The following is a 52,788-nucleotide window of genomic DNA, read 5'->3' on the forward strand; positions in this document are numbered from 1 at the left end:
GGCTGATCTTCGCTGACTTTGCTGAGCCGGTGGGAGATGGCTTCCACCGTGCGCTTCGTCGCCATGGGTCCGCAGTCGGGGCACCCAAGGCAGTCAGCACATTCGCCCACACGCGGGTCCGGGGCTGTCACGCGAGTCCCAGCCTTGCCGCGATCATTTCGCGCAGTTCGGGCGTAGGCTGTCCGCCTGCTGCCCATGCGATGAGGTTGGCGGTGCGCTGCTCATAGGCAAGGGCGAGGGTCGCCGCAGCTTCAGGGCTGTTCCGTCGATCCCCGAGCGCATCCAGCGCGTACTGAAAGTGGTCATTCCCGTTCATATCCGGCCGCCCTTGGCATAGTCGATGAAGCAGGTACTCGAACAAAAGTCGAGCTTCGTGCCGTCGTTCTCGGTGGACGTGATCTTGATGTCGCCGCTGATGGCTTCGTCGCAGAAGTCGCAGACGAGTTTCGTGCTCATGGTGTTTTCCTAGGCTTTATGGGTTGGTGGACTTGGAGGCGACCGAAGTACTCGATACGGGTAGGGGACGGGGACGCGTCGGTCACGACGCGGCCCCGAATATGTCTAAGACCTCTTGGCTCATGCGTTTGGCGATCATTTCGCAGTACGCCTCTGACTTCTCGATTCCGATGGATTTCACGCCCGCGTCTTTGGCGGCTCGTAGCGTGGTCCCGGAGCCGGCGAACGGGTCCAGAATAAGTTTCGGCGCGGTGGTCTCGATGGCGAGCGCAGGGATGCCGATGGGGAAGGGGGCCGGGTGCTTATTGTCTGAGTCCTGGTTGATCCGCCAAACGTCCCCGGCGCCCGCCGCGCCCTTGGACTTCAGCCTGAACTTCTCCTTTGCCAGAACCATGATCCATTCATGGGTTGGGACATAGGCGGTGGGGTTGTAGTTCATCCCTCCAGCACGAGCCCAGATGATGATCTGCCTCATCGGTAGGTTCGGGTTCAGTTCCAGCGGGAGCCATACCTGGGTGCCTGCGAGGCGCGGCTTGTGGTTGTAGTAGATCGCACCCTTGTCAGATAGCGAGCCCCAGCAGGCGTTGAGTATGGAGTGCTGCCATTCGACGTACTCCGTCCACGGCATAGAGTCTTCGTGATCGGTGTATGCGATCCCACCCTTGCCATCGGAGCCGGACCACTTTCCGCCGCCGCCTTTTGATTGGCCGTTAGTCCAATGCCCAAGGGGTTCCCAGGGCATTACCTTCAGGTTGTAAGGCGGGGACGTAACGATGAGATCGACGCCAGAGATGGAGGGAAGGACATCCAGCGAGTCGCCGTGGTATAGCGTCACCGACTCGTCTTGGTAGTAGACGCTCATTTGCCGGTCTCCTTGGTGGTGAGGATGCTTTCCCGGAGTGCCGGGTCCATGGTGCGGAGCTTCTGAATGAGGCGGGTATCCGTGGCGGGCAGGCCGAACGTCTCAGTGCCGGCGGTTCTGACGGGAGGGAACATTGCTACTCCTCGATTTCCAGTGAGCCGGTCACGAGGATCGATTGTTCGCTACTCTCGTCTACCCATTCAATGCGCAGATCGATGACAGCTTCCGGGCTGGTGAGGCCGGATGACATCGCCGTTCCCGATTCCTTGGCCATAAGTTGCGCCGCGACATTGTGACGGACCACATCGAGGGCTGCTTCGCGGCCGATGATGTCGATGACATCCTTCGTTGCGCTTCCGGAAAATCTGATGGTTGCCATTGCTACTCCTAAAAACTGGTGTCGGTGGCGTGTGTTGCGTGTTTCAAGTATCGCAGAACAGTGGACAGATGGATAGGGTTTGCACGGCGTGTCGCGGGCGTGTCGCATGGGGTTAGTGCTGACCTACATGCGAACGATCCTCAACAAGACGGCTGGTTCACCTTTACCCCCATGCCGCATATCCGGCCCCACCACATGCACATGATCGTCATCCACCAACAACCCCGAATCCACCACGCCATCCAGGACCGCCTTCACAGTCGGCCACAGATTGTTCGGGTCATACCTCCCAGCCCTCGCCTTCGTGAACCACGCGGTAACGTGCACGGGCCCATCGAACGGCTCCCAATCCGGCCCCACGGACAACAGCCCGGCCGCCCGCCACTGCTTCGTGAGCTTCGCCTCCGCCTGCCGGTGAAGCCTCTGGTTGGAGTTGATCCACCCGCACGGGGCGGGGATCGTGAACTGGACTGTCCTGGTCATGTGGTGCTCCTGCTGTTTGGTCTTCGTGCTGAAAGTACGTTCTTTGGGTGCTGCTTACCGTCTGAAATCGATCAGAATGGGTTGGACGGGTTCGCGCCCGTCCAGAAATTTCTAGGGCCTTAGATCGGCTTCTAGCCGTTCCGCCAGTGAGACTTCGAGTGCGTCCGCGATCCCGGTTGGCGGCTCCCAATGCTTCCCGACATGCGACTCGGGTCTTAGCCCCGCCTTCACGTCCGCCCAGCAGGACCGGCATGTGCCGCCATCCTGGCCTACATGGTCGGGGCACGCTTCCGGTTTAGGGAGCCTTGGTTTCGCCTTCGCCGGCCAGTGGGTCTGAATCTGGTAGATCCTGCCCGGAGTCTGGGTGTCGGGGTCAAGCGCTGCAGTGACGGCCGCGGAGAGGACTTCCCCGAATGCCGCCGGGTGGTCTGCGTTGCGTTCCAGGACCTTCCGCGTCCCGTCGATGCCCCATGCGGGTCTGATCTCGTGGAGTACGTGGGCGATCATGGTGGCCTGCTTCTCGGTGATCAAAACTTTTCCTTTCATCCATCCAGCCGTTGCGGTCGCCTCGCGTTACTTAGGTGACGATTGGATGGAACTTTTTCATCCCTGTTTTAAAAGCTTTTGAAGATAAAAGGTTGGTTACTCACCTAGGTGAGTAAAGGCTTTTATAGGTGATAGGTAACAGAGCTATGGGTTTGCTATTGATTCGCTATAGCATTTGCTATCCGTTTTGCTATGCCTATGCCGCCGCGCAGTGCTCGCAGTCTGGTTCCTTGATGCCGCGGTTCTCATGCCACCGAATATGCAGCCCGTATGTGGCGGAGTCCTTTTTATCCTTGGAGCGCTTCTCAATCTCTTCCCGTGACCACTGGTGTTCCAGGTAGTCGTGGATGTAGTAGCGCCCGTCGGGCTGCAACTCCAGAACGGGGCCCGAACCTGCAATGAGTTCGGTGGTGAGTTCCTTGAAGATCTTGGGGCCCCGCTCTTTTGCTTTCGCCGCGGACACGAGGCCGTCGGATCGGTGCCTGTTGCACCAGCCGGTGAGGCGCAGCCAGTGGACTTTCGCGGTGTCCGACATGGCCTCGATTTTCGGGTGATCCATCGCGTCGTCATGCACGGCAATGTAGGATCTACCGTCCTTCTTTCGTGTCATCGCCCGTCAGAAGTTCCCGTCAGCGACTTGGAAGACGGTCAGGCCGATGGCGCGCCACATTTGGACTACCTGATTTCTGTCATCAAAAACTCCGGCGACGTTGTAGCGGCCGCGGATGTGGATGTTGAACAGTTCGTGCTTGACGGTTGAGTCTTTGCGCTTGTCGCCCAGCGGGCGCATGTGGAGTTCGTCGGCGTAGAGGCCGTGATCTTTGAGCCATCGGGCCGTAACATAGCGGTGCTGTTCGTCGCGGCCGGACATGTAGATCACGCGGTGGTAGTTCTGCAGCTTGTGAATGACGTCAACGACCTTCCGATTGGGCGTGTCGAGGTGGGCCTTGGACCCGTCATAGATATCGCGGTCGCCTTTGATGGCGACGGTCCCGTCGATGTCCACGAGGTAGACGGCTTCGAGGCTGGGCGTCGGCTCCCATGGCTGCCACTCTTCGCTGGCGGGGGCGTCCGCGGCGGGGTGGGGGAGCTTGCCTTTGGCGATGTACTTGGCGTGCATGGTTTCGATGACGCCGTCCGGGACGCGGGCGTCTTCGGGGCGGGCGGCGTTGCGTTCGAGGCAGGTGGAGAGCGGGACGTTGGTCAGGTCCTTGACGGTGAACTCTGCCCCGGTGACGGCTGCGAGGGTTGCCCATTGGCGGGCTGTGCGCTGGCGGAGGTTGGTGTCGTCCACGACGACGTCGAGGCCGCTGTGGAGGAAGGTCCGGACGAGATCCGCCGCCGTTTTGGTGATGGTCGCTTCGGTGTCCTGCGTGGCGGATTGGGCGTTGATGTGGATCATGCGGCGGAGGGAGTCGCGGTTGACTCTCCTGCGCGTGGCGGGGGATTCGGTGACCCACTGTTCCGCCCAGGTGGTTTTTCCAGACCCGGGCAGGCCGCGGGTGATGACAAGTTCAGGCATTGGTGAGGTCCTTCGTTTCGTAGGTGGGATAGACCTGTTTCCATGCCCAGTCGCTAATGTCGCGGCCGTCGAGGAGTTGGAAGAGTGCAGGCCGGGCGGAGGGGTAGCTGGCGGTGGCGATTGCGTATTCTTTGCGCTCGAAGCCTTCGGGGAGGGAGTCCAGGATTGCGCTGTGGGCTGCGTGGGCGCCGGCGACGTGGGCGTCAAAGCTGTCCTCAAGGCTGGTGGCGACGTCGGTTGCCCAGCGGTGGAACTCGTCGGGCAGGCCGTCGATGAGCAGGTCGAGGGTTTTGCCGGTGGAGAGCTGTTCCCAGATGGTGCGTTCGTTCCAGCCGGTGACGATCCGGTGAAGCGCGACGTAGTCGTCTTGCTTGATCTTGACCCTGACGTCGGACGTGCGGAAGTGGACGACGTAGCCTTCGGCGTTCTTGCGTAGGGGTGCGGTGAGGGCTTCGGCGTATGTGTTGAACGGGAAGACGTCGGCGCGGTCGCCGGGCCATTCGAGGTCCCATGGAGTGAGTGTTGCGCCGGTTTCGATGTTCACGCCGCCGAGCAGGATGAGCCCTTCGTAGTCGCCGTAGTCGAGGACGATCCGGTTGGAGGGGTAGACGATTTCGAAGAGTGCAGTGATGCCTGCGGGGGGTTCCCAGTCTGGGTACTGTGCGAGCATCGCGGCCGCCTTGACTGCCTGTTCGCTGGTGAATGAGCCGCGGGTGGCTACGGCGAGCCCTTCGGAGGTGGGGTAGATGATGCCGAGGGAGCCGTCCAGCTTGTCGGTGACGGTGACAGGCTCGTTAGGGGAGAAGGGCTGGCTTGCGGATTCGCCGTGATTGAAGAATTTCGGGAAGGGGCGGGCGATGATGTCGCCGGTTTCGCGGTTGATGATGAGGCCGCGGCATGCGCGGGTGACGGGGTTCCATGCCTTCTGGAACTGGGCGAGTTCGGTGTAGTTGAAGAGCCGGAGCGGTTCGGTCGGGTGGTCGTTGACGCGGACGCGCTTGGCGTCGATCTCTTCCTGGAGTGCTTCGGCGCTGAAAAGGTCTGTGATTCTCATGCGGTTCTCCTGATGGCGTGGTTGGTTTTGCGGGTGAGGAATCCGATGGACCCTGCTTCGCGGTAGGTCCAGCCTTGGCCGGGGAAGTTTTTGCGGAGGGTTTCGCGGGCGAGTCCGGTGGTGCGGTGGACTTCGGTTTGGGATGCGCCGTCGGCGAAGAGTTCTGCGGAGCGGTTGAGTTCGGCCTGCGTGGCGGGGGACTTCCTCATGACGCTCTCCTGTCGTGGTTGGGGAGGGTGGCTGCCATCCATGCGTTGAGGGCGACTTTGAGTTCCCCGGCGGCGTCCTGGACTTGGATTTCGATGGCGTCGAGGTTGCGGCGGGTGGCTTGGATGTCGCCGCGGTGCCGGATGGCGTCGGAGTGTTCGCGTTGTGCGCGGCGGTGGCGGGTGTCCCAGGCGTCTTTGATGGCGCGGGCTTCGTCGTACCGGTTGCGGAGGATCTGCGCTTCCGTGATGGGGACCCTCCTGACCGGGAGCTTCGTGACACTCATTTCTTCTCCTGAGTGGTAGGGATGCCGATGAGTGCGGCGAGGATGTGTTCAGCAAGCAGCGGCGGGACGGCGTTTCCGATCTGGAGGAACTGCTTCGTCTTCGTCCCGCACCACACAAACGGCCGCTCATAGGTTTGGAGGGTTCCGGCCTCATCCAGTGCGATCTTCCGCGCAGTATCGGCGCACTTGATCAGCCACTGGTCAGACTTACTTGTGAGTGTGTGGGCGGGGCGGTTGAACGGGTCAAGCTCGTGACTGCCGTTACGATCATCTTCTTTGGGCTTGCCCATGCTGGTGCGCACTACGGTCGCCGGGTAGGACTGCAATGCGGCGGCTTCGTCGGTGGTCATATTCCGTTCGCCGTCCCATTTGTTCCGGTCGGCTTTGCTTGTGAGCGTCGGCGCTGGCTGGTCGGCGGAACGTTCCCCACGGTTTGACGCATCACCGCCAGTGCCGTAGTTCGAACGGAGCATCCCCGGATATGACTGGAGGACTGCCGCTTGCTCGACTGTCACCGGCACGAATCCGCCGTCACGTTTGGCGGCTCGTAGTCCCAGGTGGTCGCCGACGTTTGCGCTTGCGAAGCCCACCGATGCGGAGTCGTGCCCGAATGCGATGGTTGCGGCGGGCTCGGTCATGGGTCTGCGTGCGGAGTGCTTTTGCACGCCGTGGCAGATTGTCCGGTCGGCGTCTCCCCATCCGAGGGCTTCGGCCATGCTGACCCACTTTTTGACGCCGGGGTCGAGCTTCTCCGGGGTGCGGGAGTAGTAGCGGGAATGCGTCGGCGTTGGCAGGTGGACGGATCCGCCGCGGCGGGCAACGAGGATGGCGCGTTTCCGGGTCTGCGGGACGCCATACTGCTCAGCGTTGAGTATCTCGGTCTTTACCTCGTACCCCCATTCACGCATGACTTCGGCGCACGCCTCCCAGACGGGCAGGACGGTGGGAACCTGCTCCATGGCCACGAGGCGGGGCCGGTCACGCCAGATGTAGGCGAGCGGGGTGAGGACCAGTGCGGTGCGCGGATCATGCTTTTCCCCGAATGCGCGGAGGGCATCGGCGTCCTTGTAGGCGTGGAGATCGATGGCTTCCAAGACTTCATTGAGCGCGGCACGCCCGGCACCCTTGCCTGCCAGGCTGAACGTCTGGCAGGGCGGGGACGCGATTAGCAGCCCGTAGGGGCCGTACTGGTCCAGGTGCTGTTCTGCGGTGAGGGTGATGCCATCCCACACGTCGTGGTAGATCGTTTCCATGCCGTTGGCTGCGCGGGTGGCGACTGCTTCGGGCATGATCTCGACACCGGATTCTTTGATACCCAGGCGCTGGCAGGCGACTCCCCAGCCGGTGCCGGCGAACAGGTCCAGGGCTTTGATGTGTGCTCTTGACTGGTTCATGCGCCTACCTTGATGCCGTGTTTTTGGATGATGGTGTCGGGGATGAGTCGGGCTTTGCTGAGGCCCTTGTCATGCCGGTAGCGCCTCATGTAGGTGGCGATGGCTTTCTTGCATCTGGGGCAGGTGTCGGTGCCGTCCCGGAGGTGGCGGCGGTATCCTGCGGGGGTGCCGCAGGAGGAGTAGATGGAGAGGGTTTTGGTCACGCCATCACGTCCACGGGGGTGTGTCCTGCGAGGTGGTGGGCTTCGGTCAAGTCTTTGGTCCAGCCGGACGCGCCTGACGGGTTGAGCCAGAAGTACTCGCCCGTATGCGTTTTGGATTCGAAGACGAGCGGGCGTCTGCCGTGGCTGGTGCGAACATGGGCGAGGGCCTGGTCGTACGTGTCAAAGGATCGTTTGCCGCGGGGCCGGTAGATGAAGCGTGGGGGCGTCACAAACCATTTGGGTTGGCCGGTGATGATGTCGGTCCCCGGCTCGATCCGCCACTTGTTCGGGTTTCTCATGCGTGTCTCCTGTTGGTAGGAACGTGCAACATGGTTGGGTAAAAAATAGGGGCCTAGAAGGGCGGGGCTGTTGGGTCATTGCTCCATCCCGTGTTTGCTGGTTCCGCCCATGGGTCGCCGCCGCGTGGCTGCGAGTACCCGCTGGATGGTGCGTCGTTGGCGGCGTAGGCCTGGCCGTGGAAGGTGAGGTCCTTGCCGATGGACTCGACGCGGATCTCTTCGGCGGTCTTCTTGTTGCCTTCCTTGTCCACGTATTCGCGGATGGTGATTTCGCCGTAGACGATAACGTTGTCACCCTTTTTGAGGAGGTTAACAATATTCTCGGCGCGGGTCAGCTTGCCCTGGTTCCATGCGGCGCACCGCCAGAACTTGGTGAGCTGATCAACCCACTGGTTGGTGTTCTTATCGAACTTGGAGGCCTGCGAGGCGACGGTGAAGTTCGCCACGCCACTGCCGGACGGCGTGAACCTGAGCTCTCCATCAGCGGTCAGCCTGCCCCGGATAGTCAAAGTTGTTTCCTGGCTCATGTGGTTGCTGCTTTCTTTGGTGGGACTCTTGCTGTGAGGTGTCGGCTGCCGCATTGGCAGAGGTAGATGCGGAGTGGTTTGCCGCTCTTTTTGGATCGGTGGAGTGCGTTGGGTATGGCTTCGTCGTTGTCGGTGTAGGCGCGTTTTTCGGGTGTCGGGCAGTTGGCCCGGGGTGTGCGCCGCGCCTTCCGTAACGCTTTCTGTCGAGCCGTGCGGGTCACACTAGGCGCCTTGCTGGGCGAACCATGCGGCGTCGGCGTCGGTGCGTTCGCCTTCGTCCACGAGTTCGCCGGTGACGGTGTTCGCGGCGGGGTCGGGTTCGGGGTGGTGCTGGCGCGGCGAGACGACGCCTTCAGGCTTGGGTTCGGCGGCGGGCTTGACGGGTTCGTTGGCGACGTCGCGGACGGCGCGGACCTGTTCGCGGATGTATTCGGCGGATGTGGGTACCCACTTGGCGAGGTCGTGCGCGGCGGTCTTCAGGACCATGGCGGCCTCATCGGTGGTCCACGGGCTGTTCTTGCCGGAGGATGCGCTGGCGCTGGCGGCCTTGGCGCGGTCGATGCGGGCCTTGTCCACGACGACAACCTTGGACACGGCGCCGTCTTTCATGATGGCGTAGGCGTAGGAGCCGATGATCTTGCCGCGGTCCCCGCTGAACCAGTCAACCTCATGGAGGGGCTTGGTCATGGTGCCGGGGTTCCATGAGAACTTGTCGTTCTGGTAGACATTCTCCACAATGACGGAGGACACGGCGCCGGCGCGGTACATGAGCTCCACTTCGCCCTGGTAGCCGACGACGCCGAGGACCTTGCCTGCCTTGGGCGTCAGGTAGTACTCGTCGGTCCCGGGCATGAGGCCGAGCTGTGCGGCTTCGGAGAGCGCCACGATGAGGGAACCGGGGTCCTGGTTTGCGCACTTGAGCAAGAAGTCGTTCTTGCGGAGCGCGGACAGGGAGGACGTGAGCCAGCCAACGCCTTTGTCCTGCAGGTGGGAGGGGAGGGCGGCGAGGAGTTCGCCCTTGTATGCGCCGATGGTTTGGCGGGCCTGTTCGATTGCTGTGCTCATGCTGCTGCGCTCTCTTCCGGGATGGTGGGGAGGTTTTTGGATGCTACGAGGTAGGGTGTTCCGCCTTTGCGGGACTGGCGGGTGAAGACGCTTTTGCCGTTCCACTTGATGTAGTGGGCTTGGCCGGCGAGGTTGGCGATGTAGGTTTTGGCGCCTTGTTCGATTTCTTCGGCGGCTTTGCGGGCATTCACTGCGGTGAGGTAGCGGATGGCGTCTTCGTCGTCGAGCTCGTAGGTGTCGTCTTCGATGCCAGGGTTGAGTTCCTTGATGGCCGCGTAGGTGGCTGCGTGGCCGTCGAGGGGGTCGAGGCTTGGGCGCTTGCCCTGTTCGAGGGAGTCCATGAACGTGGTTACTTCGGCGAGCATGAGGGAAACGTATTCGGCGTCGTAGTCGATGATGTACTCGGCAAAGTCAAGGAATGACTTGATGACGGCGAGGCGGACGCGGCGCATGCCCGTGGTGAACATCTGCCACATGGCCTGGTCTTTGTAGCCGGGCGGGATCTGGTCGGTGAGCGGTTCGCCCCATTCCCCGTCAAGGGTTGAGGATTTCGCTTCGAAGAGTTCGGTCCCGTCCGGCGTGTGGATGATCCCGTCGGGGGTGGATGCCGCCCATGGGATTTCCTTGTGGACCCACATGCCGGTTTCGGTGACCTGCCATTCGGGGTGCTGGTCGCGGAACCATGCGCGGACGGCTGGTTCGAGGTAGTGGCCGCGGCGTTTGATGTCGTCGTCGGCTTCGGGTTGGATCTGACCCGCCATCTTGAGCCAGAGGGAGAGGTAGGAGTCGTAGGTGGAGTGCTTCATGATGGCGGAGACTTTGCTGGCTGTCATGTAGGTCATCCACTGCGCGGACCCTGGCTGCACTTCGGGGAGTGACCGGTCTTCAAAGGTGACGCTCATCTTCTGGCCTCCTGCTTCTGCTGCCATGCGGCGAGTCGTGCGGTGGATGGGTTTGCGTGGCCGTAGGCGGTGGGCTGCTCCTGTGGTGCGCCGTCGGTGTCGCAGGTGCAGTCGGTGCAGGTGTGGTGGCCTTGGTCGCAGATGGCGGCTCCGCGGCAGTAGCAGCTAGTCGCCATTGCGGGCCTCTTTGAACTTCTCGTAGGCCTCGTCGTTGCCGTCGTCTTCGGCGTGGAGTTCAGCGTTGTGGTTGGCCGCCCATTCCTCGGCGTCGTCTTCGTTCTCGAAGGGGCCTGATGCGGTGGGGCATTCGGTGCAGATCGCTTCATAGAGGATTTCCTCTTGGACTGTCGCGCTCATCTTCTGCCGGCTTTGGTAGTGTGGGTGTTGAACATTGGAGCCTTCTTCCGGTGTTCGTTGAGCGGTAGGGTTGCAGCCCTGCCGCTCTTTGTTTGTGTGTACAGGGAACACTCTACATGTCCGTAATGACAAAAACGAGTGTTTGAGGCACGAATCCGGAAAGTTTTTTTCAGGCTTCGAGAAGCGATAGTCCGGGGCGGTGGAGCTCCCATGGGTTGATGCCTTCGGCGGGGATTCCGCGGACTCTCCTGTCTTCGGTGAACCGGGCGAGCGACATGCGTGCGGCCGTGATTTGCTCCTCGGTCATGGGGGCGCGGTTGCTGATGCCCCTGGGTGCCAGTGCCGGGTCGACGGGGATGGCCCTGGTTTTCCCGTTCCGTGCCCGCCAGCAGGTCATGCAAGCCCCGTCCGCGGTCACTGCTGACAGGAAGCCTTCGGGGAGTGCGGGCCGGGACTTCCCGGCGTCCTTCCGGTCCCGGAACCGCCAGAATGTCGCCCGCCCGCAGCCGGGGCAGATCGCCTTCATGCGTTCACCGGGCCGAGGATCTCATGCGCTTCGTTCGCGGTGGTGATCGCGCCGCAACTTCCGCAGATGACGGTGAGGGCCGCCCGGATGGTGTTCACCATTTTCTGACATGCAGCGAACGCATGAGATGGAGGCTGGCAGGGGTGGATTGCCCGAATGTAGTGGGTCGCCGGGCCGTCGTCGTGGAACAGCTTCGTCACCGTGTGCTGCGAGTGCTCGCACGGTACGGCGTCCATTTCCCCGACGAGCGCTGCGACGTCGATGTCTGTTGCGGTGCTCATGGCGCCACCATGAGGAGGGCGACGAATGCGGTGGCTGCAGCGGGCAGGAGGATCAGGGCGGTGATGGCGGAGAGGATGCCCATGACGAGCTCCCCGCGTTTGGTGAGGCGGATGGGTTGCTGGCTCATTTCGCGGCCTCCTGTGCTGCGAGTTCTTTGGCGTCGTGGATGGCGGCGCGGGGCTGACGGAAGTTTTCGGGCGTCTCGGGGATGGCTTCGATGGCGGCGAGGACGGTTCTTGCGGGTGATGGTCATTTCGACTCCTGGTGTTCGATGGCGCTTTCGCCCGTGATGCGGGCTATCTGGTTGAGTGCTTCGGTCTGGCTGATGCGGCCCCGGTAGTAGTCCTCAAGGGCGGCGTTGATGGCTTCCATGGCTTCGTGGTCGGTCATGCCGTGATGGCCTTTTGGTATCGGCTTCGAATGTCCGACTGCATCTCGATAAGCGTTTCGATGATGAGTTCGACAGCTCGCGGGTCGAGTAAGATCTCGTGATCGCCGGGGCCGCGCTTCCGGTCCCACGTGTCCAGCGCGATGCATTCATCCTCGAAGTAGAGGGCCAGGCCTTGCTCGCGTTCATGGTCGACGTATTCGAACCGGGCCATCACGCCGCCCGTCCTTCCTGGATTGCTTTGAATGCGCCCACTGACAGGACTTCGGTGACGTTGTCGTGGAGGGTGTTGGCGAGTTCGTCGCGGAGGTCGGCTTGGTTGTTGTAGCGGGTGTCGATGCGGTGGTGGGTGCCGGCGTCGACTGACTGGATTTCTTCGAGGGTGGTGAGCAGTTCGCGGAGGTCGCCCATGGCCTTAGCGCTGATGTCGGTGCCGAGTTCGTTGTCGAGGTACTTGGCCAACCGTTCGGCGCGCTCGTCCCATTCGTGGCCGGGTTCGTCCCATGGGGTGTCTTCGGTGAACTGGCGGCACTGGGAGAGGATGACGGCGCGGGCGTGGCGTTCGGTGGTTTTGCGGATGGACATTAGGCGGCCCAGCTTTCGGTGGCGTTGGTTGCGCGGTGGGTTCCCCATCCCGGGAGGATGCGGTGTCCGTTGGTGAGGTACTGGATCGCGTCCTTGCGGTCCTGCTCACGGTTCCGGGGGCCGGCGTGTGAACCGTTGGCGGGTTCGATGTGGGGGAGGCCTTGGCTGTTCATCGCGTTCTCCTTGTGCGGCGCGTGGTGCGCGTTGTGGTGGGTGGTGCTGCTTCGGATGTGGTGAGGATGGTGTTGAGGTGGTTCTCGGTGAAGCGGATGGTGCGGGGCCCGAACTTGAGGTAGGGCCAGGTGCCTTCGCGGGCGTTGGTGCGGATGGTGGCGGGTTTGAGTTGGAGGATTTCGGCTAGCTGGGTGACGGTGTAGGTCCGCGGTTCGGTCATTTGCGGGCGAGGTGCGCGACTTGCCGGATGGCGAGGATGCGGAACTGGATGATCTTCGCGGCTTCTTCGAGGGTGATTTCGCGGTGCTTGGCTTTCATCCAGTCGGCGGGGCCTGTGGTTTGGTTCTTGCCTGCCCGGTCGGTGATGCGGCGCCTGACGGGCCAGCCGGTGGAGTGCTGCGGGAGTCGGGTCTTAGCGCTGGTGGTGGATGACATGGTGTTCCTTCGGGATGAGGGAGGTGACGGCGGTTCTTGTTTCGGCGGCGGTGAGGTCGGCGTCGATGATGGCGTGGACTGCGTGGCGGAGGGCTTCAAGGTAGGTCACGCGCTACAGCCCTGCCAGGTGTAGGAGCTGCCGCCGCGGCGGGAGGGGCGGGCTGAGGGGCGGTAGTCGACTTTGCGGATGATGCGGGCGCGGGCTGCCTGCCCGAACAGGTTCCCCCACATGGCAGAACGGGGAGGCAGGGGGACGCCGTGGGCGATGAGGGTGTCGGAGTTGATCGGCCGGCCGTCTTGGGCGGCGAGTTCGGTGAGGACTGCGAGGGCCTGGGCGGTCCAGTCGGGGGCGGTCGGGTCTTCGAGGACTGCAGCGCGGGTCATGCCGCGACCTCGTAACCTGCGCTGCGGAGGGCTTCGGTGTGGTCAAGAGTGCCCTTGGTAGAGCCGGGCAGTTCGCCCCAGTCGGCAATTTCGCCATCCTCGTCAGCCGGGAAGATGTACGTCTCGGTGGATTCCCATAAGCGGAGTCCGAAGCCGGGGAACCGGGCCGCGATGTCGACAGCCGAGACTACGACGTATTCGTTGTCGCAGAGTGGCGGGTCCATTCGGTAGAGGGTTGCGTTGCCCTGCATGTTGCGGATTTGGCGGATCGGGGTTGCTGTGCTCATTTCTACTTGCTCGCTTTCTTGGGTACGTCGCGGGTGACGGTGATGAGTTTCGGGGTGAAGAGGGCGTTCGCCGGAAGGTTGAACAGTTCGGCGATGGCGAGTGCCACGTCGTGGTTGACGGTGTTGCGGTGGCCGGAGCGGAGGTGGCCGATGGTGGATTTGTTGATGCTGGCTTTGGACCGCTTGCGGATGAGGACGAGTTGGACGGCTTCGGTGAGGGTGCGGACGGTGTATTCGTTGGCTTTCATGAGCTGGGCGAACATGTCGGCGTTACTGAGTTTGATGTCGAGCCTCTCGGTGGTGGTGCGCATTTGGATCTCCTGTTGCCGTTCGTGGTCGATGGTCCGTGCAACAGGTCAGGTGGAGACCTAGTCCCTTGTCTGTTGCGCGATACATCGAACATACACGTTTGTAATCGGTCCTGTCTACAGTTTAGTTAGTAAAGTCGTTGGATTTGCCTAGGAACTTGGGGACGCGCGGTAATCACAGCCATGTCATTTGTAGACACTGGCCGTAAAATGTCCATTGACACATGCAACAGTGAACGGAAGATTGAGGTCATGGCAGCTATCCCGAAGGCTTGGCAGGAACTGATGGACCAACAAGGCATCAGTTCCATCCGGCAACTCGCAAAGGTCGCAGACCTTCCTGACCACAGCGCTATCAACCGCGTGATCATGAAGGGCACCAGCACCAGCGAGGAGAACATGATCAAGGTCGCACGGGCCCTAAAGGTCTCCGTCGAGGAGTTGTACCGGATCACCTCCGGGGTAGCTGCCAGGCCGCTGACGATGCCCGCGGGAACCGAGAAACTTTCGGAGCGTCAAAAGAACGCAGTGGCGGAGATAATACGCACGATGATCGAGGAGAAGGAATATGTCGAAATGTTTGTGGACAAGAAGACTGGGGACCCGGCCGAATCTGTTCAGGAGAAGATCCCGGCGCGGGCGATGAGCGCCCAGGAGCAGCATGAATTGGCGGCGCGCCGTCGTCTTTTCCCCGGCGAGTCGGACAGGCGCGCCGGTGGTGGTGAGAAACCGCGCTGAACCTTCGGGAAACCTGCGCGTAGCCGTGTCTACAAGTGGGCATAACTGGTGTTGTAGGCATTAAAGACGCTGGAGTAACATTCCTGTAACGCGGCCCTGCTGGGGGGCTGGTAGTGGGAATCTTGGGGCGTGTGCCGTGCGTGGTGTTGTGTTGGAAGAGATGCCTGATGGCATGCTGGGTTATTACGACCATGGCACTGGAAACATCTACGTTGACGAGAGACTGGACCGGCACGCCAGACAGCTCACGGTCACGCATGAGCGGTTCCATAAGCTCCTGAAGCATCAGCCCTGCGGGACTCCCGGCTTGCGGGTCGCGCGTGAGATGCAGGTGGAGCGGATGACGGCAGAGTATTTCATCTCGTTCCGGGCGCTGCTGGATGCGTACAAGGCGTGCAGCGATATCGCGGCAGGGGCGAGAATATTGAATGTTGATGTTGAGCTGGTCTACGCGAGGATCAACAACCTCTCCAGGCTTGAGCGGACGATCCTGGAGGTGTGTGCGATGCGTTGCATCGGCGTCCAGCTTTCGAGGACGCACCCTGACGGCGCGCTCGTGCCGTAGGTGATTGACCGTCCCCGGTGGGGGCGGCGTAAAAATGGGAGTAGGGAAATGAAACGGCTGCTTTGGGTTCCTCTGATTGTGCTGGGAGTGGCCGGCTTGGTGGTTGTTCCGTGACGGGTCCGACGCTGGCGCTGCTGATTCAGCAGGCGAAGGGCCGCCGCGTGGCGAAGGGTCACAAGGAAAGGTCCTTCCGCGAATTGAAGGACACTGCCGACGCGGCGGGCCACCATTCGACGCTTTCGTCGTGGCAGCAGTGGGCGATGCTCGATTATGAGCGGAAGCTGATGCCGGACCCTGCCACGATTAGGGCGTTCGCTGCGGGGCTTGAGGTTTCGGAGACGGAGGTGGTCTTGGCGGCTGCCCGTCAGCTTGGCCTGGACGTGGGCGAGGGTAACGACGCTGACCTCGTCCTCCCGGGTGCCGGGCATCTTCCCCCGGAGGATCGGAACGTGCTGGCGACCCTCGCGGCGGTGCTGGTGGCGAAGGGTGGAGCCGGGCGTGGGTGATGTTTCAGAGTCAGTCGATTCCGGTTGTTGCGTGTTGCGTTCAACAGCAGGTTCCGTCCGGAGAAGATGTCATCACGGATGACATTCGGGCTTTGTTGCGTGTTGTATAAAACACGCAACACCTACTAAAGACTAGTGACTGTGATGACTGATCCCAGTAGATATAAGGGTCTTTGGGGGGTTCAATTCCCCCCATCTCCACCCTCTGACGAGTCGAGACATCCTTTACGGATGAGTCGAGTCATTGTTGACACCCCGGTCTTCGGACCGGGGTGTTTTTCTTTTTCCTCCGACTGCAAAAAGCCCGGGGCCTAAGTCCTCTAGTCCGGCGGCCCCGCAAGCCGTTACGTTCGACCGTATGCACAACGACCCGCCGCAGCCGCCCACTGAGGTCCTGGATACCGGAACGTGCTGGGACCTCCTTCGAGGGGTGTCCGTCGGCCACCTGGCGGTGCTCGTGAATGGATATCCGGAAGTCTTTCCAGTCAATTACAAGGTCGACCAGCAGAGCGTGGTGTTCCGCACCGGTGAAGGTACCAAGCTGCGGGCAGCCGGGGGACCCCTCGCCGTCGCGCTTGAAGCAGACGGCCACGACGACGCCAAAGCGTGGAGCGTCCTCGTCAGGGGCAAAGCCGTCATCCTGGAGCCCTCGGAGGAATTGTTGGCAGGCCCCGGACTCACCCTGTTTCCTTGGGAGGCCGGTAAAAAGGACCACTACGTCCGGATCGTTCCCACCTCGGTAACCGGGAGGCGCTTCACCATCACGTCGCCGCTGACCTGGTGGGACCATGTGGGGCACGCTGCTCCTGTTGACTCCGCATAGACCGTGACCACCGCGGCGGGCCCAAGGGCCCTGTCCGGAACGCCCGCTTGCTGGTACCACTGACCCTATGATTGCGTCGCCCACCGCCGCTGCCGCCAAGCCACCATTCGACGCCGTCATTTTCGACCTGGACGGCGTGGTCACCAACACAGCCCTTGTCCACCAGGCAGCGTGGAAAGACGCGTTCGAGCGGATCCTCCATGACCCGCGGGTTCCAACCGAAGCCAACCGTGCGCCGCTCAGCAGGGCGGATTATCTCAGCTGTATCGACGGGATGCCGCGGGAAGAAGGGGTGGTGCGGTTCCTGGCAGCCAGGGGAGTGCACATCGATAAGGGGCAGGCGACGGATGAGCCCGGAGACTGGACGGGGTTCGGGCTGGGTGCCTGGAAGCAGGAACTTTTCCTGCAACACCTCCGGCAGGACGGTGTCCAAAGCTACCCCGGGACATTGGAGTTGCTGCAACGGCTTGCCGGCGCGTCAGTGCCAACCGCCGTGGTCACCTCCAGCCGGAACGCAGCGCTCGTCCTGCAGGCAGCGGGCATCCAGGGTCTCTTCAGGGTAGTGATGGACGGAACGACGGCGGACGGGCTGGGCTTGCGCGGAAAGCCGGCGCCGGACGTCTTTCTGGCGGCCGCGTCGAGGCTGGGCGTCGCTCCTTCACATGCCGTGGTGATCGAGGATTCGGCGGCAGGGGTTGAGGCCGGGCGGCGCGGCGGCTTCGGCCTGGTGGTGGGAATCGACCGCACCGGCAACCGCCGGCAGCTGGAAGCCGCCGGCGCCGGCACAGTCCTCAACGACGTGGGGGAGCTAGACCTGGGACAGGTCATCGGCAACCCCTGGCACCTGGTGTATGAAGGATCAGACGCCGTACACGAGGGGCACCGGGAAGCCCTGACCACCCTGGGCAACGGCTACATGGGCGTGAGGGGAGCGGCGCCCGAGGGCGGTCCGTTCAGCTACGCGGGCATGTACCTGGCCGGCGTCTACAACCGTGTCAGGGTGAAGGCCGCCGACGAGCTGCTGTTGGAAGAACATATGGTCAATGCACCTGACTGCCTGCCGCTTGATCTCCGCTTGGCCGGCGGTCAGTGGTGGTCGGAAGGCGGAATGACCGCGGTCCGTGAGCGGAGGGTCCTGGACCTCAAAAGGGCGGTGTTGGAGCGGAGGCTGCTGCTGGAGGGCGCGGACCGCCGTCGCCTGGAGGTGGTGCAGACCCGCTTCACGTCAATGGCCGAGCCCCACTTGCTGGTCCTGGAGACGGTTATCACGGCACTGGGCTGGAGCGGCGCGCTGGAGGTCCGCAGCGGGGTCAATGCCGGGGTCCGCAATGCGAACCTGCCAGAACGTGCCCAAGGCTCCGACGTCCACCTGGCCGACAGGACGGCCCCGCCTTGCTCCGGCCCGGGGCTGCCCCTGGACCAGACCTCCGTCGTCGAAGTGGAAACCACCCAAAGCCGCATACGCATCGCCGCAGCCTACCGAACCTACGTCTCGCAGGAGGCGGTGGGAATTGAGGACGGCAGGAAGGGCTCCCTCCACTTCCGCAGCCTTCTGCTTACCCTTGATGCCGGTACCGCGCTGCGGATCACCAAGACGGTGGCGGTGGTGACGTCCCGTGACCGTGCCATTTCCTCCCCGGAGATGGGTGCCCGTGCGGTGCTGGAACGTACGGGCGGGGACTTCGATGCGCTGCTGGCGGCGCACGAGGAAGCGTGGCGGCGCGAGCTCCGCCCGTTCCTGGTGGAGATCGACGCCCCGGTCCAGGTGCGCCTGGTCCTGAACCTGCACATCTTCCATCTGCTGCAGACGTTGACGCACCACACGGCCGAACTGGATGCGGGCGTCACCGCACGTGGACTGCACGGCGAGGGCTACCGCGGCCACGTCTTCTGGGACGAGCTTTTCGTCCTGCCGGTGCTGACCTCGAGGACGCCCGACATCGCCCGCTCTGTGCTCGATTACCGGTGGCGGCGGCTTCCTGCGGCCCGGCATGCCGCAGCCGTGGAGGGGCTGGCCGGGGCAAAATTCCCGTGGCAAAGCGGCAGCGACGGGACCGAGGAAACACCGAAATGGTTGTACAACGACAGGTCTGGCAGATGGGTCAAGGACTTCTCGCATCTGCAGATCCACTCAGGCCTGGCCGTCGCCTTCAACGCCTGGCAGTACTTCCAGGCCACCGGGAACAAGATCTGGCTCCTCCAAAAGGGCGCCGAACTGGTCATCGAGGTGGCCCGATTCTTCCGCTCCCTGGCGGAGTACGACCAGCAGGGTGGCCGGTACCACCTGCGGGGCGTGGTGGGACCGGATGAGTACCACACAGGCTATCCCGGCCACGACAAACCGGGGCTGGACGACAACGCCTACACCAACGTCATGGCCGCATGGGTTTGCTTCCAGGCATCCAGCATCATGTCCTTCCTGCACGGCAGCGAGCGTGCCGGACTCATGGAACGCCTTGGCGTGACCGAAGAGGAAACAGCGGCGTGGGCGCACATGGGGACCGCGATGTACGTCCCCTTTCACAGCGACGGCGTCATCAGCCAGTTCGAGGGCTACGGGAAGTTGAAGGAACTGGACTGGGAGCATTACCGGGACACGTACGGCGACATTGAACGGCTGGACCTGATCCTGGAAGCCGAAGACGACGCAACCAACTGCTACAAGCTGGCAAAGCAGGCGGACGTCCTGATGCTCCCATACCTCCTGGGGCACGAAGGGCTCGGTACCATCCTGCAGCGGCTGCAGTACGAATTCACGCAGGAACAACTCAACCGGACCATCGAGTACTACCTGGCCAGGACGGCCCACGGGTCCACGCTGAGCCGGGTTGCGCATGCGTCTGTCCTTGCCGGCGTCGACGCGGACCGGGCGTGGGACAGCTTTCGGGAAGCCCTCGACGCCGACCTTGACGACACCCAGCACGGCACCACGCGCGCGGGTATCCATTTGGGCGCGATGGGCGGAACCATCGACGTGGTCCAGCGCAGTTTCGCCGGGCTCCGGTTCAGCGGGGACACCATCCTGTTCGCTCCCAGCCTGCCTATTGGGCTCCGCGCCGTTGCATTCGAGGTCCTGTACCGGGGACACCGGCTACGGGTCAATCTCAAGGACGGCCGCATGAGCATTGCCTCTGCACCCGGCGACGCCGGTCCGATCAAGGTGCGCATGCTTGGCACCGACGTGGTCCTTCCTCCCGGCCGGACCCGGCATTTCCCGCTCCCTGCGCGCACCCCAGGGGCGGCGGCGTCGTGAGGCGGTTGGGGATCCTCACCAGCGGCGGTGACTGCCCGGGGGTCAATGCGGTCATCCGGGGAGCGGTGTTGGGCGGGGACGTTGCACACGGTTACGAATTCCTGGGGTTCAAGGACGGCTGGCGGGGCGTCCTGGAGCAGGACGTTGTTCCCCTGCCCCGGACGGGTGTCCGTGGTATTTCCCGCTTGGGTGGAACCATCCTGGGCACGTCCCGGACCAACCCGCTGGTAGGGAAGGGAATCGAGGGTGTACGCGCCTCCGTCCGGCGCAACGGCCTGGAGGGCCTAATAGCCATCGGGGGAGAGGGAACGCTGGCGGCCGCCCGGGAACTATGTGGACAGGGCATCAATGTGGTGGGGGTGCCCAAAACCATCGACAATGACCTCGGCGCCACGGACTATACCTTTGGCTTCGATTCGGCCGTCCAGACTGCCACTGAAGCCATAGACCGCCTGCGCACTACTGGCGAATCGCACCACCGATGCATGGTGGCCGAAGTCATGGGCCGCAACGCAGGCTGGATAGCACTGCATTCGGGAATGGCCTCCGGCGCGCATGCCATCCTGATACCCGAGCATCCCGTTTCCTTGGAACAAATTTGCGCATGGGTGGTCTCCGCCCGTGACCGGGGCAGGGCGCCCCTTGTCGTGGTGGCCGAAGCCTTCGCGCCCGAGGGCTATGCGGCCCCCTATGCACCCCGTGGCCTGGATACTTTCGGCCGGCCGCGGCTGGGAGGCATCGGGCTGCTGCTTGAGGGAGAGCTGCAGATAAGGACCGGCATCGAAACCCGTGCCACCGTCCTGGGCCACATCCAGCGTGGCGGCGAACCCACCGCCTTCGACCGTGTCCTTGCCACGAGGTTGGGCCTGGCCGCCGTCGAATCCGCGGCAGCAGGCAGGTGGGGCACCATGGTGTCCCTGCGCGGCACGGACATCGTGAATGTCGGCCTGGAGCAAGCCTTGGGAGAGTTGAAGGTAGTGCCGGAGGCGCGGTACCAGGAGGCGTCCGTCCTGTTCGGCTGAGGCGGCACTCGCAGGGACGGGGCAGGGAACTACCCGGCGGCCTGCTCCGGCCGGACCCGCAGGACTGCCGAACCCGTTATCCGGTCGGCGGCCAGGTCTTCCAGGGCCTCGTCCGCAGCCTCGAACGGGTACACCGTTGTGCTGAGGGCCAGGGAAAGCCTGGCGGCGATAGTGAGGAACTCGCGCCCGTCAGCCCGCGTATTTGCCGTCACGCTCCGCACCTGGCGTTCGAAAAAGAGTTCCTTGCCGTAATCCAGGGCCGGAATGCCGCTCAGGTGGATTCCGGCGATGGCCAGGGTTCCGCCGCGCTCCAGGGCCCGCAGCGCAACTGGGACAAGGTCACCCACCGGTGCGAACAGAATGGCGGAGTCAAGTGGTACCGGCGGATCACCGTACGCGTCCCCCGCATACTCCGCTCCCAACTCCAGTGCGAGCGACCTCGCACTTTCAGAACGGGTCATGACAAACACGGAGGCGCCCTGCTTGAGAGCGAGCTGGGCAGTGATATGGGCCGAGCTGCCAAAGCCATAGATGCCCAGGCGCCCACCTGCGGGAAGGGCGGCGCGCTTCAGTGCGCGGTACCCGATGATGCCCGAACACAGCAATGGCGCGGCCTGCTCGTCGGTGAAGACGGAAGGCACCGGGTAGGCAACATCTTCCGCGACGGTCAACTTCTCGGCATAGCCGCCATCCTTGTCCCAACCGGTGAAGACTGGGGACAAGCACAGATTCTCGTCGCCGCGGCGGCAATAGTCGCACCTGCCGCATACGCCCCCGACCCATGCCACGCCGACCCTGTCGCCGGTCCTGAAACGGGAGCAGTCAGCCCCCGTTTCAATGACCACGCCGACTGCCTCGTGCCCGGGAACCACTTGCGGATGGTGCGGCGCCAGGTCTCCTTCAGCGAGATGGAGATCGGTGCGGCAAACACCGCACACGGTTACTTCAACCAGGAGTTCGTTTGCGGCCGGCCGGGGACTGGCGCGCCGTCCCTGAACCAGCGGACGGGTGGATATGGGGCCAGGCTCGTCCACCCACCAGGCGCGCACGGTGCCTCCTGCCCGGGAATGCCTACTCGAAGCCGGCTCGGGTTGCGTCGTCCAGCGGGGTCTGCCACAGAAGCGGTGCCGTCATCGTGAAGCGGCGCCCGGTTACCGACTCCGGAGTGATGCGGATGAAGTGCTCATGCCCCACGCCCTGCCACGGAAACAGTGCCCGACGGATGTCCTCCAGGTCAGGGCCGGTGGGAACTGTTTCAACTGCCTTGCCTTTGACCACGACGCTCCACGCCAGGCCGAACTGGGTACTGACCGCATCTGCTTCCAGGGCCACGGTGGCGTCCGATTCAATGGCCTGCTGCTTGGTGCCGCTGCCGGTCCGAAAGACCAGTGTCTGGCCGTCCACCTTGTAATTAACCGGAAAGACGTCGGGATGGCCATCGGCGATGACCGCCAGACGCCCCACCCCGGTTTGGGCGAGGAGTGTCCAGCACTCTTCCGCATCAAGGACTTCGGGTACAGGTACGTTCGTGTTGTCAGTCATAGGCCACAGCGTAGGCAACTGTCCTGCTTCCGGAAAGGGCATAAAGGCCCGCCATGAATGAAGGACCAATGGCACTGGGTGCCCACCAGGGGCAATGGGACGCTGTGGAGACGCCCGGACCTGAACATCCCACGAAAGGTGGGCCATGCTGACCCATGCAAGGATCAACCGGCTGCTCTGGGCTGTTGCCGGACTGCTGGCGCTCGCTGCCGCTTCCACCGGGGTGTGGCGACCGGAGATCTACGAGCACGTGGTGGCCAGGGACCTGATCCCCGGCGCATTCTCGCAGGACCTCCTTTCAGTGGCGGCCGGGCTTGGTTTGCTGTACCTCTCATACGCCGCCACGCTGTACAGGACGCGGCACCAGATCGTGGCGCTCGGGCTGCTTGGGTACCTGTTTTACGCGTACGGAATCTACGTCATTGAGCGGACCTACAACGGCCTGTACCTGATCTATATGGCGGTCTTCGCCGTTTCGTTTTGGGGGATTGCCCTGGCCGGAGCCACCATGGACCGCAACTCACCATCGGCCTCCCTCCCAACGGCACCCAGGTTGGCTTCGGCTTCCGGCGCCATCCTTCAGCCGCTGATCTTCTATCCCCTCTGGATCGGAATGCTCCTGCCGTTGATGCGGACCGGTGAGCAAATCGATTCCCTCTACTCAGTCTTCATCCTGGACCTTTGCTTCATCATGCCCGGGTTCCTGGTCCTGTCCCTCCTGACGTACCGGAACCACCGCGCGGGGCTGCTGCTCCTGCCGGCCCTGCACGTCCTGGGCTTCACGCTCATGTTCTCCCTGGCGGTGGGTGAATTGGTCAAGCCCCTGTTTGGGGCAGCGCCGAGCCTGGCCGCCCTTCTACCGGCACTTGCGCTCTCGGGGCTGTTCCTTGTGCTGGGAATCCTCCATTTGGCCAGGCTCCGGACCACACCCCCGCAGGAAGGTCCGGGTGTTCCGCGGTCCGCGAATCCAGGGTCCGCGCAGGCCCGTCGGCAAACCATGCACACCCCGCCTTCACAGTAAGGAAAACCCACATGAAAGCCCTCGTTTATGGCGGACCCGGCGAGAAGTCCTGGACCGACGTCCCGGACCCCCGCATCCAGCAACCCGGCGACGCCATCGTCAAAGTCGATACCACCACGATCTGCGGCACGGACCTCCATATCCTCAAAGGTGACGTGCCCGCCGTCGAAAAGGGCAGGATCCTCGGCCACGAGGGAGTGGGAACCATCGTGGAAACCGGCCCTTCCGTGGCCGGCCTGAAAGTGAACGACCGCGTCATCATCTCCTGCCTCAAATCCTGCGGCCACTGTGCCAACTGCAAGGCCGGCCTCTACTCACACTGCCTGGGCGGGGAGGGCCAGGAAGGCACGGGGTGGATCTTCGGCCACCTGATCGACGGAACCCAGGCCGAGTACGTCCGGGTGCCCTACGCCGAAAACTCGCTGCACCTGTTGCCTGCCGGCGTCAGCGACGAACAGGCCGTCATGCTTTCGGACATCCTCCCCACCGGATTCGAAATCGGCGTCCAGTACGGCCGGGTTAAGCCCGGCGACAGCGTGGCGGTGGTCGGTGCCGGGCCGGTGGGCCTGGCGGCGATCACCACAGCAGGACTGTACGGCGCGGCCACCGTGGTGGCCATCGACCTGGACGCCAACCGCCTTCAAAAAGCAAAGGAGTTCGGGGCTACGGACACAGTCCTCTCCGGCAGTCCTGGCTGGAAGGAACAGGTCATGGCCCTGACCGACGGGCATGGCGTCGATGTGGCCATCGAGGCGGTGGGCGTCCCGGCGACATTCGCCATGTGCACCGACATCGTGCGGCCCGGCGGATCCGTGGCGAACGTGGGAGTCCACGGAAAGCCGGTGGAACTGCACCTCGAGAATCTTTGGATCCAGAACATCAACATCAGCACGGGACTGGTGAATACCAACACGACGCCCATGCTGCTCAAGCTCGTAGCCCAGGGAAAGATCAAAGCGGAAAAATTCGGCACCCACCATTTCGGGTTTGATCAGTTCCTTGACGCCTACGACACCTTCTCACAGGCTGCCGAAACCAGGGCACTCAAGGTCATCCTGAAATCCTGAGCCGCTGAATACTGGAGGGACTGCCTGAGCCCGGAACCAGTTGGCGAAGACCTATAGCCAGTCTGCGGAGAAGTCGATGGGCGGCCACCACCGCGTGCGGGACCTGACCGCGAACCGGCGCCCGGTGATTTCCGTTGGGGTGATGGCCACCAGGTGGTCCTTGATGCCTGCCTCCCACGGTTCCCGGTCGGCGTCGTCATCCGGAAGGGTCATCCGGGTCTCATCGAAGGGTTCCGGTATGCCCTTGGCCACCACGCTCCAGACTTCGGTGGCATACGGGCTAAGCCCGTCCACCTCGAGCGCGGCAACTGCACCGCCGAGCAGGGCGCGAAGCTTGGTGCCCGGCGCCGTACGGAAAACCAGCGTTTCCCCGGCTACGGAGAAATTCACGGGAAATATTTCGGGAATGTCGCCATTGATCACCGCCAGCCGGCCGATATAGGAAGACCGAAGATACCGCCAGCACTCGTCGGGAGGCAATATTTCTGTTTGAGACCCTGCAGGGGAATCGGCCATGATCCGATCCTAAAGCCTGGACAACCGCCGCGCACGGACGGGGAGTGGACGGGACGCAGGGCCAGGACGCTGAAAGAGGAATGTGAGTCCGCATTTCCTGAAAAGATGATCCACCCCCACGCAGGCGGCCACGACGGCCACCGTCAGCACAAGGGGGTAGGCAAGGGCGATGGGCACCGACTTGGCGATGGCCGGCGCAACCGGTGATAAAGGACCGTGGAAGGCCAGGACAAGGAAATCCATAATCGGCGTGTGCAGGAGGTAGATACCAAGGGTGCGCCGGCCGACCCACGACCGCGCCACGGCAATGGGCCGGAACCGGGTAATGGCGCTGATAACGGCTACAAGTGCAATGACAGCCGCCAGCCCCTGCAGCAGGAAGACCACTTGGTCAAATCCGGGATGGACGTCCGGCAGCGCCGTGAGGGCGACGAACACGGGGATAGCCGTACCAAAATAGAGCAACCTCCGGGTCCCCGCTATGCGCAGTAGGGCGTCCTTTCCATAGACTCCCGCGGCGAAGAAGACCGCTAGTTCCGGCACCTTGCCCCACTGGCCGGCCATGGTGTCAAGAAACAGGGCAGTAGCGATGCTCAGGACTGCAAGGACGGCCAGCACCACCGACGGCGGAAGCTTCCTGCATAGGGCCAGCAGCGGCACGTAGACGGCGACGGCGAAAACGAACCAGAGGGGTGTGTCCGGGGCGACGAGCTGCAGGAAGAAGTCCCCCACGGAGGCCACGCGCTGGGGCCGCGGGGACCCGGCCACCACCAGAACGATGCCGAGCAGCGCATAGATAAGCAGCCATAGGGCATACAGGTAATAGTTGCCCAGGCTGGAATTCCAAGCTTTTCCGTTACTGAACCCGCTCCGGACCTTGGAGGCGGCGAGAATGCCCGATACGGCAAGGAGAAGCGGCATCCGCACGGCGCCGAGTGCTATTGCCACCGCGTTCCAAAACGTGAAGGCGACACTGTCTTCATGATCGAAACGAAGGAAGTGCCACAGTCCGACGTGGAAAAGCACCACGGCTACGACACAAAGCCCCCGGGCTCCGTCAATCCATTCAATGCGGGCCTTTGGTTCCGTCTGGGCTTGTGCTGGATCGTGATGTCCCCGTGACATTGCACCAAGCTAGCAGCGCCGGAGAAATGACTTTCGCCACTTGATGGAATATTGAGGAACCCCCTGCTATCCGGGCGTTCACCCTAGGCGTAGCTGCACCGGGACTGGACCTGGGAGCCGCGTCGTTGTTACCCGTAAAGGCGCTTGGAAGGCAGGTAGCCACGGCAGCACCAAAGCGGAGGTGCATCATGGAACAGGCGCGGGAACCCATGCCGGCGGAGGACGAGGACATCCTTGACTCGTATTCGCAGACAGTGATGCGGGTTGCGGCAGCCGTCACGCCCCACGTGGCAGCCATTGAGATGACCACAGAGCGCCGCAACGGACGGGTCAGGGTGGGCGCAGGCTCGGCGGTGCTCTTCACGGAGGACGGCTACCTGCTCACGAACTCGCACGTGGTGGCCGGCACCCGCAAAGGTTTCGCCGTCTTTGGCGACGGCAGCAGGATGGAACTGGAACTGGTGGGTGCCGACCCGCTGTCCGACCTCGCAGTGGTTCACGGTTCACGGCCCAAGGTCCGGCCCGCGCAGTTCGGTGCGGCGGAGTCCCTCCGGGTGGGGCAGTTGGTGATCGCGGTCGGAAATCCCCTGGGACTGGCTGGTTCGGTGACCGCCGGGGTGGTCAGCGGCCTGGGCCGGGCCATTCCGGTCTGGTCCGGCGGGAACAGGCGCGTCATCGAGGATGTCATCCAGACAGACGCTGCCCTGAACCCCGGAAACTCCGGCGGAGCACTGGCGGACACCCACTCCAGGATCGTCGGCATCAACACTGCGGTGGCGGGTGCCGGCCTGGGCCTGGCCATCCCGATCAACGCCACCACCCGGAGGATCATCTCCGCGCTGCTCTCAGACGGGAGGGTGCGCCGCGCCTACCTGGGCCTGGTGAGCACCCCGATGCAACTCAGCCCCAGCGCGGTGATACGCACCGGGCTGCGCTCAGGGCTCCGCGTCGTGGAGGTGCTGCCGGATTCGCCCGCAGACAGGGCAGGCCTGTCTGCGGGGGACATCATCGTCACAGCCGGCGGCCGTCCCGTCAGCAACGCCGAGAGCCTGCAGCGGCTCCTGTTTGCCGACGCCATTGGCCAGTCGCTCGACGTCGCCGTCCTGCGCGACGGCGCCGAACTGCACCTCACCGCCGTACCGGAGGAAATGACGGGTAACGGCACGCCATGATGCCCGACGGCGCCCCGGCACGTGGCGTGGGCACGTCCGGAAGGCTACGGGCGAACCGGAGGCGCTTCCACGTCCGCGATGCCTACGAAACGCGTTCCGACGCCGTCGTACTCGCTGCGGATGCAGCCGGGGCGGACGGCAGGAACATCGGAAGGCGCATGATCTCCGCACACCACATAGGTGAAGTCCGGCCACCATTTCTTGGGCCGCGCCGCTTCCTCGTAGCCGCAGACGGCGCATTCCAGGTGCACCCATACCGGGCGCTTGCCCGTCCGGTTGGCACGTGACTGCACCAGCCAGGGCGGGGGATTGTCCAGGATGCCGCGCAGTTCGGCCTCCGTCATCCATTTCGGCAGGCCGTGGCGCTGTGCCATTTCAAGGGGAACGTCAAGGGTTATTGCTGCGTCGCGTCTGCTGATCATCACCTTCCACGATACGGGAGGCGGCCAAATCGCCACCCGCAGCAGCCCGTTGGGGCGTCAACCCGCCAGCGCAATGCCCGCCGCCGCAGCAGCGAAGCCCAGGCCAAGGTTCACGGCCACGTTCAACGCGGCGGAGCCGAACCGCGCTTCGCTGAGCAGCCGGATGGTGGCGGTGGTCCAGGAGCTGAAGGTGGTGAGCCCGCCGGCAAGGCCGGTGGCAAGGCCCGCCTGCCATTCGGCGCCGAGTCCCAGCCCTGCCGTCAGGCCATGGGCCATGCCGATAATGAAGCAGCCCACCACATTGACCAGCAGCGTGGCCCAGGGCCAGTGCAGCCTCATGCTTCCATCCGTGCGGACGCTGCGGATGCTGCTGTGGTGGGCGAACCAGCTGTCGATGCCGAAGCGCAGGAGCGCGCCGGCGACGCCAAAGATTCCCACCAGGGCTGCTGCGGTCATGGCCGCCCGTCCCGGTTCCGGGAGATCAGCCTGCCGGACCGCCACCCCGCGCCGGCCGCCGCAAGCCCGAGGACCAGCGACAACCCCAGGTAGGCGGCCCACACCGGGTGCTCGCCGGCACGCGCCAGCTGGTCAGAGGCGAAGACGACCGCGGAAAAAGTGGTGAAGGAGCCCAGCAGGCCCGGCCCCAGGGCCGCACGGAGCCAGAAAGCTGTGTGCGGGCGGGCTATCCAGAGCGTGGTGAGTGCCGCCAGGACGAAACTGCCGCTGATGTTGATGGCCAGCGTGGCCCAGGGGATGGAACCGGGCGCATCCGGGAACGCCAGCCCCAGCCCGTACCGGAGTTCGCTGCCGATCAACCCGCCGGCGGCCACGGCCAGCCAGGCGGAGCCCGGAGGCATTGCCACGCTAGGGCGCGCCCAGGACGCAGCCCTGGTGCGGTATGTCACTGGAAACCCATAAGGCTGAGGCGATTTCGTCAGCAAGGTCGTAGTCCCGGGCGCCGCCGAAACTTCCAATCCGCACCATCAGGGCCCCCCCGAACGGCCTCCGTCCCACCACCTCCACTTCCGCGTCGAGGTCGATGTCCTGTGCCGCAAGGTATCGCAGCAACTCGGGGTTGTCGTCGCTGATCCGGGTGATCCTGCCTGCGTGGCCCTGGTCAAGGTGGGCGAGCAGGTGGGCGCTCGGCATCAGCACCTTGCCGTCGGCGGTAGGGATGGGGTCGCCGTGCGGGTCCCTTTTCGGGTCCCCGAGCTTGGCCGCGACGCGTTCGATGAACGTGTCGGACACGGCGTGCTCCAGTTGTTCAGCCTCATCGTGGACTTCGTCCCAGCTGTAACCGAGACGCTGGACAAGGTAGGTCTCGATCAGCCGGTGGCGCCGGACCATTGACAGGGCAAGCCGCAGGCCGGACTCGGTCAGCGTGACGGCGCTGTAGGGCTTGTGGTCCACCAGGCCCTGGTCCTTGAGCTTGCGGACCATCTCCGAAACCGAGGAATTCGCCACTCCCAGCCGCTGTGCCAGCTGCGAGGACGTGATGGGCTTGTCCTGCCATTCCGTGAATGAATAGATGACCTTGACGTAGTCCTCGATCGAGGAGGAGGGCGCGCTGGTCTTCACGACTTCAAGCCTACCGGTTTGGTCCGGGCCGCAGCGTGTGTTGCACCCGTCATGCCTTGGCGGCGCGCCAGGCCAGGGTGAGGTAGGGCAGGTCGAGATCCTGGCCGGGGGCGTAGGCAAGGTGTTCGTGCAGGTACCAGTCCAGGTTCGCCAGGACTTTGGCCCGCGTCGCCTCACCGGCCCGCAAGTAGTAGCTGCGCGACTTGGCCAGTTCCACCAGATCGGTAGTGGTCACCTTGTCCAGCCAGTGGGTGACGTGGCCTTCGAGGCCCTCGAATTCGGGTCCCACGACGGGTTTGTGGCCAGGCCGGTACACGTCGCCCGCGTGCATGATCCGGGAGAGCCTGTGCACCCAGGGCACGGAAGTATCCAGCTGGTTCCAGACCAGGCCGAGGGCTCCGTGCGGGCGCAGGACGCGGGCCAGTTCGGTGCTTGCAGCCAGGGGATCGCACCAGTGCCACGCCTGGGCAACGGTGACGACGTCGAAGGCCGCGCCAGGCAGCCCGGTCGCCTCGGCAGTTCCCGGGACAGCCGTGGCGGCCGGGCAGTGCGCCTTCAGCTGGGCGAGCATGTCCGCAGAGGGATCGACGGCGGTGACGTCCAGTCCCATATCCAGCAGCAGCGCCGTGAACTTGCCGGTACCCGCGCCGACGTCGAGGGCGTCATGGGCGCCGGCCGGCACCAGCCACCGCGCGGTTTCCGCGGGGTAGCCGGGCCGGACGCGCTGGTAGTGGCCGCCGCCGTCCTGGAAGCTTTGACCGAGCTCCCGGCGCCGCCCGTGATCCAACTTGGGGCCACCCCGAACCACGCGTGGCCTCCTTCGCCTGATGCCCTTGGGTACTCTTCGAATTTACCGCAAGCGCTTAGTCGTCGAGGCAGGGCGCTGCGCCGGCCGTCCCCGGGGTGTTGGGCGCCCAGTGCGGGTAGGTGCGGAAGTCGTTGGCAGGCACCCAGCGGCCCGCATCCACCACGTAGTCCCAGCCAAGCCCGTTGCTGCGCAGCGTCCGGATGCCGGTGAGGAGGCGTTCGGCATCCTCCAGTCGAGAGCCAACGCCGAAGCTTGCCCGCAGGGAGCCGGACGGCAGGCCCAGGCGCTTCAGCAGGGGATGGGCACAGAAACGCCCATCCCGCAGGCCCACTCCGTGCTCTGCCGAGAGGTAGGCCGCCACCAGTCCTGCGTCGTACCCCTCGACGGAGAAGTTGACCACGCCGATGGTGTCCGTTTCCGGGTTGGTGTCCTTGAATATCTGGTGGACCGTGACTCCCTCGATGCCCTGGAGGCCCTCCACCAGGAACGAGCGGATCGCGGACTCGTGGGCATGCCACCGGTCCTGGTCCAGTCCCGCGATGACCTGGGTGGCGCGGGCCAGGGTGGCGGCGCCGAGGACGTTCGGTGAGCCGCCCTCATGGCGGGCCGGTCCGCTGGCCCAGCTGACGCCGTCGAGCCTTGCCTCCTTGACCGCGCCGCCGCCGGCGAGGTGCGGGACGCCTGCGTCCAGCCAGTCGGGCCGTCCCACCAGGACGCCCGCACCGAACGGCGCGTACAGCTTGTGGCCGGAAAACGCGAGGTAGTCGACGTCGTCCGCGGTGATGTCCACCCGGCGGTGCGGGGCGAGCTGGGCGGCGTCCACCACGATCCGTGCGCCGTGCTGGTGGGCCAGCGCGGCCAGGGCACGGATTGGAAGGATCTCACCCGTGACGTTGGAGGCACCCGTGACCGCCAGCAGGCTGACCCCGCCCTGCTCCAGCTCGGCGCGGACAGCGTCCAGGGTGCCGGCAACCGTGTCTGCGGCAACGATGCTGCGGTGCGGGACGCCCTGCCACGGCAGGAGGTTGGCGTGGTGCTCGATGTCCAGGTAGAGGACATCCCCGTCGGGACGGCCACCGGTAATCGGCAGGCATCCTGCCAGGAGATTCAGCGCATCGGTGGTGTTGCGGGTGAAGATGACCGAGTCATCGGGACGGCCGCCGACGAAGTCCCGGACGATGGTGCGGGCATTCTCGTACACCGAGGTGCTGATCTGGGAGGCATACCCCGCCCCGCGGTGGACGCTGGCGTAGTAGGGCAGGATCTCGTTCAGGTAGGCGGATACCACGGACAGCGCGGGGGCTGATGCGCCGTAGTCGAGGTTGGCGTAGCGGACGTGGCCGCCCGAAATCAGGGGCGCCTGGATCTCGGCGCCGGTGACCGCCGCAAGGGGGCGGCCCGCAATTGCGTGGCGTTCGTCGGCAGTGGCAGCTTTGGCAATGGCGGGCTGGGGGGAGACGGTGGCAGTTGTCACAGAGACCTCACTTGAATACAGGACTCCGGCATAGGGGAATCCGCGCTTGCCGCATCCGCTCCGGACCGGCCTGGTCGTCACCCGGGGCACCCCGCCGCGAATGGAGGGTTGCCGGCCAGCAAACCGGGGTTTTGCGCTGGCACTCGTGACCTGCATAAAAGCGTAGGACATGGGACGGCCAGGATTAAAGCCGCGGCAATTGTTAAGGGCTTTGTTACGCGCGATCGAATAAACGACGCCGGACACCTCCTTCTGGAGGCATCCGGCGTCGCAATATTCGCTGTAGTAGGAAAACAGTGGCGGTTAGAGCAGGTCGTCCAGGTATGGGTTGAGGCGGTGCAGCACCTCTGAGTGCAGGATGGAATTCGTGGCCAGCGCGTTCCCGCCGAACGGTCCGTCCTCGCCTTCGAGGGATGTGAACCGGCCACCGGCCTCCACCACGATCGGCACCAAGGCAGCCATGTCGTAGAGGTTCAGTTCCGGTTCGCAGGCAATGTCCACCGACCCCTCGGCCACCATGCAATAGGACCAAAAATCCCCGTAGGCCCGGGTCCGCCAGACGTCCTCGGTGAGGCCCAGGAATTCGTCAAGGTTTCCGCGTTCCTTCCAGCCGCCGAGGCTGGAATAGGAGAGGGAGGCGTCGGAAAGGCTGGAGACGTTGGAGACCCGGAGCCGGGTGGCGGCGGCCAGCGACCTGCCCATGTACGCCCCCATGCCTTTTGCCGCCCACCAGCGTTTGCCAAGGGCGGGGGCGCTGACCACGCCCACCACGGGTTCGCCTTCGTCGACCAGGGCGATCAGCGTGGCCCAGACCGGAACGCCCCGGACGAAGTTCTTGGTTCCGTCAATGGGATCGATGATCCAGCGCCGTGAACCGTGCCCGGTGCTGCCGAATTCCTCGCCCAGGACGGCGTCGCGGGGCCGGGAACGGGAGAGCTGGCCGCGGATGGCTTCCTCAGCAGCCTTGTCCGCGTCGGTGACGGGCGTCAGGTCCGGCTTGGTCTCAACGTGGAGGTCAAGGGCCTTGAAGCGGCTCATGGTCTGGTCATCCACGGAGTCGGCCAGGACATGGGCCAGGCGCAGGTCATCGTTGTAGCTCGAAGCGGGTTGGATCATGGTTCCAAACTACCGTCTGCGGACGGTTCTGCCGGGAGAACGCGTCAGTTGACGCTGCCGAGCTCCTTGGTTTCCTGCGCTTCCATGCGCGGGTCCGTGCCGAGCAGCCGCCGCAGGGAGGCCAGCCGGGCCGGGCCAGTGGGACCTGCGTGTCCGCCCGCCACCCAGTCATCGAGGCCGCAGTCCACCGCCGTTGCCGTGTGCTTGCAGCCGCGTTCGCAGTTCTCGATGCCGGGGGAGAGGTCCGGGAAGGAGCGCAGGATCCGGTCAGGGTCCACGTGCGCCAGGCCAAAGGAACGGATGCCGGGGGTGTCGATGATCCAGCTGCCGGGCGGTGCGTCCGCCAGGCGCAGGGCCAGGGCCGACGACGACGTGTGCCGGCCGCGCCCGGTCACGGCATTGACTCCGCCCGTGGCCCGTTCGGCACCGGTCAGCGCGTTCACCATCGTGGACTTGCCGACGCCGGAGTGCCCGAGCATCACGGTGACCTGGCCGTCGAGGTAGGCGCGGAGGGAAGCCACCGCCCTACTGTCCAGCCTTGCCGAGAGGCCGTCGTCGGACCGTGCGTCGATTCCCGACGCCTGCGCGTCGGCGGTCCGGCTGATGATCACCGGGAAGTCCAGGTGGGTGTAGTTGGACAGCAGGTCGGCTGGATCCTTGACATCGGCCTTGGTGACCAGCAGGATCGGCTCGATTCCGGCGTCGTAGGCTGCCACCAATGCGCGGTCGATGAACCCAGTGCGGGGCTCCGGATTGGCGGCCGCCACAACGATCACCAGCTGGTCCGCGTTGGCCACTACTGCCCGTTCAATGGGGTCGGTATCGTCCGCGCTGCGGCGCAAGAGCGTCTTGCGGTCCTGGATCTTCACCAGGCGGGCAAGCGTGTCCGGCGCGCCTGACACATCCCCCACGAGCGAGACGAAGTCGCCCGCAACCACGGGCGAACGGCGAAGTTCGCGGGCGCGCGCCGCGATGACCACCCGTTCGTTTGCGGAGTCCTCGCCCACCACGGCCGTGTAGCGGCCGCGGTCCACGGTGATGATCCGTCCGGTCTGGGCGTCGTCGTGGCTGGGCCGGTCCTTGGTACGGGGCCGGGAGCCCTTCTTGCTGGGTCGGATCCGAACGTCTGATTCGTCCCAGGAATCAGTGCTCCGCGCCACTGCCGCGCCCTTCCGGTCCAGGTGCCATGGCGGCATCCTGGGCCAGCATTCCTGCCCAAAGCTGCGGGAAGTCGGGCATGGTCTTGGCGGTGGTGGCGATGTCCTCCACCTGGACGCCGTCCACCGCCAGCCCCAGGATTGCCCCGGCAGTGGCCATGCGGTGGTCCGCGTAGCTGTGGACGACGCCGCCGTGCAGCGGGGCGGGACGGATCACCAGGCCGTCGCTGGTCTCCTCGGCGTCGCCGCCGAGCCGGTTGATTTCCGCCACCAGGGCCGCAAGCCTGTCAGTTTCGTGTCCCCTCAGGTGGGCGATGCCGCTGAGCCGGGAAGGTCCGGTGGCCAGGGCGCACAGCGCCGCGACCGTAGGAGCCAGTTCGCTGGTGTCGGCGAAGTCGCCGCCCTTGATTTCGGGGCCACCGGAGACGGTCAGCACGCCATCAGCAAGGGTGACGCTGGCGCCCATCCTGGCGAGGATGCCGCGCCACAGATCTCCCACCTGCTGGGTTTCCGCCGGCCAGTTGGGGATCCTGACCATGCCCCGCGTGGCCAGGGCTGCCGCCAGGAAAGGCCCAGCGTTGGACAGGTCCTGTTCGATCTGCTGGTCGAAGGCGTGGATGGGTCCCGGTGCCACCACCCAGTGGTTGGGCACGGAGTCGTCCACTGACACACCGGCGCCCCGCAGGACAGCCACCGTCATATTGATGTGGTCCAGGCTGGGGACCGGCTTTCCCACATGCTCCAAGTGCAGGCCCTCGTCGAACCTCGCCCCCACCAGGAGGAGCGCGGACACGAACTGGGAGGAGGCACTGCCGTCGATCACCAGGTGGCCGCCACGGACTGTCCCCGTGCCTTCCACCGTGAACGGGAGCGACGACGGTGCGGTTCCGTCTTCAGCGGAAACGGCCACGCCCAGGGCCTTCAGGGCCTCGATGATGGTCCCCATGGGGCGGTTGCGGGCGTGCGGGTCGCCGTCGAACACGCTGGCACCGTTGCGGAGCGCAGCGAGCGGCGGGACGAAACGCATCACCGTGCCTGCCAGCCCGCAGTCGATCCTGGTCAGGGGTTCAGCCGCGGCAGCGGGGAGCGGAACAACTTCAAGGTCGGGCCCAAAGGCGCCGTCCCCGGCTACTTCCGTGATGGCGGCACCCAGCTGCCGGAGCGCGTCGATCATCAGTGCGGAGTCCCTGGAGTGCAGGGGCGCCCGCAGCCGGGACGGACCGTCCGCGAGGGCTGCCAGGACCAGGTACCTGTTGGTCAGGGATTTCGATCCTGGCACCGTCACTGTGGCATCGACGGGCCGGGACGCAAAAGGTGCGGCCCAGTGCTGGACAGGTGTGCCGGATCCGTCCCGGGTGGCAGCTGCTGCGGTCATTCGTGCTTATGCTCCCGTGGCGTGTTCGACGGCGCGGCGTACGGCCTTGTCCGCCTTGTTCAGCTTCTTGGTGGTGGTCCTGCGGGCGTCGGCGGCAAGGTGCGAGGCATTCTTGCGGGCGTCGGCGGCCAGGTGCTCGGCGCGCCAGGCCAAACCGGGCTTGCCTGCGGTGTCCACGGAAGCGAGCAGTGCGCCGCCGCTCAAGGAGAGATTCTTGAGCAGCTGGTTCCTGCGGCTTTCGCGACCCTCCTTGCTGCTGATGTCTGCACTGCGCCACTCAACGAAGGTGTTCAAGAGGGAGACCACCGTCAACAGGGAAGCGGAGAGCCTGGAGAACTTGCCAAAGCCGAATAGGACGCCGGCCCCCACCTGGGTTCCGCCGATGACGCGGGCCAGGGTCTTCTCGCTCGCCTGGAAGGGAAGCGATGCGGCGGCCTTGCGCAGAAGCGGGGAGAGCTGCTGGGCGGTGTCGTCGGAGTTCTTGAGCTTATCCAGTCCGGCAAGAACGAAACTGGAGGCAAGCATGGGCCGGGCGAGCGTGCGGACAACGGACATGGATTTCCTCCTGGATGGACGAGCCGCGGCGAGCGGCGGAGTCGGTCCTAGTCTTGCACTTTTGGGGAATATTTGCCCGTGGGATGCGGTTATGGATGTCGGGTCCGGGACATGGGGCCCGGCAAGCATTCACCCGGTACAGAGCGGAGTTGGGCCTTGGGGAAGGTGTTGGACGGAACCAGACAGGCGGGACCGGTGGCAGTGGACAGGCTGGCCGGCGAGCCGCCGGAGTACGGCATGCCCCGGACAGGGAGCCTGACAGTAGACTTGAAGGCAATGAGCACCCTGGATCCGGCCGTTGCGGCCATGTATGAGGCTTCCCCCAGCGAAGTGAACGGCCGGGCAGCCGCTGCGCCCCTGCCCGGCGGACAGACGGGTCCTGGCTTGGCAACTGCAGCAGTGGGGACCGAGGACGGCACTCTGGACGTCGCGACGGAAACCACGGAGGAACGCCGCCTTCGCTTTGAGCGGGACGCCATGCAGTATGTCGACCAGTTGTACTCCGCTGCCATGCGCATGGCGCGGAACCCGTCGGACGCGGAGGACCTGGTCCAGGAGGCCTACACCAAGGCTTTTTCGGCCTTCCACCAGTACAAGCCGGGCACCAACCTCAAAGCGTGGCTTTACCGGATCCTGACCAACACGTACATCAACCTTTACCGCAAGCGGCAGCGGGAGCCGCTGCAGTCCAACTCGGACAGCATTGAGGACTGGCAGCTGGCGCGGGCGGAGTCGCACACCTCAAGCGGATTGCGTTCGGCCGAGGCCGAAGCCCTGGACCACCTTCCGGATTCGGACGTCAAGCGGGCGCTCCAGGACATTCCTGAGGAGTTCCGCCTTGCGGTCTATTTCGCTGACGTGGAGGGGTTCGCCTACAAGGAAATTTCGGACATCATGAATACGCCTATCGGCACAGTGATGTCCCGGCTCCACCGCGGCCGGCGAATGTTGCGGGACATGCTCGCGGAATACGCCGCAGAGCGGGGATTCAAAACAGCCGTGGATGCGTCCGATGCGGCAGGAAGCAAAGCACAGGAGAACAGGAAATGAGCGACTGCCAGGGATTGGGCGATTGCGACGACACCCGGATGCAACGCATCTATGAGTACCTTGACGGGGCACTGACCCGTGAGGACCTTACCGAAATCAAGGACCATCTTGATGACTGCCCTGAGTGCACGGAGCAGTACGACCTCGAGTGCGTCATCCGCAACATGGTCAAGCGCTCCTGCACGGAGTCCGCTCCGGCCAACCTGAAGAACGCCATCCTGGACAGGATCCACGCCATCCGGCCCGTGGAAGCGTAGGTACGGGCCGCTCCTTGTAGCATCAGGGCCGGAGACAGCAAAGGACCCCGAAAGCCGAATGGCTTGCGGGGTCCTTCGCTTGAACCGTAGTTCCTGGCATTTGCCTAGGTGTTGGGGCGCTTCCCGTGGTTCGCGCCGCCACGCTTACGGTCACGACGCTTGCGTGCACGCTTGCTCATAGCTGGCCTCCTTACTGTTGGTACTCAAAAGAGCTGCCCTCAAGTCTCCCACATGATCTGGCGCCCCGCGAACCGGGAAAGGGCGGATGACCTGCGGCAGTGCTGCCGGGCCAGGCGTTAGGACTGCAGGGTGCTGCGGATGGCCGCGCGGGCCTGCTCCAGGACTGTCCTGACGGCCTGAAGCGTGACGGGGCTGATGGGACGGTCCAGGGGTTGGTGCTGCAGATCGGCGCGAAGACCGTCGCGGAACTCCTGCAGCATCAATTCCACGTCGAGCCGTTGCACCGAGGCTGCTATGCCGATTTCAACGCCCGCCAAGTCTCCGCGGCGCCGGTTCAACTCGGCAAGCCCGGCGGCGGTGATGCGGTAGTTGGTGCGCCGCCCGGCTGGCTCGAGAGCCACCAGGCCGTCCGCCTCAAGCTTGCCCAGCCGGGGGTAGATGGTGCCGGCGCTGGGCGAATACGTCCCGCCGAAACGGCCCTTAAGCGCCTTGATGAGCTCGTAGCCGTGCTTGGGGCCGCTTTCGAGCAGTGCAAGCAGGTAAAGGCGCAACGCACCGTGTGCGAAGACGGGCGGCATTAGCGCTCTGCTTCCCCGGCGCCGCCAACAGGTGCAGGAGCATGGAGGATGGTGGTCGTGCCGGACACCGAGTTGGTGCGGACAAGCATCAGTTGCCGGTCCGGCCCCGCGATGGTCTCCACTTTGCCGTTGGCCAGGAGGCACTGGTGGCCGTCAAGAACCACGGCCCCGCCTGCGGACTTGGCCACGATGTCAACGCCTACGTCCTGCGGCAGCCGGATGGTGAGGTTCCCCGAGACGGAGTTAGAGCCGAAGTCCTCTGTGAAATCAAGCAGGTCGAAGCTGAGGTGGCCGCTGACGGTGTTGGTGCGCACGTTGGTGAAGTGGCCGGAGGCGGTAACTTCGCCGGAGATGCTTTTGGCGGTGAGGACGCCGCGGTGGTCCCTGACGGCCACGCTGCCGCTGATGGTGTTGATCTGCAGCTCACCGGCCGTGCCGTCCGCCGTAAGGGACCCCGACACCGTGTTGAGCCGGACACGGGCGGCGACGCCGGCAACGAGTCCGTCGCCGCTCACGGTGCCCGCCTCCACGTCGACACCGTGGGGAACGGCGATGGTGACGACGGCGGAATTGTCGCTGTTGTGGTTGACGGTCTCCATAAGGTTCTTGAACCAGCCCTGGGCGCCATGCAGTTGATGCCGGACTTCAAGCCTGCCGTTGTTCAAGGACACGGCTACTGGATCGCCGTGGACCTCGGAGACTTCCAGCCGGACCTCGGGGCCGGCATGCGTCATGACGTCGAACCTGCCACTGACCATGCCCAGCTTCAGGGACGTCACGTCATGGACCTCGATGGTTTGCGGGCTTGCAACAGTCCAGTTTTCCCCGGTCATGGTCCCCTCCAGAAGACGATATATCGCGTTGCCCTACAACGTATCGCGGCCGGATGGCAGGATCAAGATATATCTTGAGGGGTGTTACTGGGGCGCATCCAGGCCCAGCCACTGGAACCAGCCGCGGTGCAGTACCAGCCATGCCATGAGGCCGTACCCTGCCTGGCCGGGCGTGCCGCCGTTCGCCGCGAGGTCCTGGCGCCACTGTTCGTGGTTCAGCAGGGGCGAGAACGTATCGACGTACAGGTGTTTGCGGCGCGTGGTCACGTCCGCGAAGGCGGTGTTGAGTTCGTCCAACCGCCGGTTCTGGGCGGGGTCGAGCGTGGGGGGCGGGCCCACAACGAAAACCTCGATCCGGTTCTGGGACGCCGAGTCCAGGATGTTGGCCAGGTTCAGCCTGCTCCGTGCCGTGGACAGTCCGAACTCGATGTCGCGGCCGGAAAGGCCGATGACCAGCCGGTTCTCTGCCTGGGCGCTGAATCGCCTCCCGGCTTCGTCCAGCCAACGCGCGGCCAGGCCTTCGGTACCTTCCTGCGGGCAGGGGAGGGCGTAGCTTTCCAGGAGCATGCCGTCCTGGGGAGTGCGGGCCAGGACGCGGCCCAGCCAGCCAAGGGCCCGGGGATCGCCCAGTCCGGCCAGCAGTTCGTCTCCTACAGCTGCGATCCGCAGCTTCCTGTCTTCCACGCGTTCCTCTTCACTTCGGTACGGGTTACTTCGATACGGCCGCTGCCGCCGTCGCCGCGGCGGTTCAGGGAGGCACTGTCCATCCATTAAACAGAACTGCCCGGCCGGAGTCTGGTATTTCGACTCCGGCCGGGCAGCCTTACTGCCTACTTCCGTGCAAATGCCTGCTTCAGGAGGGCATCCTGTTCCGCCGCGTGCCGCTTCATGGATCCGGCGGCCGTGGAGGCGGAGGCCGGACGCGAAACCACGCGGACCCGGCGGCCGAGGACCTCCGGCAGGTGCAGGCCGATGAAGGGCCACGGTCCCTGGTTGGCGGGCTCATCCTGCGCCCAGACCACCTGGGCGTTGGGGTATTTGGCGAGCTCCGCAGCGATCTCAGCGTGCGGCAGCGGGTACAGCTGCTCCACGCGGACGATGGCCGTGGTCTTGTCGCCGGTCTTCTGCCGGGTGGACAGGAGATCGTAGTACAGGCGGCCGGAAACCAGGAGCACGCGCTCGACGGCGGTGGCCGGCAGTTGCTCATGCTCACCAATGACCGGGCGGAAGGTGCCGGTGGTGAAGTCCTCGACGGACGAGGCGGCAGCCTTGAGGCGCAGCAGCTGCTTGGGCGTGAAGATGATCAGCGGCTTGCGCGGGCGGCTGTACGCCTGGCGGCGCAGCAGGTGGAAGTGCGAGGCGGCCGTGGTGGGGTTCGCCACGATCATGTTGTCCTCCGCACACAGCTGCAGGAAGCGCTCGATCCTCGCCGAGGAGTGGTCCGGGCCTTGGCCTTCGTAGCCGTGCGGAAGCATCAGGACCAGCGAGGAGCGCTGGCCCCACTTCTGCTCCGCCGAGGAGATGAACTCATCGATGATGGTCTGCGCACCGTTGACGAAGTCGCCGAACTGGGCTTCCCAGAGCACCAGGGCGTCCGGGCGCTCCACGGAGTAGCCGTATTCAAAGCCCATGGCGGCGTATTCGGACAGCAGGGAGTCGTAGATCCACAGCTTGGCCTGGTCGCCGGAAAGGTTGCCCAGCGGGAGCCATTCCTTGCCAGTGGCGCGGTCGTGGAAGACGGCATGGCGCTGAACGAAGGTCCCGCGGCGTGAGTCCTGGCCGGCCAAGCGTACCGGGACACCCTCCATGATCAGCGAGCCAAAGGCCGCGATCTCGCCAAAGCCCCAGTCGATGCCGCCCTGGCGGGACATCTGCTCCCGCTTTTCCAGCAGCTGCTTGAGCTTGGGGTGGACCGTGAAGCCGTCGGGGATCTCCACATGGGCCTTGCCGATCCGGGACAGGGTCTCCGTGCTAATGGCAGTGGAAGTCGGGGCGCTGACACTGGAATCGGACTGCTGGGCCATGGGCCGCTCGATGTCGGACACTGCAGCGGAATCCGCGGTCACGATCGGGATAGGTGACGTCTGGGCGGCGTGGGTCTCGGCGAAGACCCGCTCCAGCCGTTCCTGGTAGTCGCGGAGCAGCTGCTCGGCTTCTTCCTCGGTGATGTCCCCGCGGCCGATCAGCGATTCGGTGTACAGCTTGCGGACGGAGCGCTTTGCTTCGATCAGGTTGTACATCAGCGGCTGGGTCATCGAGGGGTCATCGCCCTCGTTGTGGCCGCGGCGGCGGTAGCACACCATGTCGATGACAACGTCCTTGTGGAAGCGCTGCCGGAAATCGTAGGCGAGCTGGCCGATGCGGACAACTGCCTCGGGGTCGTCGCCGTTCACGTGGAACACCGGCGCCTGGATCATCTTGGCAACGTCCGTGGAGTACGTGGACGAACGCGACGACGACGGGGCGGTGGTGAAACCGACCTGGTTGTTGACCACGATGTGGATGGTTCCACCGGTGCGGTAACCGCGGAGCTGGGACAGGTTGAGCGTTTCGGCCACCACGCCCTGGCCGGCGAAGGCGGCGTCACCGTGGACCATGATGGGCAGGACCGGGAACGATTCGCCCTGGTCCAGGCGGTCCTGCTTGGCGCGGACGATGCCCTCGAGCACGGAGTCAACGGCTTCCAGGTGCGAGGGGTTGGCGGCGAGGTAGACCTTGGTCTCCTTGCCGTTGTCCGAGGTGAAGGTACCTTCGGTGCCCAGGTGGTACTTGACGTCACCGGAGCCCTGGACGGAGCGGGGATCCTGCGTGCCCTCAAACTCGCGGAACACCTGTGCGTAAGTCTTGCCGGCGATATTGGTCAGGACGTTGAGGCGGCCACGGTGGGCCATGCCGATGGCAACTTCGTCCAGGCCGTCGTCGGCGGCGTCGGACATGATGGCGTCCAGCAGCGGGATCAGGGACTCGCCGCCCTCGAGCGAGAAGCGCTTCTGGCCCACGAACTTGGTCTGCAGGAAGGTTTCGAAGGCCTCGGCAGCGTTCAGCTTGGAGACGATCCGGAGCTGCTCTTCGCGGCTGGGCTTGGAGTAGGGGTGCTCCAGCTGGTCCTGAAACCACTTGCGCTCGGCAGGTTCCTGGATATGCATGTATTCGATGCCGGTGGTGCGGCAGTAGGCGTCGCGGAGGACACCGAGGATGTCGCGGAACTTCAGCATCGGCTTGCCGCCGAAGCCGCCGGTGGGCCATTCGCGGTCCAGGTCCCAAAGGGTCAGTCCGTAGGTGAGGACGTCCAGGTCCGGGTGCTTGCGCTGTACGTACTCCAGCGGGTCGGTATCCGCCATCAGGTGTCCGCGCACGCGGAAGGAGTGGATCAGCTGTTGGATCCGTGCAACCTTGTTGATTTCGTCGGCCGGGTCCACCTGTAGGTCCGGGCTCCAGCGGACGGGCTCGTACGGGATGCGAAGGGCTTCGAAGATCTCGTCGTAGAAGTTCTGCGCACCCAGCAGCAGCTGGTGGACCAGCTTGAGGAACTCGCCGCTGCCGGCGCCCTGGATGACGCGGTGGTCATAGGTGGAGGTCAGGGTGAGGACCTTGCTGATGGCGTTCTGGGCGATGATCTTTTCGCTCGCGCCCTGGAACTCAGCGGGGTAGTCGAGGGCGCCAACGCCGATGATGGCTGCCTGGCCCTTGGAAAGGCGCGGCACCGAGTGCACGGTGCCGATGCCGCCGGGGTTGGTCAGGGACACGGTGGTGCCCTGGTGGTCGTCGGCGGTGAGCTTCCCGTTGCGGGCACGCTTGATGAGGTCCTCGTACGTGTGCCAGAACTCGGCGAAGTTGAGGGTCTCTGCCTTCTTGATGTTCGGAACCATGAGCAGCCGGGTGCCGTCGGGCTTGGGCATGTCGATTGCGATGCCGAAGTTGACGTGCGCGGGCTGGACTGCCACGGGCTTGCCGTCCACCTCGTCGTAGTACACGTTCATGGAGGGGAACTGGGAAAGCGCGCGGATCACGGCATAGCCGATGAGGTGCGTGAAGGAGACCTTGCCGCCGCGGGCGCGGGCGAGGTTGGAGTTGATGACCACGCGGTTGTCGATGAGCAGCTTGGCCGGAATGGCACGGACGCTGGTGGCGGTGGGCACCTCCAGGCTGGTGACCATGTTGGTGGCGATGGCCTTTGCGGGTCCACGGAGGACGGAGACGACGTCTTCTTCAGGTGCGGTGGGGGCCTTGACGTTCTTGGGCAGCTGCGCCGGGATGGGCTGCGATCCGGTGCCGGCTTCGGTCTTCTTGCCGCCGTCGCGCGCTTCCGTTGCAGGGGCCTTCTTGACGGGGGCAGGGGCTGCTGCCGGGGCGGCAGGTGCCGGAGCAGCGGCGGGGGCTGCTGCCGGCGACGGTGCCGGAGCGGCCTTCACGACGGGAAGTTCCCGGGTAGGGGGGTTGGCAGCGTGCGCGGAATTTCCGTTGGAAGAAGAACTGTTACCCGAGTCGAAGGATTCGAACAGAGGCCACCACTTGGCATCCACGGCGTTCTTGTCCTGTTGGTACTGCTCGTACAGTTCGTCAACGAGCCACTCGTTTCCGCCAAATTCCTCTGGTAGACGGTGGCTTGGCTGCTCTGGCACTTGAAATACGCCTCTTCCATGAGTTTGATTTCTCTTTGGCCCCCCGGTGCTTCAGCACTACGTTCGAACCAGTCTCTACGTCCTCTGAACCCGGACCTTTGCAAGTCTAGTGAGCATCTCCTGTTAACTGCCAATAAGGGTGACCCAAATCATGAAGTGACGAACCAAGGCCCAAATATGGCAGCCGCCAGGGGTCCGGTTCACGCCGCGGGCAGCCCTCGGAACGGCCTCGTGGCGCGTCTACAGGGGCAGTTCCGGCCGCCCTGACGGGCATCTGGCGGGGGCCGCTCCTGTAGACTGAAATTCTTATGGACAGTAAATCTAGGTGCCGGCCTGGGCGCTGTCAGCGGAGCTCGAAGAGAAGCGCCGCGCAGTCCGCCCCCAGAGCCGGCAAACCCCGACAACGCGCCCATCACCAGCCAACGGCCCCGCTTGCCGCAACCCGCACGGATCAGGCATCGGTGTCCGCCGACCATCCTCCGCCGGGACGAAACAGCTTTTCCAATCCCCGGTTGACGACGCTTCAGGCATTTTCCGGTCCCCAGGCGGGATGCTGAATGGAGTGGCTCCTCCTGGCAGCAGGCCTGCTGCTCATCGCCGGCACAGGATTCTTTGTGGCCGTCGAATTTTCCTTGATCGCCCTGGACCAGTCCACCGTCCAGCGCGCAATTGACGACGGCGACACCGCCGCGGTGCCTTTGCTCACCTGCCTCAAGTCCCTGTCCACCCAGCTGTCCAGTTGCCAGCTCGGCATCACTTTGACGACGCTGCTCACCGGTTACGTGATGGAACCTTCCGTGGGACGCCTCCTCGCGGCGCCGCTGGCCGCCGTCGGACTTCCCGCCGTGGCGGTGGAGTCGGTCTCGCTCATCCTGGCGATGGTGGTGGCAACGCTGCTGTCCATGCTCCTGGGTGAGCTGGTGCCGAAAAACATGGCCATAGCCCTGGCATTCCCCGTGGGCCGGGCGCTGGCCGGCCCGCAGTTGGTTTTTACCACAATTTTCAAGCCTGCCATCGTGGTCCTCAACGGCTTTTCCAACAAGGTCCTGCACGTCTTTGGGCTGGAAGCCAAAGAGGAGATTTCGGGTGCGCGGACCCCCGCGGAGCTCGCCTCCCTGGTCCGCAGGTCCGCGGCGATGGGAACGCTCGACGCCGGGACCGCCAACTTCATTGCCCGCACCCTGAACTTCTCCACCCGGACGGCGGCTGACGTCATGACGCCCCGCATCCGGCTGGAAACGATAGACGCGGACCAACCGGTCTCCGACGTCGTGGACGCGGCACGCAGGACAGGGTACTCCCGGTTCCCCGTCATTGGTGAGTCCGCCGATGACATCCGGGGCCTGGTGCACGTCAAGAAGGCCGTTGCCGTTCCTTGGGAACGCCGGCCGAACCTCGAAGCGGGGGCCATCATGACCGAGGTGCTCCGCGTGCCCGAGACCATCCACCTGGATGCGCTGCTGGCCGAACTCAGGGAAGGAAACCTCCAGTTGGCCGTAGTGCTGGATGAATACGGTGGAACCGCCGGCATTGCCACCTTGGAGGACCTGGTGGAGGAAATCGTGGGCGAGGTGGCGGACGAACACGACAAGGTCCGCCCCGGGCTCCTGCAAAGCGCCTCCGGGGACTGGTACTTCCCGGGCCTCCTCCGTCCCGACGAGCTGTCCGAGCAAATTCCCGGGCTCAGCGTTCCGGACGAAGCGGCCTACGAAACCGTGGGCGGCTACGTCATGAGCAAGCTCGGCAGGATCGCAGCCGTGGGGGATACCGTACCCGTTAACGGTGGAACGCTCAGCGTGACCCGGATGGATGGCCGCAGGATCGACCGAATCTGCTTCCACCCCGTGGAGGAGCCGGCCGCGCAGGACGCCAATGGCAGGAGTAAACCTTGAGCGACTGGGCCGGAATACTGTGGCTGGGCGTCCTCCTGCTGGGCAACGCCTTTTTCGTGGCAGCTGAATTCGCCATCATGTCGGCGCGCCGCAGCCAGATCGAGCCGCGGGCCGACGCCGGTTCCAAACGGGCCCAAACCACCCTGCGTGCCATGGAAAACGTCTCCCTGATGCTGGCGTGTGCGCAGCTGGGCATCACGGTGTGTTCGCTGCTGATCCTGCTGGTGGCCGAGCCGGCGATCCACCACCTGCTGGCCGTCCCCATCGAGACCGTGGGCCTGCCGGCGGAAGTGGCTGATGTGGCGGCGTTCGCGGTGGCCCTGATGCTGGTCACCTTCCTGCACGTCACGTTCGGTGAGATGGTGCCGAAGAACATTTCGGTCTCCGTGGCGGACAAGGCCGCACTGTTCCTTGCCCCGCCCCTGCTGTTTGTCGCCCGGTTGGTCCATCCAGTGATTTCGGTGCTCAACTGGTCGGCCAACCACATCCTCAAACTGATGCGGATCGAGCCCAAGGACGAGGTGACGTCCTCCTTCACGCTGGAGGAGGTGCAGTCGATCGTCCAGGAGTCCACCCGCCACGGCCTGGTGGACGACGACGCCGGGCTCATTACCGGCGTGCTCGAGTTCTCGGAACACACCGCTGAGGACATCATGGTGCCGCTGGAAAACCTCGTTATGCTGGGCGCCCCCACCACCCCGGTGGAGTTTGAAAAGGCGGTCAGCCGGACGGGTTTCTCCCGGTTCCCCATGCTGGATGACGATGACATGCTCTACGGGTACCTCCATGTGAAGGACGTCCTGTCCATCCCGGAGTCCGCCTATGAGCTGCCAATCGCGGAGAGCCGGGTCCGGTCGCTGGCCAACCTGGCCCTGGGGGACGAGATCGAAAAAGCCATGTCCGTCATGCAGCGCACGGGGTCGCACCTCGCCCGTGTGATCGGCCCCGATGGCAACACGCGGGGGGTCCTCTTCCTTGAGGACGTCATTGAGCAGCTCGTCGGGGAAATCCGGGACGCGACCCAGGCCACCGGCATCCGCCGGCTGGGCCAGGCCAACGGAGGGTGACGCCTAAATAGGAATCATTCGCATTTAGGTATAGGCTGGCTGTGTTGCCCTCCCCATCCGTGTGAACCGAGGTTTTTCGTGCGCCGTACAGCCGCTGCCAGCTCCCTCCTTGCCGCCCTTGCCGGCCTTGGCCTGCTACTCAGTGCATGTAGCCCCCAGCCGTCGCAAACCGCGAACCCCGCGCAGGGGATCAACGTAGTGGCCTCAACAAACGTCTACGGCGACATCGCCCGCACCATCGGCGGTGACAAGGTCAAGGTGACTGCCATCATCAACAACCCGAGCCAGGATCCGCACTCATACGAGGCCACCGCCCAGGACCGTCTGGCCGTGTCCAAGGCCCAACTCGTCATCGAGAACGGCGGTGGCTACGACGACTTCCTTCACACACTCGTGGCAGGCAGCAAGCTGGACAGCGCTTCGGTGCTGACCGCCGTCGAACTCTCCGGCCTAGCCCACCCGCAAGAGTCCACGTCTAACCCGACAGGTGAAGCGACAAAGGGGGCCACAGCCGCCACCGAGGGGCACGACCACGGCGACCTCAATGAGCACGTCTGGTACAGCCTGCCTGCGATGGAGCGGATGGCCGACAGTGTCGCGGGCAAGCTCGCCAGCCTGGACCCCGGCTCAGCCGCTGCATTCACCGCCAATGCGGACGCCTTCAAGTCCTCCCTTTCGGCACTGCACGGCAAACTTGACGCCATGAAAGGCATCGCGTCCGGCGGCAGGGTTGCAGTCACTGAGCCGGTCCCGCTCTACCTGCTCGAAGATGCCGGCCTGGTGAACTCCACGCCGGCGCAATACACCGCGGCGATCGAAGAGGGTGCAGACGTTCCTCCTGCCGCCCTGAAGGAGGCCACCGACCTGGTGGCTTCGAAGTCAGTGCGTCTGCTGGCCTACAACGCCCAGACGGAAGGCCCGCAAACGGAGGCGCTGAAGAAGGCGGCCGAGGAGGCCGGAGTACCCGTGGTGGAATTCACCGAAACCCTGCCCGAAGGCAAGACCTACCTGCAGTGGATGACGGAGAATGTGAACAACATCGGCAAGGTTCTGGAGACAAACAGGTGAAATCCGTTGTCAGCCTCAGGGGGGCGTGCCTCAAATTCGGCCAGCGCACGCTTTGGGAGGACCTGGACCTGGATATCAGGCCCGGCGAATTCTTCGCCGTGCTGGGCCCCAATGGCAGCGGCAAGACCAGCTTCCTGAAAGTCCTGCTGGGCCTGCAGAAGCTGCACTCGGGCCAGGCAATGTTGGGTGGACGACCCGTGGAACGCGGCAGCAGCCTGATCGGCTACATTCCCCAGCAGAAGTCCTTTCCGCCGGATACGCCCATGCGGGCCCGTGACCTGGTGGCCCTGGGAGTGGACGGCCACCGGTGGGGGGTCCGGCTCTCATCCGGCAAAACGAACCGGAAGGTGGACCAGCTGCTGGAAATGGTAGGAGCCTCCGACTACGCCAAAGTCCCGGTGGGCCAGCTGTCCGGCGGAGAGCAGCAGCGGCTCCGGGTGGCCCAGGCCCTGGCGACCGATCCGCAGGTCCTGCTCTGCGACGAGCCGTTGCTGTCCCTGGACCTGCACCACCAGCAGGCGGTCAGCGCCCTGATCAACAAGCAGAGCCACGAACACAACAGCGCGGTTGTCTTCGTCACCCACGAAATCAACCCGATCATCGACTACGTGGACCGTGTCCTTTACTTGGCCGGGGGACGTTTCCGGGTGGGGGCGCCGGAAGAGGTGATGACCACGGAAGTGCTCTCCGACCTTTACGGCAGCCATGTGGAAGTGATCCGGGCCAACGGCCGGATCGTCGTGGTCGGCCTGCCCGACGCCACCACACACCACCATCACGAGGCGGAGACCATGGCCGGGGAGGTGGCTTGATGGACGCGGACAGCATCCTGGGCGCCATCTTCAACTTCGACAACTACGCCGAACTGCTGGTCCTGGTCCAGAACTCCATCTGGGCGGGCGCCATCCTGGGCCTCCTGGGCGGCCTCGTGGGCACGTTCGTCATGAAGCGCGACCTCGCCTTCGCCGTCCACGGCATCTCCGAGCTGTCCTTCGCAGGCGCAGCCTTTGCCCTGCTGGTCGGGGCGGACGTGGTCTTTGGCTCGCTCATCGGGTCGGTGGCCGCCGCCCTGCTGCTGGGCGTAATGGGCGTCCGCGCACGGGACAAGAACTCGATCATCGGGGTCATCATGCCGTTCGGGCTGGGACTCGGCATCCTGTTCCTGTCCCTCTACCAGGGCCGTGCCGCGAACAAGTTCGGACTGCTGACCGGGCAGATCGTCTCCGTGGACACCGTCCAGCTCCAGGCGCTCGCCGGCACTGCCGCCGTCGTGATGTTTGTGCTGCTGGCCATTTGGCGCCCACTCAACTTCGCCAGCATCGACCCCGAGCTCGCCGAGGCGCGGGGAGTCCCTGTCCGCACCTTGGCCATCGTGTTCATGGTGGTCCTGGGCGTCAGCGTTGCCCTGTCCATCCAGGTGGTGGGCGCCCTGCTGGTCCTCGCCCTGCTGATCACTCCTGCGGCCGCGGCGCTGCGGGTTACCTCCTCGCCGGTGGCGGCGGTGGTCCTGAGCGTAGTCTTCGCGGTGACCGCAACGGTGGGCGGAATCCTGCTGGCCCTGGGCGGCCGGATCCCCATCAGCCCCTATGTCACCACGCTGTCGTTCCTGATTTACGTGGTGTGCCGTGCCATCGGATCCGTACGCGCAGCCCGTGGCTACAACGGCCGGGTGGTTACAGTTTCCCGGCAGCCTTAAGGGCGGTGCAGTCCGGGCACAGCCCGAAAATTTCCACCGTATGGTCCACCTCGGTGAACCCATGCTCGGCAGCCGTGCGCACGGCCCACGTTTCGACGGCGGGGGCTTCCACCTCCACTGCCTTGCCGCAGTTCCTGCACAACAGGTGATGGTGGTGGCCGGTCACCGCACAGCGCCGGTACACGGCCTCGCCGTCGCCGTTGCGCAGCACGTCAACCAGGCCTTCGTCGGCGAGCGACTGCAGGATCCGGTAGGCGGTGGCGAGTGAAACGGACACGCCCTGGTTCTGCAGGATCCGGTAGAGCTCCTGCGTGCTGACGAAGTCGTCCAGGCGGTCCAGCGCCGCACTGACGGCTTTGCGCTGCTTGGTAACCCGCTGCTCCTTGCCGCCTCCTGCCGGGGATGGGGCGGCGGAATCAGCCTTGACGCCGATCGGCATGGACGAACTCGCTTCCGTGGGGGGCAAACATCAAGATTACCAGCCGGAGCTTCGTGGACAGGGTTCCGGGACTGGCCCTAGGCTGGCGCCATGAAGCTGACCAAATACACCCATGCCTGCGTCCGGCTCGAGAAGGAAGGCGGGGTCCTGGTCCTCGATCCCGGCATGTTCTCCGAAACAGCAGAGGCACTGTCGGGGGCGCAGGCAGTGCTGGTGACCCATGAACACGCAGACCATCTCGATACCAAGGCCGTGGTGGGAGCCCTGGAAGGCGACAAGGACCTGGTTCTTTATGCTCCGGAGGGCGTGGCAAGCCAGCTGCGCGGGGAGGCGACCGGCGCAGCTGAACGCATCCACACCGTCGAGCCGGGATCGTCGTTCCAGGCCGCGGGCTTCGAGATCCGCAGCTTTGGCGGCCAGCATGCCCTGATCCACCCCCAGATCCCCCTGGTGGCCAACATCGGTTTCCTGGTGGACCAAAACGTGTACCACCCGGGGGACTCATTCATCATCCCGGACGGCATCAAGGTCCAAACGCTCCTGGTTCCGCTGCACGCTCCCTGGAGCAAATCCGCGGAGGTGGTGGATTTTGTGATCGGGGTGCGGGCGCCGCGTGCGTTCCAGATCCACGACGGGCTGCTGAACGACAACGGCCTGGGCATCGTTGAAGGGCACGTCAAGCGGATCGCGGCCAAGTACGGCACGGACTACAGGCACCTGGCCGCGCGGGAGTCCGTGGAGGTTTAGGCCACCGTTCCGGTCCACGCGCCGGTGTCCAGGAAGCGCGAAACCACCGCTTGGTACGGCGCCGGATCCAGCCCTTGGGAAGCCAGCCATTCCTGGTTCCAGTAGTTGCCCGCATAGCGTTCGCCGCCGTCGCACATCAAGGAAACGACGCTGCCCTGGCGGCCCTCTGACAGCATCTGCGCAACTGTCTGCCAAACTCCCCAGAGGTTGGTGCCGGTGGACGGGCCGGCGTGCAGGCCGGCGAACGAGTGGAGGTGGCGCATCGCGGCGACCGAGGCAGCATCCGGCACCTGCACCATCCGGTCGATCACCGTGGTGATGAAACTCGGCTCCATGCGGGCGCGGCCGATGCCTTCGATCCGTGACGGCAGGCCGGTGGGCTGTCCGGCCGCTTCCCCCAGCCATCCGGGGTAGAACGCAGAGTTTTCGGGATCCACCACCAGCAGCCTGGTGGGATGGCTGTGATAGCGCAGGTACCTGCCGATGGTGGCGCTGGTTCCGCCGGTGCCGGCGCCCACCACGATCCAGTCCGGTACCGGGTGCGGCTCCAGGCTGAGCTGGCCGAAGATCGATTCGGCGATGTTGTTGTTGCCGCGCCAGTCCGTTGCCCGTTCCGCGTAGGTGAACTGGTCCATGTAGTGCCCGTTGCAGGTGGCGGCAACATCTTCCGCGGCCGCGTACACGTCGGAAGCGTTCTCCACCAGCAGGCAGGAGCCGCCGAACTGTTCGATGAGCGCGATCTTTTCCGGGCTGGTGGTGCGCGCCATGACCGCGATAAAGGGGAGGCCCAACAATTGGGCGAAGTACGCTTCCGATACCGCCGTGCTGCCGCTCGAGGCTTCGACGATGGTGGTGTCCTGGCGGATCCACCCGTTGACCAGCCCGAACAGGAACAGGGACCTGGCCAGCCGGTGCTTGAGGCTGCCCGAGCGGTGCGTGGATTCGTCCTTGAGGTACAGCTGGATGCCCCAGTGCTCCGGCAGCGGCACGGAGTATAGGTGGGTGTCGGCCGAGCGGTTGTTTTCCGCTTTGATGGTGTGGATGGCCTGGTCCGCCCACGCCCGGTCCGTCCCGCCGCTGTCCTTGCCGGCGTTGCCCTTGATCATCACCGGACCAGCCTACCCGCGGCCACAGGAGCTGCCCGTTTAGAGTGGGAGTGACCGTTGGCTGCGCCAGCCGATGTGGCCCGTACCCTGCATAAGGAGCACCATGAAGCCGTTGATCGACGTCCCCGGCCTTGAAGCCAGGCTTGCCGCCGGGCAACGGACGGTGCTGCTTGATGTGCGGTGGGCGCTGGGCGATCCGCACGGCCATGAACACTATCTCGCAGAACACCTGCCGGGCGCGGTGTTCGTGGACCTCGCCACGGAGCTTGCGGATCCGGGAGTTCCGGACCGGGGGCGGCACCCGCTGCCCTCCGCCGGGCAGTTCCAGGAGTCGGCCCGGCGCTGGGGCGTCAGCAACGGCGACGTTGTGGTGGCCTATGATGACAGCGCAAACATGGCGGCGGCCAGGCTGTGGTGGATGCTGCGCGATGCAGGCCTCACCGACGTCTACCTGCTCGACGGCGGCCTGGGCGCCTGGCGTGCCGCCGGCCTGCCTCTTGAAGCCGGCCCTTTCCATCCAGCCCGCGGCGACGTGGAGCTGGGCAGTGGACAAATGCCCGTGGCCGACGCCGGTGCTGCCGCCGCCTGGGCGGCCAGCGGCCTGTTGCTCGACGCAAGGGCAGGGGAGAGGTACCGGGGCGAGGTTGAGCCTGTTGATCCCCGCGCCGGCCATATCCCGGGAGCGGTCAGCGCTCCTACCACCGTGAACGTGGACGGCGCCGGTCGCTTCCTGCAGCCGGCGGAACTGCGGCGGAGGTTCGAATCCCTGGGCGTCCAGGACGGCCGGCCCGTGGCTGTCTATTGCGGGTCCGGCGTCACAGCCGCCCACGAGGTGGCTGCCCTTGAACTCGCCGGGTTCTCCGCGGCGCTGTACCCCGGCTCATTCTCGGAGTGGTCCAACCGCCCGGAACTGCCGGTGGCCACGGGGGAGGAACCCGGAGACGGGGGAACCCCGGCTGGAAAGTCCGCAGGAGCCGGGGGTACCGTCGCACTATGACACCAGGACGCCCCGTACCACCGCCCCCTGCAAAACCCATTGCCCCCGTCCCTGACGCCATGCCGACAGGGGCCGCAGGGGAAGGCACCGGCGTGCGCGCCCCTGCCTATGGTGCCGTGTCCGGGGACAGCGGCCTGGTGCCGCTGACAGTAGCCCGGCGCGCTCCCAAGCCGGACGACGTCGAGATCGCCATCGAATTTTGCGGGCTCTGCCACTCGGACGTGCATGCCACCCGCGGCGAATGGGGCGGCCAGGCGTACCCCCTGGTTCCCGGGCACGAAATCGTGGGAACGGTCAGCAGGACCGGGTCTGACGTCACCGACTTTGCCGTCGGCGACCGGGTTGGCGTGGGCTGCATGGTGGACTCCTGCCGCGCATGCGGCAGCTGCCTTGACGGCCTTGAGCAGTACTGCGAAAACGGGATGACAGGCACCTACGGTGCGAAGGACCGCCGGAACGGCGACGCCATCACCCAGGGCGGCTACTCCTCGTCGATCGTGGTGGACCGCC

The 52,788-nt window shown here is 64.7% G+C and carries 72 protein-coding genes and 1 riboswitch (1 of these 73 only partly in view); of the genes, 19 read left to right on the plus strand and 53 right to left on the minus strand.

Translation table 11 applies throughout. The annotated features are described in order from the left end of the window. Positions 1-127: 127 nt before the first annotated feature. The 32 genes from IEW19_RS07735 to IEW19_RS07880 all read right to left on the minus strand — a co-directional run bounded on the left by IEW19_RS07735 (position 128) and on the right by IEW19_RS07880 (position 13,914). Positions 128-316, minus strand: coding sequence for a hypothetical protein (locus IEW19_RS07735; protein ID WP_188571075.1), 189 nt, complete (start codon positions 314-316; stop codon positions 128-130). Beyond that, positions 313-456, minus strand: a complete 144-nt coding sequence (locus IEW19_RS07740; RefSeq protein WP_188571076.1) for an eL24 family ribosomal protein — start codon at positions 454-456, stop codon at positions 313-315. Before IEW19_RS07740 ends, IEW19_RS07735 begins: the two co-directional genes overlap by 4 nt. An 82-nt stretch (positions 457-538) precedes the next feature. After that, positions 539-1,318 (minus strand): DNA-methyltransferase, encoded by a 780-nt coding sequence (locus tag IEW19_RS07745; protein WP_188571077.1) that lies wholly within the window; start codon positions 1,316-1,318, stop codon positions 539-541. Further along, complete coding sequence (locus IEW19_RS07750; protein ID WP_188571078.1) at positions 1,315-1,452, minus strand: hypothetical protein; 138 nt, start codon at positions 1,450-1,452, stop codon at positions 1,315-1,317. The genes IEW19_RS07745 and IEW19_RS07750 overlap by 4 nt, the downstream gene beginning before the upstream one ends. A 2-nt stretch (positions 1,453-1,454) precedes the next feature. Further along, positions 1,455-1,697: a hypothetical protein gene (locus IEW19_RS07755; protein WP_188571079.1), complete on the minus strand. Its 243-nt coding sequence runs from the start codon at positions 1,695-1,697 to the stop codon at positions 1,455-1,457. Positions 1,698-1,820: 123 nt separating this feature from the next. Next, positions 1,821-2,180, minus strand: a complete 360-nt coding sequence (locus tag IEW19_RS07760; protein ID WP_188571080.1) for a RusA family crossover junction endodeoxyribonuclease — start codon at positions 2,178-2,180, stop codon at positions 1,821-1,823. A gap of 111 nt (positions 2,181-2,291) precedes the next feature. Further along, positions 2,292-2,711: a hypothetical protein gene (locus IEW19_RS07765; protein WP_229748379.1), complete on the minus strand. Its 420-nt coding sequence runs from the start codon at positions 2,709-2,711 to the stop codon at positions 2,292-2,294. Between the two features lie 211 nt (positions 2,712-2,922). Beyond that, positions 2,923-3,336, minus strand: coding sequence for a hypothetical protein (locus IEW19_RS07770; RefSeq protein ID WP_229748380.1), 414 nt, complete (start codon positions 3,334-3,336; stop codon positions 2,923-2,925). A 6-nt stretch (positions 3,337-3,342) separates the two neighbouring features. Beyond that, on the minus strand, positions 3,343-4,248 hold the full coding sequence (locus tag IEW19_RS07775) for a phosphatase domain-containing protein (protein WP_188571083.1): 906 nt from the start codon (positions 4,246-4,248) through the stop codon (positions 3,343-3,345). Next, entirely contained in the window at positions 4,241-5,302 is a 1,062-nt protein-coding gene (locus IEW19_RS07780; RefSeq protein WP_188571084.1) for an RNA ligase, read from the minus strand. The genes IEW19_RS07775 and IEW19_RS07780 overlap by 8 nt, the downstream gene beginning before the upstream one ends. Next, a complete protein-coding gene (locus tag IEW19_RS07785) occupies positions 5,299-5,511 on the minus strand; it encodes a hypothetical protein (RefSeq protein ID WP_188571085.1) in 213 nt (70 codons plus the stop codon). The genes IEW19_RS07780 and IEW19_RS07785 overlap by 4 nt, the downstream gene beginning before the upstream one ends. Further along, positions 5,508-5,795, minus strand: coding sequence for a hypothetical protein (locus IEW19_RS07790; protein WP_188571086.1), 288 nt, complete (start codon positions 5,793-5,795; stop codon positions 5,508-5,510). The genes IEW19_RS07785 and IEW19_RS07790 overlap by 4 nt, the downstream gene beginning before the upstream one ends. Beyond that, a complete protein-coding gene (locus tag IEW19_RS07795) occupies positions 5,792-7,189 on the minus strand; it encodes a DNA cytosine methyltransferase (protein ID WP_188571087.1) in 1,398 nt (465 codons plus the stop codon). Before IEW19_RS07795 ends, IEW19_RS07790 begins: the two co-directional genes overlap by 4 nt. After that, positions 7,186-7,392: a hypothetical protein gene (locus tag IEW19_RS07800; protein ID WP_188571088.1), complete on the minus strand. Its 207-nt coding sequence runs from the start codon at positions 7,390-7,392 to the stop codon at positions 7,186-7,188. The genes IEW19_RS07795 and IEW19_RS07800 overlap by 4 nt, the downstream gene beginning before the upstream one ends. Further along, positions 7,389-7,691: a hypothetical protein gene (locus IEW19_RS07805; RefSeq protein ID WP_188571089.1), complete on the minus strand. Its 303-nt coding sequence runs from the start codon at positions 7,689-7,691 to the stop codon at positions 7,389-7,391. Before IEW19_RS07805 ends, IEW19_RS07800 begins: the two co-directional genes overlap by 4 nt. Positions 7,692-7,744: 53 nt before the next feature. Further along, positions 7,745-8,218, minus strand: a complete 474-nt coding sequence (gene ssb / locus IEW19_RS07810; protein ID WP_188571090.1) for a single-stranded DNA-binding protein — start codon at positions 8,216-8,218, stop codon at positions 7,745-7,747. Positions 8,219-8,440: 222 nt separating this feature from the next. Next, entirely contained in the window at positions 8,441-9,283 is an 843-nt protein-coding gene (locus tag IEW19_RS07815; protein ID WP_188571091.1) for a recombinase RecT, read from the minus strand. Continuing rightward, a complete protein-coding gene (locus IEW19_RS07820) occupies positions 9,280-10,212 on the minus strand; it encodes a YqaJ viral recombinase family protein (protein WP_188571092.1) in 933 nt (310 codons plus the stop codon). Before IEW19_RS07820 ends, IEW19_RS07815 begins: the two co-directional genes overlap by 4 nt. Positions 10,213-10,350: 138 nt before the next feature. Next, positions 10,351-10,542 (minus strand): DUF7848 domain-containing protein, encoded by a 192-nt coding sequence (locus IEW19_RS07825; RefSeq protein ID WP_188571093.1) that lies wholly within the window; start codon positions 10,540-10,542, stop codon positions 10,351-10,353. 169 nt (positions 10,543-10,711) lie between these two features. Then, a complete protein-coding gene (locus IEW19_RS07830) occupies positions 10,712-11,068 on the minus strand; it encodes a hypothetical protein (protein WP_188571094.1) in 357 nt (118 codons plus the stop codon). Then, positions 11,065-11,349: a hypothetical protein gene (locus IEW19_RS07835; protein ID WP_188571095.1), complete on the minus strand. Its 285-nt coding sequence runs from the start codon at positions 11,347-11,349 to the stop codon at positions 11,065-11,067. The genes IEW19_RS07830 and IEW19_RS07835 overlap by 4 nt, the downstream gene beginning before the upstream one ends. Beyond that, a complete protein-coding gene (locus IEW19_RS23915) occupies positions 11,346-11,477 on the minus strand; it encodes a hypothetical protein (RefSeq protein WP_268236243.1) in 132 nt (43 codons plus the stop codon). Before IEW19_RS23915 ends, IEW19_RS07835 begins: the two co-directional genes overlap by 4 nt. Before the next feature lie 122 nt (positions 11,478-11,599). Next, a complete protein-coding gene (locus IEW19_RS07840) occupies positions 11,600-11,740 on the minus strand; it encodes a hypothetical protein (RefSeq protein ID WP_188571096.1) in 141 nt (46 codons plus the stop codon). Beyond that, positions 11,737-11,952: a hypothetical protein gene (locus tag IEW19_RS07845; RefSeq protein ID WP_188571097.1), complete on the minus strand. Its 216-nt coding sequence runs from the start codon at positions 11,950-11,952 to the stop codon at positions 11,737-11,739. The genes IEW19_RS07840 and IEW19_RS07845 overlap by 4 nt, the downstream gene beginning before the upstream one ends. Then, on the minus strand, positions 11,952-12,323 hold the full coding sequence (locus IEW19_RS07850; protein WP_188571098.1) for a hypothetical protein: 372 nt from the start codon (positions 12,321-12,323) through the stop codon (positions 11,952-11,954). Before IEW19_RS07850 ends, IEW19_RS07845 begins: the two co-directional genes overlap by 1 nt. Then, positions 12,323-12,496, minus strand: coding sequence for a hypothetical protein (locus IEW19_RS07855; RefSeq protein ID WP_188571099.1), 174 nt, complete (start codon positions 12,494-12,496; stop codon positions 12,323-12,325). The genes IEW19_RS07850 and IEW19_RS07855 overlap by 1 nt, the downstream gene beginning before the upstream one ends. Beyond that, on the minus strand, positions 12,493-12,717 hold the full coding sequence (locus IEW19_RS07860; protein WP_188571100.1) for a helix-turn-helix domain-containing protein: 225 nt from the start codon (positions 12,715-12,717) through the stop codon (positions 12,493-12,495). The genes IEW19_RS07855 and IEW19_RS07860 overlap by 4 nt, the downstream gene beginning before the upstream one ends. After that, on the minus strand, positions 12,714-12,932 hold the full coding sequence (locus IEW19_RS07865; protein WP_188571101.1) for a hypothetical protein: 219 nt from the start codon (positions 12,930-12,932) through the stop codon (positions 12,714-12,716). Before IEW19_RS07865 ends, IEW19_RS07860 begins: the two co-directional genes overlap by 4 nt. Further along, positions 12,910-13,041: a hypothetical protein gene (locus IEW19_RS23920; protein ID WP_268236244.1), complete on the minus strand. Its 132-nt coding sequence runs from the start codon at positions 13,039-13,041 to the stop codon at positions 12,910-12,912. The genes IEW19_RS07865 and IEW19_RS23920 overlap by 23 nt, the downstream gene beginning before the upstream one ends. Then, positions 13,038-13,316 (minus strand): hypothetical protein, encoded by a 279-nt coding sequence (locus IEW19_RS07870; protein WP_188571102.1) that lies wholly within the window; start codon positions 13,314-13,316, stop codon positions 13,038-13,040. The genes IEW19_RS23920 and IEW19_RS07870 overlap by 4 nt, the downstream gene beginning before the upstream one ends. Continuing rightward, positions 13,313-13,603 carry a hypothetical protein gene (locus tag IEW19_RS07875; protein ID WP_188571103.1) on the minus strand — a complete coding sequence of 97 codons (291 nt, stop codon included), beginning with the start codon at positions 13,601-13,603 and terminating at the stop codon, positions 13,313-13,315. The genes IEW19_RS07870 and IEW19_RS07875 overlap by 4 nt, the downstream gene beginning before the upstream one ends. Before the next feature lie 2 nt (positions 13,604-13,605). Beyond that, entirely contained in the window at positions 13,606-13,914 is a 309-nt protein-coding gene (locus IEW19_RS07880) for a hypothetical protein (protein ID WP_188571104.1), read from the minus strand. A gap of 249 nt (positions 13,915-14,163) precedes the next feature. Between IEW19_RS07880 and IEW19_RS07885 the strand changes: the two genes are divergently transcribed. From IEW19_RS07885 to IEW19_RS07910, 6 genes are all read left to right on the plus strand, one after another. Further along, complete coding sequence (locus IEW19_RS07885; protein ID WP_188571105.1) at positions 14,164-14,649, plus strand: helix-turn-helix domain-containing protein; 486 nt, start codon at positions 14,164-14,166, stop codon at positions 14,647-14,649. A gap of 151 nt (positions 14,650-14,800) precedes the next feature. Then, positions 14,801-15,214: a hypothetical protein gene (locus IEW19_RS07890; protein WP_188571106.1), complete on the plus strand. Its 414-nt coding sequence runs from the start codon at positions 14,801-14,803 to the stop codon at positions 15,212-15,214. 110 nt (positions 15,215-15,324) lie between these two features. After that, entirely contained in the window at positions 15,325-15,720 is a 396-nt protein-coding gene (locus IEW19_RS07895; protein WP_188571107.1) for a hypothetical protein, read from the plus strand. Between the two features lie 358 nt (positions 15,721-16,078). Continuing rightward, a complete protein-coding gene (locus IEW19_RS07900) occupies positions 16,079-16,543 on the plus strand; it encodes a pyridoxamine 5'-phosphate oxidase family protein (protein ID WP_188571108.1) in 465 nt (154 codons plus the stop codon). Between the two features lie 67 nt (positions 16,544-16,610). Next, complete coding sequence (locus IEW19_RS07905; RefSeq protein WP_188571109.1) at positions 16,611-19,796, plus strand: HAD-IA family hydrolase; 3,186 nt, start codon at positions 16,611-16,613, stop codon at positions 19,794-19,796. Next, complete coding sequence (locus IEW19_RS07910) at positions 19,793-20,818, plus strand: ATP-dependent 6-phosphofructokinase (protein WP_188571110.1); 1,026 nt, start codon at positions 19,793-19,795, stop codon at positions 20,816-20,818. Before IEW19_RS07905 ends, IEW19_RS07910 begins: the two co-directional genes overlap by 4 nt. Before the next feature lie 29 nt (positions 20,819-20,847). Here IEW19_RS07910 and IEW19_RS07915 read toward each other — a convergent pair whose 3' ends face one another. Next, positions 20,848-21,867, minus strand: a complete 1,020-nt coding sequence (locus tag IEW19_RS07915) for a zinc-dependent alcohol dehydrogenase family protein (protein WP_188571111.1) — start codon at positions 21,865-21,867, stop codon at positions 20,848-20,850. Positions 21,868-21,889: 22 nt separating this feature from the next. Continuing rightward, positions 21,890-22,360: a pyridoxamine 5'-phosphate oxidase family protein gene (locus IEW19_RS07920; protein ID WP_188571112.1), complete on the minus strand. Its 471-nt coding sequence runs from the start codon at positions 22,358-22,360 to the stop codon at positions 21,890-21,892. A 145-nt stretch (positions 22,361-22,505) separates the two neighbouring features. Here IEW19_RS07920 and IEW19_RS07925 point away from each other — a divergent pair, with 145 nt between their 5' ends. Continuing rightward, positions 22,506-23,381 (plus strand): hypothetical protein, encoded by an 876-nt coding sequence (locus IEW19_RS07925; RefSeq protein ID WP_188571113.1) that lies wholly within the window; start codon positions 22,506-22,508, stop codon positions 23,379-23,381. 11 nt (positions 23,382-23,392) lie between these two features. Next, positions 23,393-24,448: a zinc-dependent alcohol dehydrogenase family protein gene (locus IEW19_RS07930; RefSeq protein WP_188571114.1), complete on the plus strand. Its 1,056-nt coding sequence runs from the start codon at positions 23,393-23,395 to the stop codon at positions 24,446-24,448. Positions 24,449-24,499: 51 nt separating this feature from the next. Here IEW19_RS07930 and IEW19_RS07935 read toward each other — a convergent pair whose 3' ends face one another. Both IEW19_RS07935 and IEW19_RS07940 read right to left on the minus strand, forming a co-directional pair. Then, on the minus strand, positions 24,500-24,964 hold the full coding sequence (locus tag IEW19_RS07935) for a pyridoxamine 5'-phosphate oxidase family protein (protein WP_188571115.1): 465 nt from the start codon (positions 24,962-24,964) through the stop codon (positions 24,500-24,502). Between the two features lie 9 nt (positions 24,965-24,973). Then, positions 24,974-26,089, minus strand: coding sequence for an acyltransferase family protein (locus tag IEW19_RS07940; RefSeq protein WP_188571116.1), 1,116 nt, complete (start codon positions 26,087-26,089; stop codon positions 24,974-24,976). A 188-nt stretch (positions 26,090-26,277) separates the two neighbouring features. On the opposite strand from IEW19_RS07940, the gene IEW19_RS07945 reads away from it, so the two are divergent. Continuing rightward, positions 26,278-27,261, plus strand: a complete 984-nt coding sequence (locus tag IEW19_RS07945; RefSeq protein WP_188571117.1) for a S1C family serine protease — start codon at positions 26,278-26,280, stop codon at positions 27,259-27,261. A gap of 44 nt (positions 27,262-27,305) precedes the next feature. On the opposite strand, the gene IEW19_RS07950 is transcribed toward IEW19_RS07945, so the two are convergent. The 10 genes from IEW19_RS07950 to IEW19_RS07995 form a co-directional block, all read right to left on the minus strand. After that, positions 27,306-27,683, minus strand: a complete 378-nt coding sequence (locus IEW19_RS07950) for a hypothetical protein (RefSeq protein WP_188571118.1) — start codon at positions 27,681-27,683, stop codon at positions 27,306-27,308. Positions 27,684-27,740: 57 nt separating this feature from the next. Continuing rightward, complete coding sequence (locus IEW19_RS07955; RefSeq protein WP_188571119.1) at positions 27,741-28,139, minus strand: fluoride efflux transporter FluC; 399 nt, start codon at positions 28,137-28,139, stop codon at positions 27,741-27,743. Next, the gene (locus tag IEW19_RS07960) at positions 28,136-28,540 is read right to left on the minus strand and encodes a fluoride efflux transporter FluC (RefSeq protein WP_188571120.1); all 405 of its coding nucleotides are present in this window, start codon (positions 28,538-28,540) and stop codon (positions 28,136-28,138) included. Before IEW19_RS07960 ends, IEW19_RS07955 begins: the two co-directional genes overlap by 4 nt. A 7-nt stretch (positions 28,541-28,547) precedes the next feature. After that, positions 28,548-29,261 carry a metal-dependent transcriptional regulator gene (locus IEW19_RS07965; protein WP_188571121.1) on the minus strand — a complete coding sequence of 238 codons (714 nt, stop codon included), beginning with the start codon at positions 29,259-29,261 and terminating at the stop codon, positions 28,548-28,550. A 49-nt stretch (positions 29,262-29,310) separates the two neighbouring features. Continuing rightward, the gene (locus IEW19_RS07970; RefSeq protein WP_188571122.1) at positions 29,311-30,069 is read right to left on the minus strand and encodes a class I SAM-dependent methyltransferase; all 759 of its coding nucleotides are present in this window, start codon (positions 30,067-30,069) and stop codon (positions 29,311-29,313) included. Positions 30,070-30,124: 55 nt separating this feature from the next. Beyond that, on the minus strand, positions 30,125-31,543 hold the full coding sequence (locus IEW19_RS07975; RefSeq protein ID WP_188571123.1) for an aminotransferase class V-fold PLP-dependent enzyme: 1,419 nt from the start codon (positions 31,541-31,543) through the stop codon (positions 30,125-30,127). Between the two features lie 37 nt (positions 31,544-31,580). Continuing rightward, positions 31,581-31,694: riboswitch (SAM riboswitch) on the minus strand. A 152-nt stretch (positions 31,695-31,846) separates the two neighbouring features. After that, positions 31,847-32,659, minus strand: coding sequence for a histidinol-phosphatase (hisN, locus tag IEW19_RS07980; RefSeq protein WP_188571124.1), 813 nt, complete (start codon positions 32,657-32,659; stop codon positions 31,847-31,849). 44 nt (positions 32,660-32,703) lie between these two features. Then, a complete protein-coding gene (gene rsgA, locus IEW19_RS07985; RefSeq protein WP_188571278.1) occupies positions 32,704-33,819 on the minus strand; it encodes a ribosome small subunit-dependent GTPase A in 1,116 nt (371 codons plus the stop codon). Next, on the minus strand, positions 33,803-35,191 hold the full coding sequence (aroA, locus tag IEW19_RS07990; protein WP_188571125.1) for a 3-phosphoshikimate 1-carboxyvinyltransferase: 1,389 nt from the start codon (positions 35,189-35,191) through the stop codon (positions 33,803-33,805). Before aroA ends, rsgA begins: the two co-directional genes overlap by 17 nt. Positions 35,192-35,197: 6 nt before the next feature. Next, positions 35,198-35,746, minus strand: coding sequence for a DoxX family protein (locus tag IEW19_RS07995; RefSeq protein ID WP_188571126.1), 549 nt, complete (start codon positions 35,744-35,746; stop codon positions 35,198-35,200). 237 nt (positions 35,747-35,983) lie between these two features. Between IEW19_RS07995 and IEW19_RS08000 the strand changes: the two genes are divergently transcribed. Both IEW19_RS08000 and rsrA read left to right on the plus strand, forming a co-directional pair. Next, positions 35,984-36,796: a sigma-70 family RNA polymerase sigma factor gene (locus IEW19_RS08000; protein ID WP_373283578.1), complete on the plus strand. Its 813-nt coding sequence runs from the start codon at positions 35,984-35,986 to the stop codon at positions 36,794-36,796. Further along, a complete protein-coding gene (rsrA, locus tag IEW19_RS08005; protein ID WP_188571127.1) occupies positions 36,793-37,053 on the plus strand; it encodes a mycothiol system anti-sigma-R factor in 261 nt (86 codons plus the stop codon). Before IEW19_RS08000 ends, rsrA begins: the two co-directional genes overlap by 4 nt. A 104-nt stretch (positions 37,054-37,157) precedes the next feature. On the opposite strand, the gene IEW19_RS24200 is transcribed toward rsrA, so the two are convergent. The 5 genes from IEW19_RS24200 to IEW19_RS08025 form a co-directional block, all read right to left on the minus strand. Continuing rightward, positions 37,158-37,232, minus strand: coding sequence for a 50S ribosomal protein bL37 (locus tag IEW19_RS24200; RefSeq protein WP_369299106.1), 75 nt, complete (start codon positions 37,230-37,232; stop codon positions 37,158-37,160). Positions 37,233-37,349: 117 nt separating this feature from the next. Further along, positions 37,350-37,811 carry a PadR family transcriptional regulator gene (locus IEW19_RS08010; RefSeq protein WP_188571128.1) on the minus strand — a complete coding sequence of 154 codons (462 nt, stop codon included), beginning with the start codon at positions 37,809-37,811 and terminating at the stop codon, positions 37,350-37,352. Then, positions 37,811-38,644, minus strand: coding sequence for a DUF4097 family beta strand repeat-containing protein (locus IEW19_RS08015; RefSeq protein WP_188571129.1), 834 nt, complete (start codon positions 38,642-38,644; stop codon positions 37,811-37,813). The genes IEW19_RS08010 and IEW19_RS08015 overlap by 1 nt, the downstream gene beginning before the upstream one ends. A gap of 84 nt (positions 38,645-38,728) precedes the next feature. Continuing rightward, entirely contained in the window at positions 38,729-39,328 is a 600-nt protein-coding gene (locus tag IEW19_RS08020; protein ID WP_188571130.1) for a GDSL-type esterase/lipase family protein, read from the minus strand. Between the two features lie 146 nt (positions 39,329-39,474). After that, positions 39,475-43,266 carry a multifunctional oxoglutarate decarboxylase/oxoglutarate dehydrogenase thiamine pyrophosphate-binding subunit/dihydrolipoyllysine-residue succinyltransferase subunit gene (locus IEW19_RS08025; protein WP_188571131.1) on the minus strand — a complete coding sequence of 1,264 codons (3,792 nt, stop codon included), beginning with the start codon at positions 43,264-43,266 and terminating at the stop codon, positions 39,475-39,477. A gap of 557 nt (positions 43,267-43,823) precedes the next feature. Between IEW19_RS08025 and IEW19_RS08030 the strand changes: the two genes are divergently transcribed. The 5 genes from IEW19_RS08030 (at position 43,824) to IEW19_RS08050 (ending at position 48,989) form a co-directional block, all read left to right on the plus strand. After that, positions 43,824-45,158, plus strand: a complete 1,335-nt coding sequence (locus tag IEW19_RS08030; RefSeq protein WP_188571132.1) for a hemolysin family protein — start codon at positions 43,824-43,826, stop codon at positions 45,156-45,158. After that, on the plus strand, positions 45,155-46,225 hold the full coding sequence (locus IEW19_RS08035) for a hemolysin family protein (RefSeq protein WP_188571133.1): 1,071 nt from the start codon (positions 45,155-45,157) through the stop codon (positions 46,223-46,225). The genes IEW19_RS08030 and IEW19_RS08035 overlap by 4 nt, the downstream gene beginning before the upstream one ends. A 78-nt stretch (positions 46,226-46,303) precedes the next feature. Next, the gene (locus tag IEW19_RS08040; protein WP_188571134.1) at positions 46,304-47,293 is read left to right on the plus strand and encodes a metal ABC transporter solute-binding protein, Zn/Mn family; all 990 of its coding nucleotides are present in this window, start codon (positions 46,304-46,306) and stop codon (positions 47,291-47,293) included. Next, positions 47,290-48,105 (plus strand): metal ABC transporter ATP-binding protein, encoded by an 816-nt coding sequence (locus IEW19_RS08045; protein WP_188571135.1) that lies wholly within the window; start codon positions 47,290-47,292, stop codon positions 48,103-48,105. Before IEW19_RS08040 ends, IEW19_RS08045 begins: the two co-directional genes overlap by 4 nt. Then, a complete protein-coding gene (locus tag IEW19_RS08050) occupies positions 48,105-48,989 on the plus strand; it encodes a metal ABC transporter permease (RefSeq protein WP_188571136.1) in 885 nt (294 codons plus the stop codon). Before IEW19_RS08045 ends, IEW19_RS08050 begins: the two co-directional genes overlap by 1 nt. Here the strand turns inward: IEW19_RS08050 and IEW19_RS08055 are convergent. Next, on the minus strand, positions 48,967-49,428 hold the full coding sequence (locus IEW19_RS08055) for a Fur family transcriptional regulator (RefSeq protein ID WP_188571280.1): 462 nt from the start codon (positions 49,426-49,428) through the stop codon (positions 48,967-48,969). The two genes, IEW19_RS08050 and IEW19_RS08055, sit on opposite strands and share 23 nt — an antisense overlap. Positions 49,429-49,518: 90 nt before the next feature. Here IEW19_RS08055 and IEW19_RS08060 point away from each other — a divergent pair, with 90 nt between their 5' ends. Continuing rightward, positions 49,519-50,175: an MBL fold metallo-hydrolase gene (locus IEW19_RS08060; RefSeq protein WP_188571137.1), complete on the plus strand. Its 657-nt coding sequence runs from the start codon at positions 49,519-49,521 to the stop codon at positions 50,173-50,175. On the opposite strand, the gene IEW19_RS08065 is transcribed toward IEW19_RS08060, so the two are convergent. Next, positions 50,172-51,281, minus strand: a complete 1,110-nt coding sequence (locus tag IEW19_RS08065) for a PLP-dependent cysteine synthase family protein (protein WP_188571281.1) — start codon at positions 51,279-51,281, stop codon at positions 50,172-50,174. The two genes, IEW19_RS08060 and IEW19_RS08065, sit on opposite strands and share 4 nt — an antisense overlap. Before the next feature lie 103 nt (positions 51,282-51,384). On the opposite strand from IEW19_RS08065, the gene IEW19_RS08070 reads away from it, so the two are divergent. Both IEW19_RS08070 and IEW19_RS08075 read left to right on the plus strand, forming a co-directional pair. Beyond that, positions 51,385-52,278, plus strand: a complete 894-nt coding sequence (locus tag IEW19_RS08070; RefSeq protein WP_188571138.1) for a sulfurtransferase — start codon at positions 51,385-51,387, stop codon at positions 52,276-52,278. Further along, on the plus strand, positions 52,275-52,788 hold the 5' end (the start) of the coding sequence (locus IEW19_RS08075; protein ID WP_229748382.1) for an NAD(P)-dependent alcohol dehydrogenase. The gene runs 656 nt beyond the window's last position; 514 of the gene's 1,170 nt are visible here — the first part of the coding sequence; it begins with the start codon at positions 52,275-52,277; its stop codon lies off the right edge, out of view. The genes IEW19_RS08070 and IEW19_RS08075 overlap by 4 nt, the downstream gene beginning before the upstream one ends.

The sequence above is a fragment of the Arthrobacter liuii genome, from assembly GCF_014639275.1.
GTDB classification, from domain to species: domain Bacteria; phylum Actinomycetota; class Actinomycetes; order Actinomycetales; family Micrococcaceae; genus Arthrobacter; species Arthrobacter liuii.

Coding starts and splice junctions, on each gene's coding strand:
- IEW19_RS08065 (WP_188571281.1), bottom strand. CDS start 51,281: ATGATCAAGGGCAACGCCGGCAAGGACAGCGGCGGGACGGACCGGGCG.
- IEW19_RS07840 (WP_188571096.1), bottom strand. CDS start 11,740: ATGACCGACCACGAAGCCATGGAAGCCATCAACGCCGCCCTTGAGGAC.
- IEW19_RS07935 (WP_188571115.1), bottom strand. CDS start 24,964: ATGGCCGATTCCCCTGCAGGGTCTCAAACAGAAATATTGCCTCCCGAC.
- IEW19_RS07760 (WP_188571080.1), bottom strand. CDS start 2,180: ATGACCAGGACAGTCCAGTTCACGATCCCCGCCCCGTGCGGGTGGATC.
- IEW19_RS08030 (WP_188571132.1), top strand. CDS start 43,824: ATGGAGTGGCTCCTCCTGGCAGCAGGCCTGCTGCTCATCGCCGGCACA.
- IEW19_RS07830 (WP_188571094.1), bottom strand. CDS start 11,068: ATGAAGGCGATCTGCCCCGGCTGCGGGCGGGCGACATTCTGGCGGTTC.
- IEW19_RS07860 (WP_188571100.1), bottom strand. CDS start 12,717: ATGACCGAACCGCGGACCTACACCGTCACCCAGCTAGCCGAAATCCTC.
- IEW19_RS07855 (WP_188571099.1), bottom strand. CDS start 12,496: ATGAACAGCCAAGGCCTCCCCCACATCGAACCCGCCAACGGTTCACAC.
- IEW19_RS08000 (WP_373283578.1), top strand. CDS start 35,984: ATGCCCCGGACAGGGAGCCTGACAGTAGACTTGAAGGCAATGAGCACC.
- IEW19_RS07745 (WP_188571077.1), bottom strand. CDS start 1,318: ATGAGCGTCTACTACCAAGACGAGTCGGTGACGCTATACCACGGCGAC.
- IEW19_RS07755 (WP_188571079.1), bottom strand. CDS start 1,697: ATGGCAACCATCAGATTTTCCGGAAGCGCAACGAAGGATGTCATCGAC.
- IEW19_RS07955 (WP_188571119.1), bottom strand. CDS start 28,139: ATGACCGCAGCAGCCCTGGTGGGAATCTTTGGCGTCGCCGGCGCGCTC.
- IEW19_RS07945 (WP_188571117.1), top strand. CDS start 26,278: ATGGAACAGGCGCGGGAACCCATGCCGGCGGAGGACGAGGACATCCTT.
- ssb (WP_188571090.1), bottom strand. CDS start 8,218: ATGAGCCAGGAAACAACTTTGACTATCCGGGGCAGGCTGACCGCTGAT.
- IEW19_RS08015 (WP_188571129.1), bottom strand. CDS start 38,644: ATGACCGGGGAAAACTGGACTGTTGCAAGCCCGCAAACCATCGAGGTC.
- IEW19_RS07820 (WP_188571092.1), bottom strand. CDS start 10,212: ATGGCAGCAGAAGCAGGAGGCCAGAAGATGAGCGTCACCTTTGAAGAC.
- IEW19_RS07795 (WP_188571087.1), bottom strand. CDS start 7,189: ATGAACCAGTCAAGAGCACACATCAAAGCCCTGGACCTGTTCGCCGGC.
- IEW19_RS07770 (WP_229748380.1), bottom strand. CDS start 3,336: ATGACACGAAAGAAGGACGGTAGATCCTACATTGCCGTGCATGACGAC.
- IEW19_RS07900 (WP_188571108.1), top strand. CDS start 16,079: ATGCACAACGACCCGCCGCAGCCGCCCACTGAGGTCCTGGATACCGGA.
- IEW19_RS07815 (WP_188571091.1), bottom strand. CDS start 9,283: ATGAGCACAGCAATCGAACAGGCCCGCCAAACCATCGGCGCATACAAG.
- IEW19_RS07930 (WP_188571114.1), top strand. CDS start 23,393: ATGAAAGCCCTCGTTTATGGCGGACCCGGCGAGAAGTCCTGGACCGAC.
- IEW19_RS07780 (WP_188571084.1), bottom strand. CDS start 5,302: ATGAGAATCACAGACCTTTTCAGCGCCGAAGCACTCCAGGAAGAGATC.
- aroA (WP_188571125.1), bottom strand. CDS start 35,191: ATGACCGCAGCAGCTGCCACCCGGGACGGATCCGGCACACCTGTCCAG.
- rsrA (WP_188571127.1), top strand. CDS start 36,793: ATGAGCGACTGCCAGGGATTGGGCGATTGCGACGACACCCGGATGCAA.
- IEW19_RS07995 (WP_188571126.1), bottom strand. CDS start 35,746: ATGTCCGTTGTCCGCACGCTCGCCCGGCCCATGCTTGCCTCCAGTTTC.
- IEW19_RS07790 (WP_188571086.1), bottom strand. CDS start 5,795: ATGAGTGTCACGAAGCTCCCGGTCAGGAGGGTCCCCATCACGGAAGCG.
- IEW19_RS08010 (WP_188571128.1), bottom strand. CDS start 37,811: ATGCCGCCCGTCTTCGCACACGGTGCGTTGCGCCTTTACCTGCTTGCA.
- IEW19_RS07920 (WP_188571112.1), bottom strand. CDS start 22,360: ATGACTGACAACACGAACGTACCTGTACCCGAAGTCCTTGATGCGGAA.
- IEW19_RS08050 (WP_188571136.1), top strand. CDS start 48,105: ATGGACGCGGACAGCATCCTGGGCGCCATCTTCAACTTCGACAACTAC.
- IEW19_RS07735 (WP_188571075.1), bottom strand. CDS start 316: ATGAACGGGAATGACCACTTTCAGTACGCGCTGGATGCGCTCGGGGAT.
- IEW19_RS07825 (WP_188571093.1), bottom strand. CDS start 10,542: ATGAGCGCGACAGTCCAAGAGGAAATCCTCTATGAAGCGATCTGCACC.
- IEW19_RS08070 (WP_188571138.1), top strand. CDS start 51,385: ATGAAGCCGTTGATCGACGTCCCCGGCCTTGAAGCCAGGCTTGCCGCC.
- IEW19_RS07960 (WP_188571120.1), bottom strand. CDS start 28,540: ATGCCTCCGGGCTCCGCCTGGCTGGCCGTGGCCGCCGGCGGGTTGATC.
- IEW19_RS08055 (WP_188571280.1), bottom strand. CDS start 49,428: ATGCCGATCGGCGTCAAGGCTGATTCCGCCGCCCCATCCCCGGCAGGA.
- IEW19_RS07925 (WP_188571113.1), top strand. CDS start 22,506: ATGCTGACCCATGCAAGGATCAACCGGCTGCTCTGGGCTGTTGCCGGA.
- IEW19_RS07905 (WP_188571109.1), top strand. CDS start 16,611: ATGATTGCGTCGCCCACCGCCGCTGCCGCCAAGCCACCATTCGACGCC.
- IEW19_RS07875 (WP_188571103.1), bottom strand. CDS start 13,603: ATGAGCACAGCAACCCCGATCCGCCAAATCCGCAACATGCAGGGCAAC.
- IEW19_RS07880 (WP_188571104.1), bottom strand. CDS start 13,914: ATGCGCACCACCACCGAGAGGCTCGACATCAAACTCAGTAACGCCGAC.
- IEW19_RS07870 (WP_188571102.1), bottom strand. CDS start 13,316: ATGACCCGCGCTGCAGTCCTCGAAGACCCGACCGCCCCCGACTGGACC.
- IEW19_RS07750 (WP_188571078.1), bottom strand. CDS start 1,452: ATGTTCCCTCCCGTCAGAACCGCCGGCACTGAGACGTTCGGCCTGCCC.
- IEW19_RS07775 (WP_188571083.1), bottom strand. CDS start 4,248: ATGCCTGAACTTGTCATCACCCGCGGCCTGCCCGGGTCTGGAAAAACC.
- IEW19_RS07835 (WP_188571095.1), bottom strand. CDS start 11,349: ATGAGCACCGCAACAGACATCGACGTCGCAGCGCTCGTCGGGGAAATG.
- IEW19_RS07850 (WP_188571098.1), bottom strand. CDS start 12,323: ATGTCCATCCGCAAAACCACCGAACGCCACGCCCGCGCCGTCATCCTC.
- IEW19_RS23915 (WP_268236243.1), bottom strand. CDS start 11,477: ATGAGCCAGCAACCCATCCGCCTCACCAAACGCGGGGAGCTCGTCATG.
- IEW19_RS07845 (WP_188571097.1), bottom strand. CDS start 11,952: ATGGCCCGGTTCGAATACGTCGACCATGAACGCGAGCAAGGCCTGGCC.
- IEW19_RS07940 (WP_188571116.1), bottom strand. CDS start 26,089: ATGTCACGGGGACATCACGATCCAGCACAAGCCCAGACGGAACCAAAG.
- IEW19_RS07785 (WP_188571085.1), bottom strand. CDS start 5,511: ATGAGGAAGTCCCCCGCCACGCAGGCCGAACTCAACCGCTCCGCAGAA.
- hisN (WP_188571124.1), bottom strand. CDS start 32,659: ATGATCCAACCCGCTTCGAGCTACAACGATGACCTGCGCCTGGCCCAT.
- IEW19_RS07805 (WP_188571089.1), bottom strand. CDS start 7,691: ATGAGAAACCCGAACAAGTGGCGGATCGAGCCGGGGACCGACATCATC.
- IEW19_RS07950 (WP_188571118.1), bottom strand. CDS start 27,683: ATGATCAGCAGACGCGACGCAGCAATAACCCTTGACGTTCCCCTTGAA.
- IEW19_RS08060 (WP_188571137.1), top strand. CDS start 49,519: ATGAAGCTGACCAAATACACCCATGCCTGCGTCCGGCTCGAGAAGGAA.
- IEW19_RS07885 (WP_188571105.1), top strand. CDS start 14,164: ATGGCAGCTATCCCGAAGGCTTGGCAGGAACTGATGGACCAACAAGGC.
- IEW19_RS07865 (WP_188571101.1), bottom strand. CDS start 12,932: ATGTCATCCACCACCAGCGCTAAGACCCGACTCCCGCAGCACTCCACC.
- IEW19_RS07740 (WP_188571076.1), bottom strand. CDS start 456: ATGAGCACGAAACTCGTCTGCGACTTCTGCGACGAAGCCATCAGCGGC.